The organism is Actinacidiphila bryophytorum (genome assembly GCF_016916835.1).
Classification (GTDB): Bacteria; Actinomycetota; Actinomycetes; order Streptomycetales; family Streptomycetaceae; genus Actinacidiphila; species Actinacidiphila bryophytorum.
This window is the reverse complement of record NZ_JAFFIX010000010.1, coordinates 1-57671: the sequence shown is the minus strand read 5'-3', so window position 1 is coordinate 57671 and position 57671 is coordinate 1. Positions and strand designations below refer to the sequence as shown.

Sequence of the window (57671 nt, the reverse complement as noted above, 5' to 3'; positions counted from 1 at the left end):
TGGCCCCGGCCGCCGCGACCGCCACCTTCACCGACGACTTCAACGGCCCGGCGGGCAGCGCGGTCGACAGCTCCAAATGGGGCTACGAGACCGGCGACAACGTCAACAACCACGAGCGCGAGTACTACACCAGCGGCACCCACAACGCCGCGCTCGACGGACAGGGCAACCTGGTCATCACCGCCCGCAAGGAGAACCCGGCCAACTACCAGTGCTGGTACGGCACCTGCCAGTACACCTCGGCCCGGCTGTCCACCCCGCAGAAGTTCAGCCAGGCCTACGGCCACTTCGAGACCCGGATGAAGCTCCCGCGCGGCCAGGGCATGTGGCCCGCGTTCTGGATGCTCGGCGGCGGCAACTGGCCGACCGACGGCGAGATCGACATCATGGAGAACGTCGGCTTCGAGCCCGGCAGCGTCCACGGCACCATCCACGGCCCCGGCTACTCCGGCGCCAACGGCATCGGCGCCGGATACACCCTGCCGAACGGGCAGAGCTTCTCCGACGCCTTCCACACCTTCGCCGTCGACTGGGCGCCCAACTCCATCAAGTGGTCGGTGGACGGCAACGTCTACGAGACCCGCACGCCCGCCGACCTCGGCGGCAACCGCTGGGTGTACGACCACCCCTTCTACCTGATCATGAACCTCGCGGTCGGCGGCTACTGGCCCGGCGACCCCGACGGCAGCACCTCCTTCCCGCAGCAGCTGGTGGTCGACTACGTCCACGTGACGACCTCGGACAGCTCGGGCGGCACCGGCGGTGGCACGGGCGGTGGCCACACCATCACCGGCATCGGCGGCAAGTGCGTGGACGTCGCGGGCGCCTCCTCGGCCAACGGCACCGCCGTCCAGCTCTACGACTGCAACGGCACCGCCGCCCAGTCCTGGACGGTCGGCTCCGACGGCACGATCAGGGCGCTCGGCAAGTGCATGGACGTCGCGGCGGCCGGCACCGCGGACGGCACCAAGGTGCAGCTCTACGACTGCAACGGCACCGCCGCCCAGCAGTGGGCCGTCAGCGCCGCCCACGACATCGTCAACCCCGCCGCGAACAAGTGCCTGGACGCCACCGGCAACAGCTCGGCCAACGGCACCCGGCTGCAGATCTGGACCTGCGCGGGCACGGCCAACCAGAAGTGGACGGTGAACAGCTGATGAGAAGGCAACACGCGGTCCTGCTCGCCGGCGCCCTCGCGGCCGGCACCCTGGGCACCTTCGGCGCCACCCAGGCCGCAGGCGCCGACCCCTCGGGCGCGATCACCGGATACGGCGGCAAATGCGTCGACGTCGCCGCCGCCAGCAGCGCCAACGGCACCGCCGTGCAGCTCTACGACTGCAACGGCACCACCGCACAGGTGTGGACCGTCAGCTCCGACGGGACGCTGCGGGCGCTCGGCAAGTGCATGGACGTCACCGCCGCGGGCACCGCCAACGGCACCAAGGTCCAGCTGTACGACTGCAACGGCACCGCCGCCCAGAAGTGGACCGCGAGCGGCGGCCAGCTGGTCAACGCCGGCTCGGGACGCTGCCTGGACGCGACAGGCCCCAGCTCCGCCAACGGCACCCGGCTGCAGATCTGGGACTGCGCGGGCTCGGCCAACCAGATCTGGACGCTGCCCACCGGGAGCGGCACACCCCCGACCGACCCGCCGCCGGCCGGCGGCGTGCAGGCCGTGGCCCCCTACCTCTACAACGGCTGGGGCAACCCGCCCGACCCGACCACGATCATGAACGCCACCGGCGTGAAGTGGTTCACTCTCGCCTTCGTGCTCAGCAACGGCACCTGCAACCCGCAGTGGGACGGCGGCCGGCCGCTCACCGGCGGCGTCGACCAGGCCACCATCAACAAGGTCAGGGCCGCAGGGGGCGACGTCATCCCGTCCTTCGGCGGCTACAGCGGCAACAAGCTGGAGCAGTCCTGCACCAGCGCCGGCGCGCTGGCCGGCGCTTACCAGAAGGTGATCAGCGCCTACGGGCTGCGCGCCATCGACATCGACATCGAGGCCGACGCGTACAGCAACGGCACCGTCCAGCAGCGCACCGTCGACGCGCTCAAGACCGTCAAGGCGAACAACCCCGGCATCGCGGTCTACGTCACCATCGGCACCGGCCAGAGCGGCCCGGACACCGGCCTGATCAACAAGGCCGCCGCCTCCGGGCTGACCGTCGACAGCTGGACGATCATGCCGTTCGACTTCGGCGGCGCGGGACAGAACATGGGCACCCTCACCACCAGGGCCGCCGACGGGCTGAAGAACGCGGTGAAGAACGCCTACGGCTACACCGACGACCAGGCCTACCGGCACAGCGGCATCTCCTCGATGAACGGCATCACCGACGACAACGAGACCGTCACGGTGGCCGACTTCCGCACCATCCTGGGCTACGCGCAGAGCCACCACCTGGCCCGGCTGACCTTCTGGTCCGCCAACCGGGACCGGCCCTGCCCCGGCGGCTACCCCAACGACGACACCTGCTCGGGTGTCTCGCAGCAGGCCTGGGACTTCACCCGCACCTTCGCGCAGTACGGCGGGTGACACCCCGGTGAGAGCACTCCGCCCCCCGGCCGTGTAGGCATGGTTCCCGCGATGCACCATGCGAGAACGGCCGGGGAGCGGAGGCGCACACGACATGACGGGCAGCACGGGCGGCACAGGGCACGGCGGCGGTGACCCGCGCGGGCGGGTCCTGGTCGTCGACGACGACGCCGCGATCCGCCGCTCGCTCGGCCGCGCCCTGCGGCTGCGCGGCTTCACCGTCGGCGAGGCGGACGGCGGCGCCGCCGCGCTGGAGCAGCTGGCAGCGGCCGCCCCCGACGTGCTGGTGCTGGACGTCTCCATGCCCGGCATCGACGGCATCCAGGTGTGCCGCACCCTGCGCGCCGGAGGCAGCGACCTGCCGGTGCTGGTGCTCTCCGCGCTGGACGAGGTCGCCGACCGCGTCGCAGGACTCCAGGCCGGCGCCGACGACTACCTGGTCAAACCCTTCGCCCTGGAAGAGCTGGTGCTGCGGCTCGACGCCCTGCTGCGCCGCCGCCCGCCCCGCCCCGACGGCCAGGTGCGCGCCTGCGGCCTGGTCCTCGACCCCGCCGCCAGGACCGCCACCCGGGACGGCGAACCGCTCGACCTGACCCGGCGCGAGTTCGAGCTGCTGGAGACGCTGGCCCGCAACACCGGCATCGTGCTGACCCGCGACCAGCTGCTCGACCGGGTGTGGGGCTACGACTTCGAGGTCCGCACCGACGCCGTCGACACCTTCGTCAGCTACCTGCGGCGCAAACTGGAGGCCGGCGGGCGCCCCCGCATCCTGCACACCGTCCGCGGTGTCGGCTTCGTCCTGCGCCCCGCCGACGGCGGCGGCATATGAAGCCCCAGGCCGCGGGGCACGGCACGAGGCGGGGGAGCGGCACATGAGACTGTCCACCAGGATCGCGCTGGCCGTCGCGGTCGTCGTCCCGCTGCTGGTCGCAGGCTCCGGCTGGATCCTGGTCCGGCTGGTCGGCCGGGACGTGCACACCGCAGCCGACACCCACCTGCGCGACCGCGCCGCGGCCGTACGCCCGGAGGCCCTCAGCCTGCTGCGGGCCATGGCCAACGACCGCCCGGCGGGCGTCGAACAGGCCAGGCAGCGCAAGCTGTTCGCCGACGCCCTGGACGTCGGCATCCGGGTGAGCGGACCGCAGGGCACCGTCACCGGCGGCCCGCAGCCCGCCGCGAGCACCACCCTGCCCGCGCCCGGCGCCGCCGCCCGCCCGGTCACCCTGGCGGCGGGCACGCAGAGCTGGCGGGTGCTCGCCGTGCCGCTCACCGCGGTCCGCCCCGCCGCGAGCGGCACCCTGTGGCTGTTCTCCGCCGACACCGCGGGCCAGCGGCAGATCGCCCAGGTACGCCGCCGGGTGCTGACCGTGGCGCTGCTGACCGCACCCGTCGCGGGACTGGTCGCGTGGCTGGCCGCCGTACGCCTGGCCCGCCCGCTGCTCGAACTGCGCCGCAGGGCCGCCGGTATCGACCCGCGCACCAGCGCCGCCCGGCTCGACCACACCCGCACCGGAGTGCCCGAGGTCGACGACCTGGCCGGCACCCTGCAGACCGTACTGGCCCGCTACGACGAGCAGGCCGCCCGTACGGCCGAGGCGCTGGCCACCGCGCGCTCCTTCTCCGCCGCCGCCTCGCACGAACTGCGCACCCCGCTGATGAGCATGCGGATCAACCTCGACGTGCTCGGCGGCGACCCGGCACCCGAAGGGGCAGAGCGCACCGAGGTCGTCGCGGACCTGCGGGCAGGCCACGAACGGCTGCTCGGCCTGCTGGTCATGCTGCGCACCCTCGCACAGGGCGACCTCGTCGAGGCCGACGCCTTCGCGCCCGTCGACCTCGCCGAACTGCTCGACTCCGCGGTACGCGACCTGCGCCGCGACCACCCCGCCGCCCGGGTCGCGGTCGACACGTCGGGACCCTGCGTGGTCCGCGGCTGGCCGCAGGGCCTGCGCTCGGCCGTCGACAACCTGCTGACCAACGCCGTCGTGCACGGCTCAGGCCCCGTCGAGGCGGCCCTGCGTCCCACCCCCGACGGCGCCGCCGTACGCCTCACCGTCGGCGACCACGGACCCGGGGTGCCGCCCGAGGCCAGGCACACCGTCTTCACCCGCTTCCGCCGCCGCCCCGGCAGCCCGGGATCGGGCCTCGGCCTGGCCCTGGTCGGCCAGCAGGCCGCCCTGCACAGCGGCACCGTCACCGTCACCGGCCGCCCCGACGGCGCGGCCGGCGCATGGTTCGTGCTGGACATCCCGCACATGGCCCAAGGCCCCGCCCTGCCGCGGCAGCGCGACTGGCTCACCGCGGAGCCGCCGCCGGCCGCCCCACAAGGTTTCCACAAAGACCCCTCCTAGCCTCCCGGCCAGAAACGGCACCGCCACGCGGCAGGTGCCGCCACCGAGGAGGTCACCCATGCGCACCACCCGTACCGCGGTCGCCGTCACCGCGGCGGCCGCGGCCCTGCTCGCCGCGGCCGGTACCGCCACCGCCGACACCACCGCCCCCACGCCCTCGGCCACCGCCACGGCCGCGGGCAAGGCGCCGACAGGGGACGGCGCCCGCGCGCTGTGCCGGCGCCTTCCGGCCGTCGACGCACACATCGACCGCGCACTGGCACGGCTCAACGGGCCGGTCACCGAGCGCGGCTCGATCGCCCGGCTGCAGAAGCGGATCGACAATGCCGACGCCAAGGGCGACACGGCCGTGTCCACCTTCCTCAAGGACCGGCTGACCTTCCGCCAGTCGCTGCTGCCCAGCCTCACCAAGCGCTCCACCGACCTGGACGCCGTCCGCACCTGGTGCGGCACCCAGCACTTCCCCGCCAAGCCCGCCCAGAAGACCGCGAAGGGCGCAGCGAAATGAGCCGCACACGGGCGCGGGCGCTGGCCCTGCTGCCGGCCGGCGCGCTGGCCGCGCTGCTGCTGGCCGGCTGCGGCAGCCACGGCTCCGCGGCCGGCACCCCGGGCAGCACCTCGCCCGCACCCGCCGCCTCGGAACTCGCCCACATGCAGAAGCTGGTGGACGACGCCGACGCGGCCGCTTCCGCGGCCGACACCGACGCCGCGTCCGACAACTGACCGCACCCCGGCGCCCGGTGGGCTACTTCGCGTCCGCGTAGCGCTCCACCGCGTGCGTCTCCAGCGGGAAGGGCACCGGCGTCGCACCGAACACGAGCCGGCGGGCCTCGTCGGCCGCCGCCGCGACCGCGGTCTCGACGGCGGGCGCGAGGTCCGCAGGGGTGTGCACGACCACCTCGTCGTGCTGGAAGAACACCAGCCGCGGCGCCGGGCCGATCGCCGCCAGCTCCCGGCGCAGCGCCGCCAGCATCGCCAGCGCCCAGTCGGCGGCGCTCGCCTGCACCACGAAGTTCCGGGTGAAGCGCCCCCAGGACCTGGCCGCCGTGCGGTCCGGTGACGCCCCGTCCGCCGGGTCGGCGCTCTCGTCCACGAATCGGTCGGCCGACGGGGCCGGAGACGTACGGCCGAGCTGGGAGCGGACGACCCCGCCCGCCTCGCCGGTACGTGCCGCGGCCTCCACCAGGGCCAGCGCCACCGGGAAGCGCCGCCGCATCACCGCCAGCAGCTGGCCCGCCTCACCGCTGGTCTGCCCGTACATCGCGGCGAGCAGCGCGATCTTGGCCCGCGGGCGGTCGCCGGAGAATGCGTCCCTGGCCACCGCCGTGTACAGGTCGCCGCCGGCCGCCGCCCGGGCCAGGCCCTGGTCGCCCGACATCGCGGCCAGCACCCGCGGCTCCAACTGGCCGGCGTCCGCGACCACCAGCAGATGGCCCGGGTCGGCGACCACCGCGGCCCGCAGCGGCCGCGGAATCTGCAGCGCACCGCCGCCCCTGGTCGCCCAGCGCCCCGACACCACACCGCCCACCACATACTCCGGCCGGAAGCGGCCGTCCCGCACCCAGGCCTCCCGCCACGCCCAGCCGTGTGCGGCATGGATACGCGACAGCTCCTTGTAGCGCAGCAGCAGCTCGGCCGCCGGGTGCTCCACCTTGCGCAGCTCGTGCGACCTGGTCGAGGCCAGCGGAACACCGACCCGTGCGAAGGCGGGCAGCAGCTGGGCGGGGGAGTCGGGGTTCACCGGGCGGCCCAGCGCGTCCTGGATGCGCTGCGCCAGCTCGTTGAGCCTGGCCGGCCGGGCGCCGCCCGCGGGCCGCGGCCCGAGCAGCGCGGTGAGCACCTCGTCATGCGCCCGCGCGCTCCACGGCAGGCCGTCCCTGCCCATCTCGACCGCCGCCAGCGCGCCCGCGGACTCCGCCGCACACAGCAGCCGCATCCGGTCCTGGCCCTCGCTCGCCGCGATACGCCGCTGCTGGGCGGCGTGCACCTCCACCAGGGCGGTCAGCGCGTCGGTGCCCGGCGGCAGGTGGTGCCGGTCCGCCGCGAACAGCACCGGCTGGTCGTCCGCCCCCGTCTCCGGCGCGTCCGGCGGCTCCTGCAGACCGTGCAGCCGCGCCCAGGCCGCCCCCAGCGAGCGCGGCCTGCCGTGCCTGCCCTCCTGGCCGAGCAGCAGCGACTCGACCAGCTTCACGTCATGGCAGCGCGCCACCCGGACCCCGCCGCGGTCCAGCAGCCCCGGATAGACCTCCTCGGTGCCGCCCCACACCCAGCGCGGCCCGGCCGCCGCCTCGACCTCGCGCACCGCACGGGCCAGGTCCGCCACCACCGCGGTCGCGCCGACCGTCCCGCCGTCCTCCCCGACCCCGCACAGCCGCCCGCCGCCGCCGACCGGATCGGCCACGACGGCGACCCGCCCGGCACTCGCGTCAACGGCTCCACCCACCCCACGAGCGTAGGTCCGACCACTGACAACGGTGCACGCCGACGGTTTACGACATCGGCGCACGCCGAAGAGCCCGGCGGCGCACTGCGCCGGCCGGGCTCGCGGCAGAAGGGGTCAGCCCTGCTGCTGCTCCTGGGCTTCCTTCACGGACTTGTGGACCTCGGCCATGTCGAGGGCGCGGGCCTGCGCGATGACGTCCTCCAGCGCCGGCTCGGGCAGCGCGCCCGGCTGGGCGAAGATCGCCACCTTGTCCCTGACGATCATCAGCGTCGGGATCGACTGGATCTGGAAGGCCGCCGCCAGCTCGGGCTGGGCCTCCGTGTCGACCTTCGCGAAGACCAGGTCCTGGTGCTTGTCCGACGACTTGTCGTACACCGGTGCGAAGGACCGGCACGGGCCGCACCAGGCGGCCCAGAAGTCGATGAGGACGAAGTCGTTGGAGGACACGACCTCGTCGAAGTTCTCCTTGGTCAGCTCCACAGTGCTCATGCCCCCCACAACGGGCGGCGGCTCCGGGAAATTCCGTCGGCGCCCGGCCGGGCTTCACTCGTCCGAGTGGTGCGGGCGGCACCTCCATGGCGTGCGGCGCCGCCAATCGTTGACGGCATATGGCACCGATGCAGAGGGTCAGAAAAGCGGAGGCCGCCGAGGAGGCGGGGCGAGGTGGAACGGTTCTGCACCCCGCGCGTGCGGATGCGCCGGTCTTTGCCGCGCTGGCCGAGCAGTGGCGTTCCGCCGGGCGCATGGTCCCCGGCCACCCCGACCCCGAATGGTCGGCCCTCGTCTCCCACATCCCCCACCTCACCCCCACCTAGGTTTCCCCCCGGGCGACCCCTCGCCCTGCCAGGCGCCGGCTGCCCCGGGATCTCCCCCGGCGATGGGTTGCGCGCGCCGTGCCCCGCGCCCATGGTGGTTGCCCCCTTCCCGCAGGGTGGGGGTTCCTCTGCCTGCAAGGGGGAGCGTTTTCAGGGGCGCGGGGAACTGCGCGCCCCGCCCGAACGGGCGGAAAGCAAGCGACGCCACAGCAAGTGGCAACCACCTCAGGAGGCGCTGGGGGCACCCCCAGGCGAAGCTCTGGGGGCGGAACTGCGCGCCCGGCCACAGCGCACCGCAAAGGGCCGGTCACCCCGGGGACGTGCCCGGGCGGGGAAGGGGCTGCGGGGCCGGTGGTCCCGCGTATGTGCTGGACGGGCGCATGCGCAGCGCCGGCTCTGCGTACTCCTCCAGCGCGTGCGCAACCCACCCCGCGGTGCGCCCCACGGCGAAAACCGCTTCGCCGGCCTCCGCGGGCATCCCGGACGCGACGGAGAGAACGGCGAGCGCCAGGTCCACGTTCGCGTGCAGCGGGGTGTGCCGCGCCGCCGTGGCGACGGTGTCCTGCGCCGCGGCCAGCGCGTCGGCCGCGGCGGGCACGTCGGCGAGCCGGGCGAGCAGCAGCCGCGCCCGCGGGTCCTCGCCGCGGTAGAGGCGGTGCCCGAGCCCGGGCACGCGACGCCCGGCCCGCAGGTGGGCGGCGACCACCGGCCCCGCACCGCCCTGGTCGAGGACGTCGCGGAGCATGCGGTGGGCCAGCGCGCTGGCCTGCCCGTGCAGCGGCCCGTCCAGCGCCCCGAGCCCGGCCGAGACGGCCGCGTACGGGTGTGCGCGGCCCGAGGCGGCGACCCGGACGGCCAGTGTCGAGGTGGCGAGGTCGTGGTCGATGAGCAGCGCGAGCGCGGTGTCGAGCACCCGCAGTGACGCCGGGTCGGCCTCGCGCGGCGTCAGCCGCGACCACAGCCGCCGGGCGACGGACCCGGACCCGCCGGCGCCGCCCGCGGCCGGCGCGTCGGGCTGCCGGGCGATCCGCCCGGTGTCACGCCTGTCACCGCGACCGGCGCCGCCCGCGGCCGGCGCGTCGGGCGCGGCATCGCCCCGGTCGGCGCCGCCGGCCAGGGGCAGTGCGTCGACGAGCGTGGGGATCAGCCCCCGCGTGCACCCGAGCACGGCCTCCCGCGTGAGGTCGAAGCGCAGCGGGTCGGCCGCGCCCGCCGCGACCACGGCGACCCGCATCCGGTCCACGGGACTGCTGCCCGCGGGCAGGGCGGCGGCTGCGGCGCGGGCGGCGGCCAGCGGCAGCGGGGGAGCGGTGAAGCGGACGCCGGGCCGCAGTTCGCCGGTCCACAGCCAGTCGGCGACCTCCTCGTAGGCGTACGCCTCCGCGAGGGCGACCGCGTCCACCCCGCGGAAGGCGTAGCTGCCGGTCGCCGTGTCGATGCGGGTGATGCCGGTGCGGATGCGGCCCCACCCGTCCGCGCAGGAGGCGGAGCCCGAGCCGGGCTCGGACGGCTGCGCGGCGCCCGACCCGGTCGAGGTCGCGGCCCGCCCCCTGGCGGCCAGCGCGGCGACCTCGCCCGGGTCGAAGGTGCTGCCGCGCCCGCCGGCGGCCCGCCGGCTGCCGAGCAGCCCGCGGCTGACGTAGGCGTAGAGCGTCTCCGGCTTGACGCCGAGCCGCGCCGCGGCCTCCCGCGTGCTGATGCGGGCGTCGCCGCCGCCCGCTGCCCCGTCCGTCATGGGCGTCACCGTATCCACCTCCCGTCAACCCGCGCTGACATTGATCAGTCAACATTGACACCATGATAATCAATCATAGACAGTCAAGTGAAGAGCCGAGGAGGAAACCGATGCCCACCACCCACCCGTCCGCCGCCCCGCAGTCCGCCGCATCCCAGGCGGCCCCGCCGCAGCCGGCCCAGGTCGAGGTCCCGCGCGGCCTCAAGGGCGTGATCGTCACCGACACCGTGATCGGCGACGTCCGCGGAACCGAGGGCTTCTACCACTACCGGGAGTTCGACGCCGTCGAGCTGGCCGGGACCCGCAGCTTCGAGGACGTCTGGCACCTGATGGTGAACGGCGCTCTGCCGACCGCGCAGCAGCGCGACCGCTTCGCCCGGCAGATCGCGCCGCTGCGCCACCTGCCGGCCGGTGTACGCGAGGCGCTGCCCGCGCTGGCCCGTGCCACGGCCGGGTCGGGGCCGCTGGCCGGGCTGCGCACGGCGCTGTCGCTGACCGGCGCCGCCGCCGGGTTCCGGCCGCTGTACGACCTCGGCCCCGAGCAGCGGGCGGCCGACGCGCTGGCCGCCTGCGCGGTCGTACCGACACTGCTCACCGCGCTGCGCCGGCTCGGCCGCGGCCTGGAGCCGGTCGAGCCGCGCGACGACCTGCCCTATGCCGCGAACTACCTGTACATGCTGAGCGGACAGGAGCCGGACCCGGCCAGGGCGCGGGCCGTCGAGCAGTACCTGATCTCGACCGTCGACCACGGCTTCAACGCCTCCACCTTCACCGCCCGGGTCATCGCCTCGACCGGCGCGGACCTGGCTGCGTGCCTGGTCGGTGCGGTCGGCGCGCTGTCGGGCCCGCTGCACGGCGGGGCGCCGAGCCGCGCGCTCGACACGCTGGACGCGATCGGCACCCCGGACCGCATCGACGGCTGGCTGCGCGAGCACATTACTGCGGGCGAGCGGATCATGGGCTTCGGCCACCCCGTCTACCGCACGGAGGACCCGCGGTCGCGGCTGCTCAAGGGCATCGCCCGGGGCATCGGCGGCGACCTGGTCGACTTCGCCGTTCAGGTCGAGGAGCGCGCGGAGGCGCTGCTGGCCGAGCTGAAGCCGGGCCGCGACCTGCACATCAACGTCGAGTTCTACGCGGGCGTCGTGATGGAGCTGTGCGGGCTGCCGCGGGAGATGTTCACGCCGACCTTCGCCGCGGCCCGGGTCGTCGGCTGGAGCGCCAACATCCTGGAGCAGGCGGCCGACAGCAAGATCATCCGGCCGTCGGCCCGCTATGTGGGGCCGCCGCCGCGACTGGTCACCATACCGACCGGTCGGTAATATGTGCCGGGTGCCGGACACCCGGCACATGGCCCACCCCGGAGGAGACGCCGTGCGCGCGATCCAGATCACCGAGTTCGGCGGACCCGAGGTCCTGCGCGAGACCGAGCTGCCCGACCCCGTCGCGGGCGAGGGGCAGCTGCTGCTGGACGTCGACTCCGCCGGGGTGAACTTCGCCGACACGCACACCGTGGAGGACTCGTACCTCTCCCGCTCCACCCTGCCCATGGTGCCGGGCGCCGAGGTCGTCGGCCGTACCGCAGACGGGCGTCGGGTCGTGGCCCTCACCGACAACGGGGGATACGCCCAGAAGGCCGTCGTCCAGGAGCAGCTGGCCGTCGAGCTGCCCGACGACGTCACCGACGGCCAGGCGCTCGCCCTGGTCGTCCAGGGCCTGACCGCCTGGCACCTGCTGCGCACGTCCGCGCGGCTCGCGGCGGGCGAGAGCGTCGTGGTGCACGCGGCGGCCGGCGGCACCGGCTCGCTGGCCGTCCAGCTCGCCCGCGAGTTCGGCGCGGGCCGGGTGATCGCCACCGCCTCCACCCAGGACAAGCGCGACCTCGCGCTGGAACTGGGCGCCGACGCCGCGGTCGACGCCGACCCGGAAGGGCTCACCGAGCGGCTCACCGCGGCCAACGGCGGCCGCAAGGTCGACGTCGTGCTGGAGATGACCGGCGGCCCGGTCTTCGACGCCTCGCTCGCCGCCCTGGCCCCTTTCGGCCGGCTCGCCACCTACGGCATGGCGTCCAGGACCGCCCCCACACCGGTGCAGCCCGCCCAGCTGATGGGGCGCTCCCGGGCGGTCGTCGGCTTCTGGCTGATGCACTGCCTGGGCCGGCCGGGGATGTACCGCGAGCCCCTCGCGGAACTGCTGGCGATGACCGCGGACGGGCAGCTGCGCCCCCGGGTCGGCGGCGTCTACGGGCTGTCCGAGGCGGCCAGGGCGCACACCGAGATGCGTGCCAGGCGCACGGTGGGCAAGCTTGTGCTCGATGTGACCCGATAGGCGGAACCGCGAGGGTCGTCCCGGTCGTTGGATCGGTGCAACAGTGGAAGATGCACACACTCGCACCATCATGACCAGTGGAGCACGCAGGGCCGCCGCCCGCGACCCGCGCCCCCGCACAGCTCGGGAGGGGCCATGCCACGGAATCGCTTCGCACAGGACCGGGGACTGACGACCCGTATGGCCGTCACGATGTTCCTGATCGGACTGCTCTACGTCGTCTTCGTCGGGGCGCTGCTCGCCCTGCTGCGCGGTGCCTGGCCGATGATCCTGATCATCGCGGGGCTGCTCTTCGTCGCCCAGTTCTGGTTCAGCGACCGCATCGCCGCCTTCAGCATGGGTGCGCACGAGGTCTCCGCCGAGGAGCAGCCGGAGCTGCACGGGGTGGTCGACCGGATCTGCGCGCTCGCCGACCTGCCCAAGCCCAAGGTCGCGGTCGCGCAGTCCGACGTGCCCAACGCGTTCGCGACCGGGCGCAACCAGCGGAACACGGTGGTGTGCGTCACCACCGGGCTGCTGCGCCGGCTGGAGCCAGAGGAACTGGAGGGCGTCGTCGCCCACGAGCTGTCCCATGTGGCGCACAAGGACGTCGCCGTGATGACGATCGCCTCCTTCCTCGGCATCCTGGCCGGCGTCATCACCAGGATCGGCCTGTGGGGCGGCTTCCGGCGCAGCCGCGACCCCGGCAGCGCGGCGCTGTTCGTCCTGGTGCCGCTGGTCAGCGCGGTGGTCTACGCGATCAGCTTCCTGCTCACCCGGATGCTCTCGCGCTACCGCGAGCTGTCCGCCGACCGCAGCGCCGCCCTGCTGACCGGCCGCCCCTCCGCGCTGGCCTCCGCCCTCACCAAGGTCAGCGGTGACCTGGCAGCGATCCCCACCAAGGACCTGCGGGCCGCCGAGCCCTTCAACGCCTTCTACTTCGCCCCCAAGCTCACATCGAGCGCCACCGTCTCCAAGCTGCTGGCCACCCACCCCAGCCTGGAACAGCGGCTGGCCCAGCTGGCCGCCATCACCGTCGAGCTGGACCGCCGCTGATGGGGCTGCTCGACGTGCTGCTCGGCCGCAGCAGGCCGGTCAAGCCCGACCTGGACCAGCTCTTCGGGCTGTCGTCCGCGGCGATCACCTTGCAGGCGGCCAGTGAACTGCGCCCGACCGGAAGCGGCGCGGTGTGCTTCGCCGCCGTCGAGGGCGGTGCCTTCGCCGAGATCCAGCAGGACCTGCGCACCCTGCTGCCGGTGGAGTCCAGCCGCGACAGCTACGGCTACACCTGGCTGCAGTCCCGGCACGCGCCCAGCGAGGTCACCGACCTGGTCACGGACCTGCACGCGGTCAACTCCGCCCTGGAGTCGGGCGGCTTCGGGCCGCAGCTGCTGTGCTCCCTGGTCGCCTTCGCCGACGGCCAGGGCCACCGGATGGCCCTGGTGTACCTGTACAAGCGCGGGACGTTCTACCCCTTCGCACCGCTGCCCGGCGAGAAGCGCGACCACGCGCTGGAACTGCAGGTCAAGGCCCTGGTCGCCGACGACCTGCGGCTGGAGGCCGACCTGTCGCGCTGGTTCCCGGTGTGGGGCGCCCCCGGTATGGCCGAATGAGCCGCCGCGGCGGACCCGCAGGCCGGCGGCGTCGCGACCGGGCAGCGGCGGGAGGCCGTCCTAGAGTGGGGAGCGTTTCCGCTGCAACCCCCCAGGAGGCACAGGGATGACCGTCTACGACCCCGCAAGTGTGAAGATCAGCCCCGAATCGTGGGTGGCGGACCAGGCCAGGCGCTACGAGGAGTCGGACGGCACCGAGGCCACCGACATGAAGGGCTCGCCCTGCCTGCTGCTGGACTACCAGGGCTACCGCACCGGCGAGTGGCGCCGCACCGTGCTGATCTACGGCAGGGACGGCGAGGACTTCCTGATCGTCGCGTCCAAGGGCGGCGCTCCCGAGCACCCGCTGTGGTTCCGCGGCCTGCTGGCCTACCCCGAGGTCCACGTCCGGGTGCTCGGCGAGCGCTTCACCGCCAGGGCCGAGCCGCTGACCCCGGAGGAGAAGGCCGAGGTCTGGCCCGACCTGCTGGAGGTCTACGCGCCCTACGCCGACTACCAGAAGCGCACCGACCGCGAGATCCCGGTCGTCCGCCTCACCCGCGTCTGACCCGCGGCGCCCCCGGGTTCGCCGTCACCGCTCCGCGGCCGTATGCGCCTGGCTGCGGGCGGCGAGCCGGGCGAGGTTGCGCCGCCCCTCGCTGCGTACGCCGACCGGCACCAGGGCGGCGCGGCCCGGCAGCCGCAGCCCGCCGGTGAAGGCCACCGTGGTGCGGCCGTCGCCGCGGTCGGCCGCCGCGATGCCGACCAGCAGGAAGCGGCTCTGCAGCCAGCACCAGCCGGGCCGCAGCACCCCGCTGAAACGGGCACGCGGGCCGAACCTGCTGTGCGCGGACGCCTCGACGCGGTCGCCGTCCCTGCTGATCACCCGGACCCGGGCCATGTCCGTGACGATTTTCCCGAACTCCCCCTCCAGGTCGGCGACCAGCGGCCAGACCACGTCGATGGGCGCGTCCACGACCCCCTCGGTGACATGGGCGTTGCGTACCCCCGCGGCCAGCGCGTGCAGCCGGCGTACGGGGTCGGGGTCGGCCGTCGGCCATCCGGCGGTCATGCGGACCACGCCTTCCTGAAGGTGTCCCGGGCGCGGTGCAGCCGGGATTTGACGGTGCCGACCCGCAGCCCGAGGCGCTCCGCCGCGGTGCGCTCGTCCAGGCCCTCCAGGTCGCGCAGCACCAGGACGGCCCGGTGCTCGGGGGAGAGCCGGGCGAGGACGTCGCGGATGTCGGCTGCCAGCTGCGGGTCGCCGGGCGCGGGCAGTTCGGCCAGTTCCGCCGGTACGGCACGGGCGGCCCGCCTGGCCACCCGCACCGCCTCGCGGGCGGCGATGGTGCGCACCCAGCCGTAGAGCGCGGCCGGCTCCTTCAGGCCGCGCAGGCTGCGGAAGACGACCGTCAGCGCCTCCTGCGCGGCGTCGGGGCCGTCGTCCAGCGCGATGGGGGCGCAGATCCGGCCGACGAAGGGCGCCAGCTCGTCGAGCAGGTCGTTCATCGCCAGCGTGTCGCCGCGCTGCGCCGCCCGCACCAGGCGGGCGGTCGCGGCGCGGTCTCCCGCGGCGGGCCCGCCGCTCGCGGGTGGGTCGGGTTCAGCCACCGGTCGGATCTCTCCCTCGTGGGCAGTGCGGCGCTCTTGCGTCACCCCTCAGAGGCGGCGCCGACGCGATTCGTTCCCCGGGTCTGCGGGAAATTCTCCGCCGCCCCTTGCGCACACGCGACAGGGGTAAGGGGCGCCCGTCAGGACGGGCGCCCCTTACCCCTGTTCAGCCCTGCCTTGCCCCGGCTGTTCTCAGTGACCGGCTGCCCCGCTCCGGCTCGCCGTGCGGGCGGTCAGCGCGGCCAGCGCCGCTTCCAGCGCCAGCAGGAAGACCAGGCCCAGCCCGAAGGCGTGCGGGTAGCGGCCCGGTGCCCCCGCGCCGACGGCGCCGTAGAAGACGATGCCGATCAGTGCGATGCCCAGCGCACCGCTGACCTGCTGGATGGTCGCCACCACACCGGAGGCCGCACCCACCAGGTGGGCGGGAACCGCGGCCAGCGCGTCATGGGTGAGCGGGGCGATCACCATGCCCATCCCCGCACCGTCGAGGAAGAGCCCGGGGACCAGCTCCCACAGGCTGCCGGTGGTGCCCGACGCGTGCACCGCCGCCCACAGCCCGCCCAGGCCCGCGGCCATCAGCAGCGCACCGGCCGGCACCGTACGGCGGCCCAGGCGCTCGGCGAGCCGGTGCGCCGCGGTCGAGGTGAGCAGGTAGCCGGCCCCGATGGCCAGGAAGACCACACCCGACGCCAGCGCGTCCAGACCGCGCCCCGCCTGCAGGTACAGCGCCAGGACCAGGAAGAAGGAGCCCTGCCCGGTCCAGAAGACCAGCTGCGCCAGCGCCCCCGCGGCGAATCCGCGCTGCCGGAAGAGCGCCGTGTCCAGCACCGGGTCGCCGCCCGCCGCCCCCAGCCGCCGCTGGTGCGCCACGAAGACCGCGAAGAGTACCGCGGAGGCGGCCAGGCACAGCCACGTCCACACCGGCCAGCCCAGCGAACGCCCCTGGATCAGCGGCAGCACCAGGGCCACGACCGCGGCGGTGGACAGCGCCACCCCGGTGTTGTCCAGCCGCGGCCTGCGCGGCGCCCTGGACTCGCGCAGCGCCCGCGGCACCGCGGCCAGCGCCGCGAGCCCGACCGGCAGGTTGATCAGGAAGCACGCCCGCCAGCCGAGGCCGAACACGTCCGCCTTGATCAGCAACCCGCCGATCAGCTGCCCGAAGACCGCGCCGACACCCATCGTCAGCCCGTACATGCTGAACGCCCTGGCCTGCGCCTTGCCCGTCCAGCCGGTCTGCAGGATGGCCAGCACCTGGGGGCTCATCAGCGCCGCCGACAGCCCTTGCAGCACCCGCGCCGCCACCAGGCTCCCCGCGGTCGGCGCGAAGCCGCAGGCCGCCGAGGTCGCGGTGAACAGTGCGAGCCCCACGGTGAACATCCGCCGGCGGCCGAAGATGTCACCGAGCCGGCCCGCGGTGATCAGGCCGGTGGCCACGGCCAGGCCGAAGCCGGCCACCACCCACTGGATCGCCGCGGAGCCGGCCTGCAGGTCGCTCTGCACCGCGGGTATCGCCACGTTGACGATGAAGATGTCCAGCGAGGTCATGAAGGTGGCGGCCAGCAGGACCAGCAGGCCGAGACCTGGCCGTCCCGCGTCCGGAGCGGCGCCCCGGGAGCCGGACGGGGAGAGCGTGGAGGTGGCCGAGGCCATGGCGGAACTCCTGTCCCGTGTCGGAGCGGTGAGCACTGGTGAGCACTGGTGAGCAGAGGTGCGCAGAAATGGGGAGGAGGCGCCGGTCAGGCGGCGGCCGGCACCTTGTCGAGGAAGCCCAGGACGCGGTGCACCAGCCCGTCGTCGCCGAACGCGGCCACGTCGAAGCCGACGACCAGCGACTCGCCGCCTGCCGGACCCAGCTCCCAGGTGAAGCGGGCGACGTCGTGGTGCGCGTCGACCGGGCCGAGGGTGAAGACCAGGCCGGGGAACTGCGCCTGCACCGCGGCGATCACCGCGTCGAGCGCGTCGCGCCCGGTGACGTCGGCGAGCGGGTCGGTGTAGCGGGCACCGGGGGCGAAGACCGCGTCGATGCCGCGCCGCCTGGCGGTGGGGTCGGTCTCGTTCCAGACCGCGATGTAGTTCTCGACCAGCTGCTGGATGTCGCTCATGACTGCCGTCTCCCTGCTGTCGCCGGCGCCGGGTTGCGCCGTCTCCTTGCAGGTCACGACGTTACGGAGCCGTCCGCGGCGGGGAATCGGTCATCGTTAGGTATCCGCTGACCAGTCGGGCTGCCCGTCCTGGTCGAGGGTCACCTTGAGCTCGTCCAGCGCGGCCGCCAGCCGCGGCGAACCGCACTGCCTGGACAGCCGGGCGGCCTCCCGGCCCAGCGCCAGCGCGCCCTCCCGGTCGCCGGTGCGGGCGTGCGCCTGCGCGGCGCGGGCCGCGTACAGGCTGCGGTCGCGGAGGAAGGACGGGTCGAGCGCCGCAAGCGCCCCGTCCAGCAGCGGCGCCGCCTCCGCCGCCAGGCCGAGCGCGAGCAGGCCGAGTCCCTGCTGGGCGGCCAGTTCCGCCGCGTCCAGCCAGTACAGCCAGGCAGGCCCCTCCTGCGCGCCCGCCGTCGCCAACTGCCGCTCCGCCTCCGCCGCGGCCCGCCGGAAGGCGCCCTCGGCGCCGGCCGCCGCATGCGCCCTGGCGAGCCGGGACGCGGCCAGCGCGCGCACCTGCGGGGGAGCGCCGCCCGCCGCGCGTACCGCGGCCTCCGCCGCGGCCATCGCGTCCCGCGGCCGGTCCGCGATCACCGACTGGAGTGCCAGACCGCTCCACACCGCGACCGCCAGCGGGCGGTCCCCCGCGCTGTACGCGAGCCGAAGCGCCGTCAGATAGTGCCGCTGGGCGGCTCCGTGGCGCCCGGCGTCGGTGGCCGCCCAGCCGCCGAGCTGCGCCAGGTCGGCGGCGACCCGCAGCAGCCGCCGCTCCGCGGCCCGCCCGCCGCGCCCTGGCCTGCCGCGCCGCAGCAGCCCGCTGACCAGCCGCAGGTCGGCCTCGACCCGGTGGCGTACGGCCGCGCCGCCGAGCCGGTCGTCCAGCTGCCGAAGGCCCGTCACGCCGGCCTCCAGCCAGTCCAGCACCGGCCCGTCCACCGGGTGGGGGTCGGCGCCGGCCTGCGCCGGCACCTGCTCGCGGGCACCCGCACCGCGGTGCCTGGCGTCCTCCGCCCCGGCCGCGTCCCAGTCGGCGATGGCGTCGAGCAGCGCCTGCTCGTCGGCGATCGGGAAACCCCGCGGGTCGGCCGCCGCGTCGTCGAGCACGCCGGCAAGTGCCGTCAGGCTGCCTTCCGTCGTCCAGGGCAGCCCGTCGGGCATGCCGCCGTGTGCGGGCAGCCAGCGCGGCCAGGGGCGGGCGTCGACATCCCGCGCGGGGATGCCGAGCGCACGGGCCAGCGCCCGCTGGCTGTCGGCCTCGGGGACGACACCCCAGTGCTCCCAGCGCCACACCTTCTCCCGCCGGGCGGCCATCGGCACCCCGAGCGCCCGCGCGTGCTCGGCTATCACCCGGGCGACGTCCTGGTAGCTCCAGCCGTGTCGGCGCCGCACGTAGGCCAGCGGATGTGTCGACGCGGCGGAGTCCTCGCGTGCCACGTTTGTGCCGTCCATTCACCGGTCCCTGCCGCGCCGCCCACGCCGGCGCCAACTTCGTTGCGGAATCGCCAATTCGAATACCAGTCCGGCAGTGGTCCGCGCAGCGAATCGCGCGAATCCGCGCCTCCCGCGTTCCAAACCGACGCCACCCTACGGGACTACAGCAAGACAACAGGACCGCACTTGTCGCCGACTGCCGCCAACCGATTGGCTATGCGTGATCACATGACGTAACGCGCGCCGTGGAGGGCTGCCCGCGGATGACCCCACCGCCGCCACCCTTCCGCCTTTCGCGTGGCAAGGACGACGTGGCCTTCGATACCGCTCTCGGCGACGAGGAGCTGGTCGCCGTCCGGGCTGCCCTGGTACAGGGCCGCTGGACGGAGGTACGCGCGCTGCTGGCGCGCACCGGTGACGACTGGGACCTGCGCGGTCACCGGCTCGTCGTCCTGGGCGAGGGCCGCTCCACGGCCGCCTGGGCCGACGAGTGGCGGCTCGCGGAACCCGAGAGCGCCGACGCCGCCGCCCTGCACGCCATCGCCTCGGTCTTCCGTGCCGTCGCCGGGCGGCAGAGCCCGGAGTCCGCACGCGACGCCTGCCTGCACGCGGCCCGTATGACGCCCGCCGACCCCTCGCCGTGGCTCGGCCTGCTCATCCTGGCCCGGCAGACCGGCACCGACGACGAGCAGGTCCGCGCCTTCGACCAGGTCCGCGGCCGGCACCGCGGCCACCACCACGGGCACTACCTGATGACCCGCTGCCTGGCGGAGCGTCAGAAGACCGAGGGCGACGACCCCTTCCACGAGGTCTACGAGTTCGCCGAGTGGGCGTCCGACGAGGCGGGACCCGGCTCCCCGCTGGGCGCCCTGCCGCTGGTCGCCCTCGTCGAGCGCTACCACGCACTGGCCGCGGCCGGCGCGCTGCCCCGCGACCCGAGCCGGCTGCCGTACTGGACCAGCCCGCGGGCCAGGGCGAGCCTGCGCAGCGCCTTCGACTGGTGGCTGGACTGGGACGGGCGCAGCCACCCGCGGCTGCTGCTCGACCTGAACCACCTGGCATTCGTGCACGTCCACGCCGGCGACATGGTGGCCGCCGCCGCGCTGTTCAACCGCATCGGACGGGACGCGACCCGCGTCCCCTGGTCGTACTTCGACCGCGACCCCAAGAAGTCGTTCCGTGCCGCGCGCAATGCCGCGCTCGGCTTCGGTTCGTCGTAGGACCCGATACTCCCCAGGCATCACCACCCACGGAAGAAGGACACCAGAGCCATGCTGACGGGCAGTACGACCGGCATCAGCACGTTCAAGGGAGAGCAGCGCGCGCTGCGCGCGGATCGGATCGGTGCGCCGGCCCTGCTGCTCTCGGTACTCGCGGCCACCGCGCCGCTGATGGTCGTGGCGGGCGTCATCCCCACCACCTTCGCCACGATGGGCATCGTCGGGGTGCCGCTGCTGTTCGTCATCGTCGGCGCCGTGCTCATCCTGTTCAGCTTCGGCTACGCCGAGATGAGCCGCCACGTGCACAACGCCGGGGCGCTCTACGCGTACATATCCCGGGGCCTGGGCGGCACCGTCGGGGCCGGCGCCTCGTACGTGGCGCTCTTCGCGTACAGCCTGATGCAGTGCGGCAGTTACGGCATCTTCGGCTTCGAGATCTCCAGCCAGATCGCCCAGCACTGGCAGCACAACGTCGCCTGGTGGATCCCGGCGCTCGGCGGTGTCGCGATCACCGCGGTCTTCGGGGCGCTGAAGATCGACCTCAACGCCAGGACCCTCGGTGTGCTGCTGCTCATCGAGACCACGATGGTCGTGATCTTCGACATCGGCTTCCTCAGCGACCCGGGCCCGCAGGGCGTGTCCGCGCACGCCTTCAACCCCAGCACCCTCAGCGGTGCCGGGCTCGGCACCGCGCTGTGCTTCACCATCGCCGCCTTCCTCGGCTTCGAGCAGGCCCCGGTGTACGCGGAGGAGACCAGCGACCCGCAGCGGGTGGTGTCCAAGGTGATGTTCCTGGCGATCGGCTTCGCCACCGTCTTCTTCGCCATCAGCGCCTGGGCGATCACCGTGGCGACCGGTCCCTCCGGCGTCATCGCGGGGGCGCAGAAGGACGGCCCCAACCTGATCTTCGGGCTTACTCAGGACCGGCTCGGCGGCGCGTTCACCGACACCCTGAACATCTTCTTCATCACCGGCATCTTCGCCTGCATGCTCAGCTTCCACAACGTTGTCGCCCGCTACGCCTTCGCCATGGGCCGCGACGGTCTGCTGCCCGCCGCGGTCGGCCGCACCTCGAAGACCAGCGGCGCCCCGGCCATCGGCTCGCTGCTGCAGACCCTGGTCGCATTGATCGTCGTCGCCGTCTTCGCCATCACCGACGACAAGCCGGTGGGCGACCCGACCGCGCCGGTGCTGCGGCTGTTCACCTGGGCGGGCAACGTCGGCGCCCTGGGAGTGGTGCTGCTGATGTGCACCGCCGCCGTCGCGGTGATCGCCTTCTTCGTCAAGCGCGGTGCCGCCCGTGTCCAGGGCTGGCGGCTGATCACCTCCGGGCTCGCCGCCCTCGCCCTGGGGACGATCTTCGTCTACTCGGTGAAGGACTTCGCGGTCCTGCTCGGCGCCAACCCCGGCCACGGGCTGCGCTGGATCCTGCCCGGCATCATCGCGCTGGCCGCCGCCATCGGCCTGGTCTACGGCGCGGTGCTGCGCAGCCGGCAGCCCGAGGTGCACGCCAGGATCGGCCAGGGCAACGAGGCCTTCCAACTGGAGAAGGCCGCCGCTGCCGAGGCCGGCGCCTGACGGCAGGTACCGCCCATCCGACGGCCGGCCGCCTGGACAGCCGACCGCAAGGACCGCGCAGCGGCCCGCCCCGCCCGCCCGGGTGCGGCGGGCCGCTGCCGTTCCCCATCCGTCCATCCGTCCACCCGTCCGCCCTGTCCTCAGGAAGCGCCATGACCAGTAGCCCCACGGCCACCGAGACCACGACCGCCGCCGCCCCGCACCCGCTGGACCCGCTGACCACCGCCGAGATCGAGGCCGCCCGCGCGGCGCTCGACGCCGAGGGCAAGGTCACCGCGTCCACCCGCTTCCCGCTGGTCCTGCCTGACGAGCCGGACCGGCACGCGGTGCTCGCCCACCGCCCCGGCGACCCGGTCAGCCGCCGGGTCCGGGTCACCCTGCTGGACACGGCCACCGGCCGCTCCGCGGAGGCGCTGGTGGACGTCACCGACCCGGCAGCCGCCGTGCTGGTCTCCTACCGCGACCTCGACCCGGCCGCCGACGGCCAGCCGCCGGTGCTCTTCGAGGAGTACGAGACCTGCGACGAGATCGTCAAGGCCGACGCCGGCTGGCGCAAGGCGATGGCAGAACGCGGTGTCACCGACCTCTCGCTGGTCATCGCCGCCCCGCTGGCCGCCGGCAACTTCGGCATCGCCTCGGAGGCGGGCCGGCGGATGCTGCGCTCGCTGACCTTCCTGCGCTGCAACGAGAGCGACAACCCGTTCGCCCACCCGGTCGGCGGCCTGGTCGCCGACGTGGACCTCACGGCCCGCCGCGTGGTGCGGCTGGTCGACACCGGCGCCGTACCCGTACCCGCCGAGTGCGGGCGCTACGACGCGGAGTCCACCGGGCCCGCCAGGACCGACCTGCGCCCGCTGGAGATCACCCAGCCGGAGGGTGCGTCGTTCTCGCTGGAGGGGGCGCAGCTGAGCTGGCAGAACTGGCGGCTGCGGCTGGACTTCAACGCCCGCGAGGGCCTGGTCCTGCACGAGATCACCCATCGCGACGGCGACCGCGACCGGCCGGTGCTGCACCGCGCCTCGATAGCCGAGATGGCCGTGCCCTACGCCGAGCCCGACCCGGCCCGCAACTGGGTCTGCTACCTGGACTCCGGCGAGTACCTGCTGGGCAGGAACGCCAACGCGCTGCGGCTGGGCTGCGACTGCCTGGGCGAGATCACCTACGTCGACGCGGTGCTCGCCGACGACCTCGGCAATCCCGAGACGCTGCACAACGCGATCTGCATCCACGAGGAGGACATCGGCCTGCTCTGGAAGCACACCAACATCTTCGACGACTTCGCCGCGGACTCCCGCCGCGCCCGCCGCCTGGTGATCTCCTACATCGCCACCCTCGGCAACTACGACTACGGCTTCTACTGGTACCTCCACCAGGACGGCACGATCGCCTTCGAGGCCAAGGCCACCGGCCTGCTGCAGACCTCCGCCGCCGAGCCCGGCGCCGGTTCGCCCCACGCCACCGAGGTCGCCCCCGGCCTGCTCGCGCCCTTCCACCAGCATCTGTTCTGCGCCCGGCTCGACGTGACGGTGGACGGCCCGCGCAACACCGTGCAGGAGGTGGACGTGGTCCGGCTGCCGACCGGCCCTGGCAACCCCAACGGCAACGCCTTCACCACCAAGGCCACCCCGGTCGCCGACAGCGGTGAGGCGGGGCGGGTCGCCGACCCCTCGGTGGGCCGGCGCTGGCGGATCGTCAACCCGGGGGTGACCAACCGGATGGGCACGCCGGTGGCGTACACGCTGCTGCCCGACACCGGGCCGCTGCTGCTGGCGCAGCCCGGCTCCTCGGTCGCCGAGCGGGTCGCCTACGCCACCAAGCACCTGTGGGTGACCCGCTACCGCCCCGAGCGCCGCTACCCGGACGGCGACTACCCCAACCAGCACGCGGGCGGCCCGGGCGTGACGGCCTGGTCGCGGCCCGGCGAGTCGCTGGAGGACACCGACCTGACGGTGTGGCACTCCTTCGGCCCGACGCACCTGCCGCGCCTGGAGGACTGGCCGGTGATGCCGGTCGACGTCTGCGGCTTCAGCCTGCGGCCGACCGGCTTCTTCGACCGCAACCCGGCGCTCGACCTGCCCAAGGAGACCGGCGACGGATCCGGCGGGCACTGCCACGTCTGACCGCGGCCGGTCCGGCCCCTGCTGACCGATCCGGCGCTAAGCGGTCGCTCAGCCGGGGCCTTGCGAAAACTGAAACACGTTTCTACTATCAGGTATGTGACCTCGCCACTGCCGGACAGTCCGCAGGCCCCGGCCGCGCCCGGCCCGCTGGCCGGTGTGCGGGTGGTCGAACTGGCCGGCATCGGCCCTGGCCCCTTCGCGGCGATGCTGCTCGCCGACCTCGGCGCCGACGTCGTACGCGTCGACCGGCCGGGCGGCCCCGCGCTGGGGGTCGACCCGGCCACCGATCTGAGCAACCGCAACAAGCGGTCCGTGCTGGTCGACCTCAAGTCGCCGCACGGGCCTGCCGCGGTGCTCGACCTGGTCGAGCGCGCCGACGTGCTCATCGAGGGCTACCGCCCCGGCGTCGCGGAACGCCTCGGCGTCGGCCCCGCCGAGTGCCTGGCCCGCAACCCGCGCCTGGTCTACGGCCGGATGACCGGCTGGGGCCAGGACGGGCCGCTGGCGGCCAGCGCGGGCCACGACATCGGCTACATCGCGATCACCGGGGCGCTGGCGCTGACCGGCCCCGCCGACGGCGACCCCGCCGCACCCGCCAACCTGCTCGGCGACTACGCGGGCGGCTCGCTCTACCTGGTCACCGGCGTCCTCGCCGCCCTGCACCACGCCCGCACCCACGGCACCGGCCAGGTCGTGGACGCCGCCATCGTCGACGGCGCCGCCCACCTGTGCACCATGCTGCACGGCCTGCTCGCCGCCGGCGCCTGGCAGGACCGCCGCGCCGCCAACCTGCTGGACGGCGGCGCGCCCTTCTACGGCGTCTACCCGACCGCAGACGGCACCCACATGGCCGTCGGCGCCCTGGAGGAGCGCTTCTACGACACCTTCGCCGAGCTGCTTGGCCTGACCCGGCAGCAGGCCGCGCTGCGCGCCGACCCCGCCCGCTGGCCCGAGCTGCGGGCCGCCGTCGCCGCCCGCTTCCTGACCCGCACCCGGGAGGAGTGGACCGCGGTCTTCACCGGCACCGACGCGTGCGCTGCGCCCGTACTGTCGCTGTCAGAGGCGCCGCTGCACCCGCACCTGGCCGCCCGCGGCACCTTCGCCGAGGCCTTCGGCACCGTCCAACCGGCCCCCGCACCCCGTTTCTCCGCGACCCCCACCGCGCTGCGCCGACCGCCGGCCCTGCCGGGCGCGCACACTGCAGAGGTGGCCCGCGACTGGGACACCCCCGCCCTGACCCGGGCGGAAGGCCCGGCCGACAGAAAGGCACGACGTTGAGTACCGAGGCCTACGTCTACGACGCCGTCCGCACCCCGCGAGGGCGCGGAAAGGCCAACGGATCCCTGCACGGCACCAAGCCGATCGACCTGGTCGTCGGCCTCATCCACGCGCTGCGCGACCGCTTCCCCGGCCTCGACCCGGCGGCGATCGACGACATCGTGCTCGGCGTGGTCAGCCCGATCGGCGACCAGGGCTCGGACATCGCCAGGATCGCCGCCGTCGCCGCGGGCCTGCCCGACACGGTCGCCGGCGTCCAGGAGAACCGCTTCTGCGCCTCCGGCCTCGAAGCGGTCAACATGGCCGCCGCCAAGGTGCGTTCCGGCTGGGAGGACCTGGTCCTGGCCGGCGGCGTCGAGTCGATGTCCCGGGTCGCGATGGGCAGCGACGGCGGCGCCTGGGCGATGGACCCGATGACCAGCTTCGAGACCGGCTTCGTCCCGCAGGGCGTCGGCGCCGACCTGATCGCCACCCTCGGCGGCTGGTCGCGGCACGACGTGGACTCCTACGCGGCCATGTCGCAGGAGCGCGCGGCCGAAGCCTGGAAGGAGGGCCGCTTCGCCCGCTCCGTGGTGCCCGTACGGGACCGGAACGGGCTGGTCGTCCTCGACCGTGACGAGCACCTGCGCCCCGGCACCACAGCCGAGTCGCTGGCCGCCCTCAAGCCGTCCTTCGCCGACATCGGCGACCTCGGCGGCTTCGACGCGGTGGCGCTGCAGAAATACCACTGGGTCGAGAAGATCGACCACGTCCACCACGCGGGCAACTCCTCCGGCATCGTGGACGGCGCCGCCCTGGTGGCGGTCGGCAGCCGCGAGGTCGGCGAGCGCTACGGCCTGACCCCGCGCGCCCGCATCGTCTCGGCGGCCGTCTCCGGCTCCGAGCCCACCATCATGCTCACCGGCCCCGCCCCTGCCTGCCGCAAGGCGCTGGCCAAGGCGGGCCTGTCGATCGGCGACATCGACCTGATCGAGATGAACGAGGCCTTCGCCGCCGTCGTCCTGCGCTTCGCCGCGGACATGGGCGTCAGCCTGGACAAGGTCAACGTCAACGGCGGCGCCATCGCCATGGGCCACCCGCTCGGCGCGACCGGCGCCATGCTGATCGGCACGCTCGTCGACGAGCTGGAGCGCCGCGACCTGCGCTACGGGCTCGCCACGCTGTGCGTCGGCGGCGGCATGGGCGTCGCCACCGTCGTCGAACGTATCTGACCCGCCCCGCCCCCACCCGCCGCTAACGGAGCCAACCCGACATGAGCGAGCCCACCACCATCCGCTGGGCGCAGGACGCGGACGGCGTCGTCACCCTCGTCCTCGACGACCCTGCGCAGTCGGCCAACACCATGAACGCCGCCTTCGCCGACTCCTTCGACGCCGTGCTCGACCGGCTCGAAGCCGAAGCCGGCAGCATCCGCGGGGTGATCGTCACCTCCGCCAAGAAGACCTTCTTCGCCGGCGGCGACCTCCGCGACCTGATCCGCGCCACCCCCGACGACGCCGAGAAGGTCTTCGCCCAGAGCATGCGCGTCAAGCGCGCCCTGCGCCGCCTGGAGACCCTCGGCAAGCCCGTCGTCGCCGCCGTCAACGGCGCGGCGCTCGGCGGCGGCTACGAGATCGCCCTCGCCTGCCACCACCGCGTCGCCCTCGACACCCCCGGCACCAAGATCGGCCTGCCCGAGGTCACCCTCGGCCTGCTGCCCGGCGGCGGCGGTGTGGTCAGGACCGTACGGCTGCTCGGCATCGCCGACGCGCTGCTCAAGGTGCTGCTGCGCGGCAACCAGTACTCCGCCCCGCGCGCCCTGGCCGCCGGCCTGATCCACGAGGTCGCCGCCGACCGCGACGCGATGCTCGCCGCCGCCCGCGCCTTCATCGACGCCAACCCGCAGGCCCGCCAGCCCTGGGACGTGCCGGGCCACAAGATCCCCGGCGGCACCCCCAAGAGCCCCGCCTTCGCCGCCAACCTGCCGGCCTTCCCCGCCAACCTGAGCAAGCAGCTGGCCGGCGCCCCCTACCCGGCGCCGCGCAACATCCTGGCCGCGGCCGTCGAGGGCAGCCAGGTGGACATCGAGACCGCCTCGGTGATCGAGGCCCGCTACTTCACCGAGCTGGCCTGCGGCCCGATCTCCAAGAACATGATCCAGGCCTTCTTCTTCGACATGCAGGCCGTCAACTCCGGCGCGGGCCGCCCCGCGGACGTACCCGCCCGCCAGGTCACCCGGGTCGCGGTGCTCGGCGCCGGCATGATGGGCGCCGGCATCGCCTACTCCTGCGCCAGGGCCGGTATCGACGTCGTCCTCAAGGACGTCACCTTGGAGGCCGCCGAGCGCGGCAAGGCCTATTCCGCGGGACTGCTCGACAAGGCGCTGGCCAAGGGCCGCACCACCGCCGAGAAGCGGGACGCGCTGCTGGCCAGGATCACCGCGACCGCCGAGCCCGCCGACCTGGCCGGGTGCGACGCGGTGATCGAGGCCGTCTTCGAGGACGCGGCACTCAAGCACAAGGTCTTCCAGGAGATCGAGCACATCGTGGCGCCCGACGCCCTGCTGTGCTCCAACACCTCGACGCTGCCCATCTCGCAGCTCGCGGAGGGCGTCGGCCGCGCCGCCGACTTCATCGGCCTGCACTTCTTCTCACCGGTCGACCGGATGCCGCTGGTGGAGATCATCAAGGGCGAGCGGACCGGGGACGAGGCGCTCGCCCGTGCCTTCGACCTGGTGCGGCAGATCCGCAAGACGCCGATCGTGGTGAACGACTCGCGCGGCTTCTTCACCTCCCGGGTGATCAGCAACTTCATCAACGAGGGCGTCGCGATGATCGCCGAGGGCGTCCCCGCCGCCACCGTCGAGCAGGCCGCCGCGCAGGCCGGCTACCCCGCCAAGGTGCTGTCCCTGCTCGACGAGCTGACCCTGACGCTGTTCGTCCGGATCAGCCGGGAGACCCGGGCCGCTGTCGAGGCGGCAGGCGGCGTCTGGCGCTCGCACCCGGCGGAGGCCGTCATCGACCGCATGGTCGAGGAGTTCGGCCGCACAGGGCGCAGCGGCGGCGCCGGCTTCTACGACTACGCCGACGGTCGCAGGGCCGGCCTGTGGCCGGGACTGGCCGAGCACTTCGGCAGGCCCGACACCGACATCCCCTTCGCCGACCTCAAGGAGCGGATGCTCTTCTCGGAGTCGCTGGACACCGTGCGGCTGCTGGAGGAGGGCGTGCTCACCTCGGTCGCCGACGCCAACGTCGGCTCGGTGCTGGGCATCGGCTTCCCCGCCTGGACCGGCGGCGTCCTGCAGTACGTCAACGGCTACCCGGGCGGCGTCGCCGGCTTCACCGCCAGGGCGCGCGAGCTGGCCGCGGCCTACGGGGAGCGCTTCACCCCGCCGGCGCTGCTGGTGGCCACCGCGGAACGCGGTGAGACCTTCACCGACCGCAGGGACGGCTGACCTCCGGCTCCCCGCCGCCGGGCACCCGAAACAGGGTGCCCGGCGGCGGCCGCAGCGTCACGACCGGCGCCGGCCGGTGCCCGCCGCGTACCGCCGCACCTGGCGTGCCCCGCCCTTGCGAGCGCAACCCACCGCCACCTCGTACGCTGGCCCGCGTGCCCCTGCGCAGAACCGCCCCGCGTGCCGCCCGGCGGCTGCTGCCGGCCTGCCTGGCGGGCGCCCTGCTGGCCTGCCTGCTGTCCTGCTCGGGCGGCGGCGGCACACCCACCGCCGGTGCCCGGGGCGTGGGCGACCGGCTCTTCCCCGGCGCGGGCAACGGCGGCTACGACGTCACGCACTACGGCCTCGACCTGTCCTACGACCCCGGCTCGGGGCGGCTGGCCGGCACCGCGGTGATCACCGCCACCGCCACCCAGGACCTCAGCCGCTTCACCCTCGACCTGGCCGGGATGACCGTGACCGAGGTCGGCGTCGACGGACGCACCGCCGGCACCGGCCGCTCAGGCACCGAGCTGACCGTGCGGCCGGCCCGCGAACTGCGGCGCGGCGCCCGCTTCGAGACCACTGTCGCCTACACCGGGGTGCCCCGGCTGCTCACCGACCCCGACGGCTCGCACGAGGGCTGGTTCCGCACCGACGACGGCGCCCTGGCACTCGGCGAACCCGTCGGCTCCATGGCGTGGTTCCCCGGCAACGACCACCCCTCGGACAAAGCGGCCTTCGACGTGACCGTGTCGGTGCCGTCGGGGCTGACCGCGGTCTCCAACGGCGACCTGGCGGGCACCCGCACCGCGGCCGGCCGCACCGCCTTCCACTGGCGCAGCACCGCGCCCATGGCGACCTACCTGGCCACCGTCGGCATCGGCCACTTCACCGTCACCCGCTCGCGCAGCCCCCGCGGTGTGCCGCTCTACGTGGCGGTGGACCCGCGCTCCGACGACCCGCAGACCGCGGCGGCACTGCGCCGGCTGCCGGACATCCTGGACTGGGAGAGCGGGCACTTCGGCGCCTATCCCTTCGGTTCCGCCGGGGCCGTCGTCGACCACCTGCCGGCCGGCACCGTCGGCTACGCGCTGGAGACGCAGACCCGGCCGGTCTTCCCAGGCGACGGGGAAGGACCCGCCGTCGACGTGCCGACGCTCGTCCACGAGCTGTCCCACCAGTGGTTCGGCGACTCCGTCACCCCGAGCAGCTGGCAGGACATGTGGCTCAACGAGGGCTTCGCGACGTACGCCACCTGGATGTGGCAGGAGCAGCAGGACGGTGTGCCGCTGTCCCGCAGCGCCGCCACCGCCTTCGCCGACCCCGCCGCCTGGGCCTTCCCGCCCGCCAAACCGCCCACCGCGGCCGACGTCTCCGCGCAGCCGGTCTACGGCCGCGGCGCCCTGGTCCTCTACGAGCTGCACCAGGCCCTCGGCGACGCCGCCTTCGCCCGACTCCTCCGCGGCTGGCCCGCCGCGCACTTCCACGGCAATGCCTCCACCGCCGACTTCACCGCATATTGCGCAGGCCTGACCACGCGCGACCTGGCGCCGCTGTTCGCGACCTGGCTGTATGGCAAAGCCAGGCCCGCCCACCTGTGACATGCGCGGCCCCGCCCCTGCTCAGCGCAGCGGGGCACCGACGGCGTGCATATGGCCGAGCGCCTGCGCATAGGAGTCGACGAGCCCGGTCTCGGTATAGGGCACGCCGATACGGGCGCAGTGCGCGCGCACCAGCGGACGCGCCAGCCGCAGGTGCGGGCGCGGCAGGCTAGGGAAGAGGTGGTGCTCGATCTGGTAGTTGAGGCCGCCCAGGAGGAAGTCCACGACCGCATTGCCGCGCACATTGCGCGAGGTCAGCACCTGGCGCCGCAGATGACCCCAGCGCGCGCCCTCCTCCGGCATCTCCATGCCCTTGTGGTTCGGGGCGAAGGCACAGCCCAGGTGCAGTCCGAACAGCGCGTGGTGCAGGGCCGCGAAGGCGACGGCCTGCGGCAGCGGGAGCGCGGTCAGCAGCAGCGCCGCATAGCCGGCCACATGGGCCACCAGCAGCGAGCCCTCGACCAGCCGCCCCCTGCGGTCCAGCCGACGCAGGTCCTGGAAGCTGGCCACCTTCAGCGCCAGCCCTTCGAGCAGCAGCATCGGGAAGAACAGCCGCGCCTGGTGCCGGGTCAGGAAGCGGGCGAAGCCCCGCCGTTCGACCGCCTGCGCCCGCGTCCACACCAGGGCGCCCACCTCCACGTCCGGGTCCTTGCCCACGTGGTTGGGGTTGGCATGGTGCCGGTTGTGCTTGTCGCTCCACCAGGCCGCGCCCATGCCCAGCAGCAAGTTGCCGTGGAGGAGCGCGATGAGCCGGTTCGTACGGCGGCCCGCCGCGATCTGCTGGTGCCCCGCGTCGTGCCCGAAGAAGCCGCTGCGCGCCGACATCACCGCGGCAGGCAGCGCCAGCGCCAGCACCCACCACGACCCGGTGCCGCCGACCAGCACCACCGCGGTCCACACCGCGGCCAGCACCACCAGGTTCACCGCGATCGACACCGCGTAGTGCGCCCGGCGGCGCCGCAGCAGCCCGGCCTCCCGTACCGCACGCAGCAGCGGGGTGAACTCGCTGGACCCGGTGTCCGGGATTCGCTCGGGACTTTCGAGGGTGGTCTGGGCGGTCGGCATGGGCGCTCCTGGGTGGCGGGCGGTGTCCGGTGTGACGGCCCGGCAGGGCCGTACTGCGACGCTACGAAGCACCGCCCGCCGCGGACCATGGCGCCATCACCCGGCCTGCCTTGGTGCCAGGCCCCCGGAAAACCGGGGGATATCCCCACCCGCCTGCTGCCAGGATGGGCCGCATGACCACGCACGACCTCCGCACCGCCGAATGGACGGCCGCCCCCCTGCCGGTGTCGCACCCGGACTCCGTCGCCCTGATCCGCCGCTACTACGCCGAGTTGATCGCCCGCTACTACGGGCGCCCCACCGACGACGCCGAGATCTCCGAGGTGATCGCCGAGGAGCCGAGCGACGACCTGGTGCCGCCCACCGGTATCTTCGCGGTGGCCAGGATCGGCGGCACCCCCGTGGGGTGCCTGGGCCTTCGGATGCTGGACGCCGGCACCGCGGAACTGACCCGGATGTTCGTCGCCCCCGAGGCGCGCGGCAGGGGAGTGGCGGCCGGCCTGATCGCCACCGTGGAGGGCCTGGCCCGCAGCACCTTCGGCTCCCGGGTGATCCGCCTCGACACCCGCGCCGACCTGGTCGAGGCCCGCGCGCTCTACGCCCGGCAGGGCTACCGCGAGATCGAGCGGTACAACGACAGCCCGTACGCCGACCACTGGTTCGAGAAGACGCTCGGCTGACGGGCCGGGCCGCTGCCGGGGCCGCGGGGTGCGGCACCGAACCGCGGCCGCCTTGCCGCATGCCGCCGCCCGGCGCCGTCTACGATGCTGGCAACCGCCAAGCGTCACGCGTCTTGGCCCGGGCCTGAGGAGCGGCATCATCAGCGGCAACGTTTCGGTCGAACGCAGGATCGCCGAGGAGTTGGGCGTACGCGAAGGTCAGGTGCGGGCGGCCGTCGATCTGCTCGACGGCGGTGCGACCGTGCCGTTCATCGCGCGCTACCGCAAGGAGGCCACCGGCACCCTGGACGACGAGCAGCTGCGCAACCTGGAGGAGCGGCTGCGCTACCTGCGCGAACTGGACGAGCGGCGGGCGGCCGTCCTGGAGTCCATCGAGGCGCAGGGCAAGCTCGACGACGCCCTCAAGGCGCAGATCATGGCCGCCGACTCCAAGGCCCGCCTCGAGGACATCTACCTGCCTTACAAGCCCAAGCGGCGCACCAAGGCGCAGATCGCCCGCGAGGCGGGCCTGGAACCGCTCGCCGACGCCCTGCTCGCCGACCCCGCGCTCGACCCGCAGACCGCTGCCGCGGCATATGTGTCGGCCGACAGCGGTGTCGAGGACGCGGCAGCCGCCCTGGACGGCGCCCGCGCCATCTTGACCGAGCGCTTCTCCGAGGACGCCGACCTGGTCGGCGAGCTGCGCACCCGGATGTGGAGCCGCGGCCGGCTGGTGGCGAAGGTGCGCGAGGGCAAGGAGGAGGCGGGTGCGAAGTTCGCCGACTACTTCGACTTCGCCGAGCCCTTCACCAAGCTGCCCTCGCACCGGGTGCTGGCGATGCTCCGCGGCGAGAAGGAGGAGGTCCTCGACCTCACCCTGGAGCCGGAGGAGCCCGCGGAGGGCCCCACCAGCTTCGAGCGGCGCATCGCCCAGCAGTTCGGCATCGCCGACCGCGGCAGGCCCGCCGACAAGTGGCTCGCGGACACCGTCCGCTGGGCCTGGCGCACCCGCTTCCTGGTCAGGCTCGGCATCGACCTGCGGGTCAGGCTGCGCCAGGAGGCCGAGGACGAGGCCGTACGGGTCTTCGCCACCAACCTGCGCGACCTGCTGCTGGCCGCGCCGGCCGGCACCCGCGCCACCATGGGCCTCGACCCGGGCCTGCGCACCGGTGTGAAGGTCGCCGTGGTCGACGCCACCGGCAAGGTCGTCGCCACCGACACGATCTACCCGCACGTCCCGCGTAACCGCTGGGACGAGTCGCTGGCCACACTGGCCCGGCTGGCCGCCGCCCACCGGGTGGACCTGATCGCGATCGGCAACGGCACCGCGTCCCGCGAGACCGACAAGCTCGCCGCCGAGCTGATCAAGGCGCACCCCGAGCTGAAGCTGACCAAGGCCGTGGTCTCCGAGGCGGGCGCCTCGGTCTACTCCGCCTCCGCCTACGCCTCGGCCGAGCTTCCCGACCTGGACGTCTCGCTGCGCGGCGCGGTCTCGATCGCCCGCAGGCTGCAGGACCCGCTGGCCGAACTGGTCAAGATCGACCCGCGCTCCATCGGCGTCGGGCAGTACCAGCACGACCTGTCGGAGGTGAAGCTGTCCCGCTCGCTGGACGCGGTGGTCGAGGACTGCGTGAACGGCGTCGGCGTCGACGTCAACACCGCGTCGGTGCCGCTGCTGCGCCGGGTCTCGGGCATCACCGAGGGCCTGGCCGCGAACATCGTCACCCACCGCGACGCCAACGGACCCTTCCGCACCCGCAAGGACCTCAAGGACGTCGCCAGGCTCGGCCCGAAGGCGTACGAGCAGTGCGCCGGCTTCCTGCGCATCCTCGGCGGCGACGACCCGCTGGACGCTTCGGCGGTGCACCCCGAGGCGTATCCGGTGGTCCGCAGGATCGGCACCTCCGCCGGCACCGGGATCGCCGAGCTGATCGGCAACGGGGCCGTGCTGCGCACCCTGCGCCCGCAGGACTTCGTCGACGACTCCTTCGGCCTGCCGACCGTCACCGACATCCTCGCCGAACTGGAGAAGCCCGGCCGCGACCCGCGCCCCGCCTTCAAGACCGCGGCCTTCAAGGAGGGCGTGGAGGAGATGAAGGACCTGCGCCCGGGGATGCTGCTGGAGGGCGTGGTCACCAACGTGGCGGCCTTCGGCGCCTTCGTGGACGTCGGTGTCCACCAGGACGGCCTGGTGCACGTCTCCGCTCTGTCGCGCAGCTATGTGTCGGACCCGCGGGACGTGGTGAAGTCCGGCGACATCGTGCGGGTCAAGGTGCTCGACGTGGACCTGCCGCGCAAGCGGATCTCGCTGACCCTGCGGCTGGACGACGAGCCCAGGGCCTCGGCAGGCGGCTCGGGGGCAGGGTCGGGCGGACAGGCCCCCGGCGGGGGCGGCGAGCGGCGCGGGAAGGCGCCGCGGCAGGGCGGCAGGCAGGGGCAGGGCGACCGGCGCGGCGGCTCGTCGCAGCCGCCCGCGGGCGGCGCCATGGCGGACGCGCTGCGCCGCGCGGGACTGACCGGCGGCAGGTGAAACGGGAACCAGGACGGTCTACGGTGCGTTGTGGTGGGTAAGCACCAGGCAAAGAGCGCGCGGCGTCCGGCCGCCGGACGCCGTGAACGGAGGCGGGGACAATGTCAGGTCGTGCGAAGGTCGCCATCGGCGGTGTGCTGCTCGGGTTGATCCTGCTGCACTGGATCCCGCTCTGGCTGTTCTTCCTGATCATCGTCGGCATCCCGGTCGCCGGGTACCTGGCCCTGGACTCCTCGCAGCGGCGCAGGCTGCGCCGGGTCAGTCGGCGGCAAATCGGTCGCTGACCTGGTCCTTCCCTCGGTAGGGTGAGCCATCGGTCAGGGCATCCGATCGAGGGGGAGACCGTCCGATGAGTCAGGCCACCGTCACTGCGGTCAGCAGCGACTCCGACCACCGGTTCAGCAAGCCCAACCGCGACAGCATCCGGCTGCTCGCCGGCCTCGGCGTGGAGGGTGACGCCCATCTCGGCGTCACTGTCCAACACCTGTCCCGGGTCGCCCAGGACCCGGCGCAGCCCAACCTGCGCCAGGTCCACCTGATCCATTCCGAGCTTTTCGACGAGCTGGGCGAGGCGGGCTACCGCGTGGCCCCCGGCGACCTCGGCGAGAACGTCACGACCCGGGGCATCGACCTGCTCGCCCTGCCCACCGGCACCCGGCTGCACCTGGGGGCCGACGCGGTCGTGGAGGTCACCGGGCTGCGCAATCCCTGCCTGCAGATCGACCGCTTCCGCAGCGGCCTGCTCAAGCACGTCGTCGGCCGCGACACGTCCACCGGCGAGGTGGTCCGCAAGGCCGGTGTGATGGCCGTCGTGCTGTTCCCCGGCACCCTGCGTCCCGGCGACCCGGTCACCGCGGAAATCCCCGCACCCCCGCACCGCCCCTTGGAAAGGGTCTGACCCGATGCCGCACCCCCTGTCCGCCGTCCGCTCGGTGGACGCCCTGGTCGCCTACACCGCCGGCGGCTCCCGGGTGAAGTACGTGCACTTCTGGGGCCACCGCCCGCAGCGCGACGGCAGCGTCGGCGCCGGCTGCCTCAGCCAGTGGTGGCCCGCCCCCTTCACGGTGGACGGCGTCACCTACGCCACCGCCGAGCACTGGATGATGGCCGGCAAGGCGCGGCTGTTCGGCGACCAGGACGCCGAGCGGCGGGCGCTGGCGGCCACCCACCCCAAGGCGGCCAAGGACGTCGGTCGCTCCGTGCGCGGCTTCGACGACGCGGTCTGGCAGCGGGAGCGCTTCGCCCTGGTCGCGGAGGGCAGCAGGCACAAGTTCGGCCAGCACGCGGACCTGCGGGACTTCCTGCTGGCGACCGCGGGGCGGGTGCTGGTCGAGGCCAGCCCGCTGGACCGGGTGTGGGGCATCGGCCTGGCAGCCGACGACGAGCGGGCCGCCGACCCGGCACGCTGGCGGGGCCTGAATCTGCTCGGCTTCGCCCTGATGGACGCCCGCGACCACCTCGCAGGGCAGGGCGGCCCCCAGGGCTGACCGCCCGGCCCTGCGCACGGTGGCGGGGGCCGGGCGGCCCGGGCGTCACTTCAGGTAGGGGCCGTCCGTGCCGATCTTGCCCGGCGCGGCATTGGCGCCGCCGAGGTCGAGCACGTACACCCGCATGTCGCCCTTGCCGGGGGCGGCGACGGACAGCGTGCCGCCGGTGACGGTCCGCACGTCGCCCGTGACGGCGTCCACGTAGCGGCCGTCGGGGATCCCGCTGAAGGTCGCCGCGTCGGTCACCGTCACCAGGGCGAAGCTGTCCACCCCCGACGCGGTGTCGGTGTAGCGGCGCTTGAACGACATCCCGCCGCCGCTGACCCCGTCGGTGCTGTACTGCCCCATCTGCAGCGCCGGGACCGCCCGCCGGATCTGGTTCAGCCGCTGGAGGTGTTTGACCAGCGGCTGCGCAAGAGTGGTGGCCACCGGCCCCGACGCACTGGCGACGGTGCCGAAGTCCGACGCGGTCACCGTGCCCTCCACATGGTCGCCGTAGTAGGCGCGGCCTGTGGTCGCCAGCGGGCAGCTCGGCCCGCAGTCGATCGTCTTGCCGGCCTGGAACTGGATCTCCGAGCCGTAGTACAGCGTCGGAATACCGCGGAAGGTCCACATCAGCGCCATGTTCTCGGCCCAGGCGTCCTGCCCGCCGGTGTAGCGCACGGACGACTTGTTGGGTCCGTAGTCGTGGCTGTCGACGTAGACCACGTTGTAGGTCGCGTCGTTCGTCGAGTCGTCGGAGTCCTTGCCGTTGTAGAAGGCGTTGTGCGCGTCACCGAAGTTCATGTGCATGCGCATGTCGATGATGTTCATCCCGGAGAACTTGCTGTGGTCCGGGGTGTGGTAGGCGTTGCCTTCGAGGAAGGCGTTGGTGGACGTCGGCTGGTTCCCGGTGCCGAGCTGCTCTTCGTAGTTGTACTGCTCGATGGCCGCCGTCGCGTCGTCCGGGCTGTACTCCTTGCGTTCCTTCCAGGTGTAGAACTGCGCCGAATGGTTGACGGAACCGCGGTTCCACTTGTCGTTGACGAAGGCGCCGACCTCGCCGAAGACGAAGAAGTTCTGTGCCTTGTCCTGGCCCCAGTCCTGCAGGACACGCTGCTGTATCGCGGGCAGGAAGCGGCGGTTCCAGGTGACCCGCGGGATATGTACCGCGGTGTCGATGCGGAAACCGTCGACGCCCATGTCGATGTATTTGTTGTAGGCGCCGATCAGGTAGTTCTGCACGGTGGGGTTCTCGGTGTTGAAGTCGGCGAGGTCGTCGGCGAGCCAGCAGGAACGCGAGTCCTCGCCCTCCCAGTTGCCGATCCAGCACTGGTGGTAGAGCGCGGCGGGGAACATCCCGGAAGTGGGGCTCGGCCACTGGCAGTTGTAGAGCGTGTAACCCTCGGGGCTCTTCTGGCCGGTGGGCTTGCCCCAGTTCAGACAGGTGTTGCCGGACGGCTCGGCGGTCGACCACAGGTCGCCGTTGTAGTACGACTTACCGGTCTTGGGGTCGATCGTCAGACCGTCGTATTCGAAGCCCGGTTCCTTCTCGTCGTAGTACCACGACCACTGGGCATCCCTGACCCCGTAGACCGTCGGCACGAAAAGGCCCTTGGCGCCCCAGCGGGAGCTGTGGTTGTAGACCACGTCCTGGTAGATCTTGATCCCCTTGGCATGGGCCGCGTTGATCAGGTCCTGGTACGACGCCCCCGCCGACTCCAGGCGCGGGTCGACCCGGTAGAAGTCCCAGCCGTGGTAACCGTGGTAGTCGTAGTCGCTGCGGTTCAGCACCACCGGGGTGATCCAGATGGCGGAGAAGCCGAGCGCTTTGACGTAGTCGAGTTTCTGCACCAGCCCCTTGAAGTCGCCGCGGAACATCGGGTCGTCGTTCGCCGCGTTGCCGGACGCCACGTCCTGGTTGCCGCCGCGGTCGTTGCTGGTGTCGCCGTCGTAGAAGCGGGCGGTCAGCACGAAGTAGATCGGGTCCTTGCGCGGGTCGGTGCCGAGCATCTGGCCGGGAGTGGCAGGCGGCGGTGCGTGCCCGGTGGTGGCGGTCGCCGCGGCCGATGCGGCGGATGCGTTGCCCGCCGCGTCCAGGGCCACGACCGTGTACGTGTAGGTCGTCTCCGCGTCGAGGCCCGAGTCGGAGAAGACCGTGGAGCCCACGCTGGTGACGACGGTGCCCTTCGTCCCGCCGGTGCGGGTCACCCGGTAGCCCGTCACCGCGGTGTCGTCGGTGGACGGGTCCCAGGTCAGCACCACGGAGGTGTCGGTGGCCGACGCCTTGACCGCGCCGGGCACGGTGGGGGGCGTGGTGTCGGGGACGACGGCCGCACAGGGGTCGGCGGCGTTCGCGGTGACCTTGGTGTCCTTGACCGTGCTGACCCCGGAGGACAGCGCGTAGTTGGCGCCGTTGTTGTTGTCCCAGGTGCCGTTGCCGTTGTTGAAGGTGGCCGCCAGGCCGGTCGCGCCCTGGAGGTCGACGGTCTTCTTCACCCAGCCGGTGCAGGCCGCCTCCATGCCGACGCCCGGTACGGTCGTCCAGGCCTTGCCGTTCGGTGCGTAGTGCAGGTTGACAGTGGTCCAGCCGACGGTCGCAGTGGAGTAGAAGACCGTCGCCGAGGTGCCGGGCGGCGGGTCCGTGGTGCCGCCCGCACACGGGTCGCTGTGCGCGATGGCGCCGTCCTTGACGGTGATGGTGCCCGTGCCCAGGGCGTAGTTCTTGCCGCCGTTGTTGTCCCACGTGCCCTGGCCGTTGTTGAAGGTGGCCTGCCACCCGGTGGCCGTGCCCAGGTCGACGGTCTTCTTCACCCAGCCGGTGCACGCCGCCTCCATGGCGACGCCCGGCACCGTCGTCCAGCTGCCGCCGTCCGGTGCCCAGTGCAGGTTGTAGGCCGACCAGTTGGACGAGGCGGTCGAGTAGTAGACGGTGGCGGTGTTGCCGGTGGCCGCCGCGGCGGGTGCGGCGCCGGTGGACAGGGCGGGCAGCAGGGCGGCCAGCAGCCCGGTGACGACGGCGAGTGCGGCCGCCAGCGGGCCTGGCCCGGTTCTGCGGTGTTGGCGCGAAAGAGGTCCCACACAGGCTCCTCGGACGGGGCCGCGCATGCGGCCGGTGTCGCGGATGCCGTCCGCTCCGCGCGCCACGGAACCAACGGCCGGATATCTTGCGCAAGTTGCTGCAAGAACCTTCGCGAGGTTACTGGGACATGTGAGTGGCGTAAAGATGTGCGGACGGATCCGCCGCCACGCCCCACGTAAGGTGCTGTGCGGGTGCCGCGGTTGCATCCGATCGGCACCGTTCGCGAAGGGGTGGCAGGGCACATGACGGAGCGTCTGGTGGTCATCGGCGGTGACGCGGCGGGCATGTCCGCCGCGTCCCAGGCGCGGCGCCGCAGGGCCGCCGACGACCTGGAGATCGTCGCCTTCGAGCGCGGGCACCACACCTCGTACTCCGCCTGCGGCATCCCGTACTGGATCGGCGGCGCCACCCAGGGTCCCGACGCGCTGGTCGCCAGGACCGCGGCCGAGCACCGCGCCCGGGCCATCGACCTGCGGCTCGGCACCGAGGTCACGCAGATCGACCCCGAGCGCGGTCGGGTCCGCAGCCGGGACGCCGCCGGGACCGAGCAGTGGACCGGCTACGACCAGCTGGTCATCGCCACCGGCGCCGTCCCCGTACGCCCGCCGCTGCCCGGCATCGACGCGCCCGGCGTCCACGGCGTGCAGACCCTGGACGACGGCGAAGCGGTGCTGCGCGGCCTCGGCCGCGAGGGAGTGCGCCGGGCGGTCGTGGTGGGCGGCGGCTACATCGGCGTGGAAATGGCCGAGGCGATGCTGCGGCACGGCCTCGACGTGACGCTGATCGACCGCAACGAGCAGCCGATGACCACCCTCGACCCCGACATGGGGCGCCTGGTGCGCGACGCACTCGAAGGACTGGGCGTGCGGGTGGTCTCGGGCACCTCGGTCCGCGCGGTCCTGACCGGGGACGACGGCCGCGCCGGGGCCGTCGCCACCGACGACGCCGAACATCCCGCGGACCTGGTGGTGCTCGGCCTGGGAGTGCGCCCGCAGACCGGCCTGGCCGCCGAGGCCGGGCTGCCGCTCGGCGCCCACGGCGGCCTGCTCACCGACCGTGCCATGCGCGTGCTCGGCACAGGCAATGTGTGGTCGGGCGGCGACTGCGTCGAGGTGCTCAACCTCGTCTCCGGCGCCATGCAGCACATCGCGCTCGGCACCCACGCCAACAAGCACGGCAGGATCATCGGCATCAACATCGGCGGCGGCTACGCGACCTTCCCCGGCGTCGTCGGCACCGCGGTGAGCAAGGTCTGCGACGTCGAGATCGCCCGCACGGGCCTGAAGGAGTCCCAGGCGCGTGCCGCCGGGCTGCAGTACGTGACCGCGGTCATCGAGTCGACCAGCCGCGCGGGCTACTACCCCGACGCGGCCCTGATGACGGTCAAGATCCTCGCCGAGCGCCGCACCGGGCGGCTTCTCGGCCTGCAGATCGTCGGCCGCGAAGGCGCGGCCAAGCGCGTCGACATCGGCGCGGTCGCCCTGACCGCGGGCATGACGGTGGAGCAGATGATCGGCCTCGACCTCGGCTACGCCCCGCCCTTCTCGCCGGTGTGGGACCCGGTCCTGGTCGCGGCCCGCAAGGCGGCCGACGCGGTCGCCGCGGACAGCGCGGCCGGCTGACGGCGGCGGGGCGGGCTCGGTACCGAACGGGCGGGCGTACGGAGCCGGTTGCGTACGGCGCGGGTCGTGTAAGGGGCGGGCGCCTGCCGTCGTGCGGTCAGGACTGCTGCGCCGCCAGCTTGCCGAGGGCTTCGAGCAGCGGCGGGAGCGAGGGGCCGCGCCCGACCGGCAGCACCTGGCCCGGGGCCTCGTCGAGCAGCACGAAGGCCATGTCGTCGGTCCTGGCGACCAGGGACCAGCCGGGTCCGTCGGCCCGGAGCGAGCCGCCGGTGGTGCGGACGCGGCCCGGCGGCGGGGGAGTGCGCAGGTACTCCTCGGCGTCCTGCAGCGCGCGGCGGACACCGCCGTGGGAGACCGGGGCGGCGGGCGGCGCCTGGTCCTCGGCGCCGGCGTCCGCGGCGGCGGGGACCTCGGCCTCGCCGGCCTCCTGAGCGTCGGCAGGGGCGGGGCCGTCGCCGGCGTCGGGACCCGCGGGGGCGTCGGCCGGGGCGTCACCGGCCGCGGGTTCCGCTTCCGCTTCCTGCACGGCTTCCGCTTCCGCCGCCGGTGCGGCCGCGGGGGCCAGTTGGTCGCGCCACTCGTACCAGTGGACGGCGATCTCGTCGGCACCCAGCCGCCGCTGCGGCGGCCCCCACACCGAGATGTCGGGGGGCGCGAGCGCAGGCCCCGCCGCCTCGTCCGCGGGGTCGTGCGGCGCCGGGACACCCGGCACCGCGACGGCGACCGGCAGCGGCCAGCCGGGCAGCGAGGCGGCCAGGCTCTCCTCGCCCGGGGCGAGTTCGTATTCGAGGCCGCAGTCCCAGGCCGCCAGCGCGCACGCGACCATGGCGGCGTCGGTGGTTGCCACCGTCCAGCGGGCGCCGCCGCCGTCCTGACCGAACATCAGGCCGTAGCCGTCGGGCAGCGGGGTGAGGCCGAGCTGCGCGCACGCGGCGGGGTAGTCGTCGCCGAGCACACCGGGGAAGCGCTCGGGTGTCAGCATCGCGGCCGTCAGCACGAACAGCTCGTCGTCCTGCGTGCCTTCCGCCGTGGTCATGTGACGCCCCTCCCTCTCGTTCCGGTCCGCGCACCTTAACCAGCGGGTAACGTCCGCGTCGAGAGGGGGCGCGCCCGCTCAGGGGGAGGTGTTTTGCGGACCTTGTGTGCACCGGATGGCGCACCGGGCGGGGCGGCCGCTCACCCGGCCGCGTCCAGGTCCGCCAACGTGGTCCGCAGCCAGCCGAGTTCGGCGCGGGTGGTGGCCCGCGCGATGACCAGCACGCCCTGCCGGAAGGGGTCGTCCACCTCCTCCGCGCTCACCGGGCGGTCGTCGGCGTAGAAGAAGCTCGACGGCTCCTCCAGGAAGGCCAGCCGGCGGCGCAGCACCGCGGCCTGCGCGGCGGGGTCGGCCAGGTGCCGCAGGAAGGCGAGCAGGGTGAACCACCGGTTCTCGTTGCTGACATCCAGCGGCTCGGGGTCCGCGAGGCGGCGCATCAGCTCGGCGCGGCCCTCCTCGGTCAGGCTGAGTACATGCCGCGGTGCGGCCACCGCGCCGGGCTGCGGGTCGCGGCGCAGCCAACCCGCCTTCTCCATCCGCTTGATCGCCGGGTAGAGCGTGCTCTCCGCGATCGGCTTGATGTGCCCGGTCAGCGCGGCGACGCGTTTGCGCAGCTCATAGCCGTGCAGCGGCGTCTCGTGGAGGAAACCCAGGATCGACAGTTCCAGCATGAGCCCCATCCTCCCATGGTCTCGCTGTACAGCGTTGACGCTATACATCGTGGACGATGTATAGTCCGCGGTGTGCCCGGCGCTGCGGCGGCCCGGCATTGCACGGACACGGCTTCGTATGACCAGGGAGAGAGGCGGCAGTGATGCAGCAGACGGAGTTCGGCCCCGCGGGCGCGTACATCCGGTGGACGGAGTCGCAGGGCGCGGGACCGGCGCGCGTCCATGTGCACGGGCTGGGCGCGGCCTCGGGTCCGTACACCGCCCACCTGTCGGCGTACGGCGAACTCGCCGGGCGGCGCACGCTCTACGTCGACCTGCCGGGTTTCGGCATCAGCGACCGCCCCGCCGACTTCGGCTACGGCCTGGAGGACCACGCGGGCGCACTCGCCGCCGTCCTGGACGCGGCCGGTGTGCGCGGCGCCGAGGTGGTCGGGCACAGCATGGGCGGCTCGGTGGCGATCGTGCTGGCCTACCGCAGGCCGGAACTGGTCTCCCGGCTCGTCCTGGCGGAGGCGAACCTCGACCCGGGGCCGCTGTCCGGCGCCGCGAGCAGCGGGATCGCCGGCTGGCCCGAGGAGGAGTTCGTGCACGGCGGCGGCTTCGCCGCGACGCTGGAGAAGGTCGGCTGGCTGTGGCGCTCCACGATGCGCCTCGCCGATCCGCTGGCCCTGCACCGCAGCGCCTGCGGGCTGCTGCGCGGCACGGACCCGACGATGCGCGCCATGCTGACCGGCCTCGACATCCCGCGCACCTATCTGGTCGGCGACGCGGGCGACGACATCGCCGGCCTCGACGGCGTGGCCGCGTCCGGTGTGCGGGTGGTGCGGGTGCCTGACTCCGGGCACTGCATCATGTTCGACAACCCGCGGGCGTACGCGGCGGCGATCGCGGACGGCGCCTGACGCCCCGGCGCCGGGCCTTCCCGCGAGAACCGGCAGGGAGCCGTCCGGCTCCGATACCGGCCATGCATCATGGTGGCATGATCACCCTGCGTTCCGTGGCCCTCTTCGTGCTCGCCGCCGTCCTGGAGATCGGCGGCGCCTGGCTGATCTGGCAGGGGGTGCGCGAGCACCGCGGCATCGCGTGGATGGGTGCGGGCGTCGTGGCCCTGGGCCTCTACGGATTCGTCGCGACCCGGCAGCCGGACGCCGAATTCGGCCGCATCCTGGCCGCGTACGGCGGTGTCTTCGTGGCGGGCTCGCTGTTGTGGGGCGTCGTCGCCGACGGTTACCGGCCGGACCCTTTCGACATCGCCGGGGCGGTGATCTGCCTGGTCGGGGTGGGCGTCATCATGTACGCGCCGCGAGGCGGCTGAAATCCGCCGTTCCCGGTCCGCGCGGGGCGTTTCGGACGGCTCGGCACGCCGAGGCGGGGTTGCCGAAGTGCGCCCGGCGCGACAGGCTCTAGGGCAGGGGAGACGGGAGGCAGGGCGATGACGGTGAGCAACAGGCTCGCGTGGCTGCTCGACGATCTGACACAGCGTGTGCCGCATGTGAAGCACGCGCTCGTCCTGTCCAACGACGGTCTGGTCACCGGGGCCAGTGGCGGCCTCGACCGGCAGGAGGCCGAGCATCTGGCAGCGGTCTCGTCCGGTTTCCACAGCCTCGCCAAGGGTGCGGGACGGCAGTTCGGCACCGGCGGGGTCCGGCAGACCATGGTCGAGTTCGACGAGGGCTACCTCTTCGTGACCGCGGCGGGGGACGGCAGCTGCCTGTCGGTGCTGAGCGGCATGGAGGCCGACGCCGGGCGGGTCGCGTACGAGATGACGCTGCTGGTGCACCGCGTCGGTGAACATCTGGGCGTCGCCGCCCGCGGGAACGGCTCGCCGTTCTGACCTGAATCCGACCCGCCCCGATCTGCGGGAACGGAAGTTATCCACAGGGCTGAGAACGCGTGTTCGCGGTGCGCGCTAGAGTCGTCACTGTCAGTAGTTGACCGATGCGGGGAGTGATGACAGTGGCAACGAAGACCGGAACGGCACGTGTGGCGGGTCTCGCAGGCGCGGCGGGCGGGGCGCGGACCCTCACCCTCAACCGGGCGCGCGAGGAACTGGGCCTGGACTTCACGGAGTTCGAGCTGGCTCTGCACCTGGGTGAGATCGCCACAATCGGCGGCGGCACGGACCGGCCGCGGGTGGCGGAGGCGGAGATCGCCAGAGTGCGGGCGGCGGCGGGCGGCACACCGGCCCTGCTGGCCAGGATCCGGCTCGTCAACACCACCGAGGGCGCCGAGCTGCTGGGGATCAGCCGGGACCGGATGCTCCGGCTGACCAGGGCGGGCTGCGTCCGCCCCGCGCGCTGGTACGTGAACCGCTACCGCGCCCTGGTCTGGCTCTATCCCGCGGGCGAGCTGGAGGCCTTCGCGGCGGGCAGCCCCGCACTGCTGGCCGGGCGGCTGCCCGCTGCGGTGCGCGAGTCGGCCGACGAGGGCGAGGACCAGCGGCCGCGCGGCTGGCGGTCCCGCCGGGTCGCCCAACTGGCCAGGGACGCACGGGATCCCTGGGAGGAGGCCGCGGTGTGGGCCGCGCTGCTCGGACCCGAGATGACCGAGTCGGCGGTGCCCGATCCCTATGAGCGCTCCCGGCTGCGCAGGATCCACCAGGTGCTGCCGCCCGGGCGGCCAGGACCGCTCGCGGACGGCGCGCTGATCGCCCGGCTCACCACGGCCGACCACCCCGACGAGATCGCCCTCGGGCTGGTCGCACTGGCCGACGCGCTCGGCAGGGCAAGGGACCTTGACCCGGTGCCGCGGCCGGCCCCGGCCGTCCCGCAGGCGCCGCCGCCCGCGCGGGTGGTGCGGAAGAAGGGCGGCGGGCTCGTGCCCGCGTCGGCCGCCGGGCGTGCCGTCGTCCCCGCGCCCGTACCGCTGCCCCTGCCTGCGCCCGTACCGCTGCCCGCGCCGGCATCCGCGCCTGCGTCCGTGGTCGCCACGGCACCGCTGCCCGCTCCGGCGCCCGCTCCGGCTCTTGCGCCCGCGGGCCGGACCGCGCCCGCGCCCTGGGCGGCGGAGGACCGGCCGCGGCGGAGTCTGCGCAGGCTGCTGCGGGGGAGGCGGCAGGTCAGCGACGGCTGAGGCCGCGGGGCGGACGGCGTTGGGGCGCGCGGCCTCACAGCTCGCCGACGCCGGTGAGCCTGATCACCGCCCGGCCCTCCTCGTCGGAGGCCGCCAGGTCGACCTCGGCGGAGATGCCCCAGCCGTGGTCGCCGTTGGGGTCGGCGAAGGTCTGGCGCACCCGCCACAGCCCGTGCTCGGGCTGCTCCTCGATCATCAGCAGCTTCGGGCCGCGGGCGTCGGGACCGGTGCCCAGGTCGTCGTACTCGTCCCAGTAGGCGTCCATCGCCTCCGCCCAGGTGTCGGCGTCCCAGCCGGACTCCGCGTCCAGCTCGCCCAGCTGGTGGTACTTCTCCAGCGCCGCCAGCTCCACCCGGCGGAAGAGGGCGTTGCGCACCAGCACCCGGAAGGCGCGGGCGTTCGCGGTGACCGGCTTGACCTGGTCGGCGCGCTCCGCGGCCTCCTCCGCGCTCTCCTCCTCGGGGTTGGCCAGTTGCTCCCACTCGTCCAGCAGGCTGGAGTCGACCTGCCGGACCAGCTCACCGAGCCAGGCGGTCAGATCCTGGAAGTCCTCGGACTTGAGGTCGTCGGGCACGGTGTGCTCCAACGCCTTGTAGGCGCCTGCCAGATAGCGCAGGACGATGCCCTCGGTCCTGGCCAGCTCGTAGTACGAGGTGAATTCGGAGAACGTCATCGCGCGCTCGTACATGTCGCGCACCACGGACTTGGGGGACAGCGGATGGTCACCGACCCACGGGTGGCTCTTGCGGTACACGCCGTAGGCGTGCAGCAGCACCTCTTCCATCGGCTTGGGGTAGGACACGTCCTGCAGGCGCTCCATGCGCTCCTCGTACTCCACGCCGTCGGCCTTCATCTCGGCCACCGCGTCGCCCCTGGCCTTGTTCTGCTGGGCGGCCAGGATCTGCCGCGGGTCGTCCAGCGTCGACTCGACCACGGACACCATGTCCAGCGCATAGGAGGGGGAGTCGGGGTCGAGCAGCTCGAAGGAGGCGAGAGCGAAGGTCGACAGCGGCTGGTTCAGCGCGAAGTCCTGCTGCAGGTCCACCGTCAACCGGACGATCCTGCCCTCCGCGTCCGGCTCTGCGAGCCGCTCCACCACGCCGCCGGCCAGCAGCGACCGGTAGATGGCGATGGCCCGCCTGATGTGCCGCAGCTGCGCGCGGCGGTCCTCGTGGTTGTCCTCCAGCAGGCGGCGCATCGCCTCGAAGGCGTTGCCCGGGCGGGCGATCACCGACAGCAGCATCGCGTGGGTGACCCGGAAGCGCGAGGTCAGCGGCTCGGGGTCGGAGGCGATGAGCTTCTCGAAGGTGCCCTGCGACCAGCCGACGAAGCCCTCGGGCGCCTTCTTGCGCACCACCTTGCGGCGCTTCTTCGGGTCGTCCCCTGCCTTCGCGAGCGCCTTCTCGTTCTCGATGACGTACTCGGGCGCCTGCGCCTCGACGAAGCCCGCCGTGTCGAAGCCGGCCCGCCCGGCGCGGCCGGCGATCTGGTGGAACTCCCGGGCGCGCAGCACCCGCACCCGCTGCCCGTCGTATTTGGTGAGCGCGGTGAACAGCACCGTGCGGATCGGCACGTTGACGCCGACGCCGAGCGTGTCCGTACCGCAGATCACCTTCAGCAGCCCGGCCTGCGCCAGCTTCTCCACCAGACGGCGGTATTTGGGCAGCATGCCCGCGTGGTGCACACCGATGCCGTGCCGGACGTAGCGCGACAGGTTGCGGCCGAAGGCGGTGGTGAAACGGAAGTTGCCGATCAGGTCGGCGATGGCGTCCTTCTCCGCCCGCGAGCACATGTTGATGCTCATCAGCGCCTGCGCCCGCTCCACGGCCGCGGCCTGGGTGAAGTGCACGATGTAGACCGGCGACTGACGGGTCTCCAGCAGTTCGGTCAGCGTCTCGGTCAGCGGGGTGCTGCGGTACTCGTAGCTCAGCGGCACCGGGCGGGTCGCCGACCGCACCACCGCGGTGGGCCGCCCGGTGCGCCGGGTCAGGTCCTCCTCGAAGCGCGACACGTCACCGAGAGTGGCCGACATCAGCAGGAACTGCGCCTGCGGAAGTTCCAGCAGCGGGATCTGCCAGGCCCAGCCGCGGTCGGGCTCGGCGTAGAAGTGGAATTCGTCCATGACCACCTGGCCGACGTCGGCGTCCCTGCCGTCCCGCAGTGCGATCGAGGCCAGGACCTCGGCCGTGCAGCAGATGACCGGGGCGTCGGGGTTGACCGAGGCGTCGCCGGTCAGCATGCCGACGTTCTCGGTGCCGAAGAGTTTGCACAGGTCGAAGAACTTCTCCGACACCAGCGCCTTGATCGGCGCGGTGTAGAAGGTCACCTCGTCCCGGGCCAGTGCCGCGAAGTGCGCACCCGCTGCGACCAGGCTCTTTCCCGATCCGGTCGGGGTGGAAAGGATCACGTTCGCACCCGAGACGACCTCGATCAGCGCCTCCTCCTGGGCGGGGTAGAGCGAGATGCCCTCGCCCTGCGCCCACGTCGAGAACGCTTCGAAGAGGGCATCGGGGTCGGCATCGGACGGCAGCTGATCGATAAGGGTCACCCCACCATCTTGCCTGTCCTGGCCGTCCTAGGCGGAACCGGAGGCGGCAGCCGTGATCATCGGCGATAGGGTGTGCCGTCGACCACGCGTCAACTCCGCCTGCGGGCGGCACTTCTGGGGGACGGAGCAGCACGATGATGGGACCAGCGCACTCACTGTCCGGAGCGGCGGCCTGGCTGGGCGTCGGAGCGGCGGCGGCAGGCCTCGGCCACCCGATGCCCTGGCCGACGGTCCTGGTGGGAGCGCTGATCTGCGCGGGCGCGGCACTGGCTCCCGACCTGGACCACCAGGCGGCGACGATCTCCCGGGCGTTCGGGCCGCTGTCCCGGGCGCTGTGCAAGATCGTGGACGGGCTGGCGCACGCCACGTACAAGGCGACCCGCAAGAAGGGCGACCCGCGGCGGGCCGGCGGCCACCGCACGCTGACCCACACCTGGCTGTGGGCCGTCCTGGTCGGCGGCGGCTTCTCTGCGGCTGCGGTCTACGGGGGCCGCTGGGCGGTGCTGGTCATCCTGTTCATCCACATGGTGCTGGCGGTGGAGGGCCTGCTGTGGCGGCAGGCCAGGATGTCCAGCGACGTGCTGGTGTGGCTGCTCGGGGCGACCAGCGCCTGGATGCTCGCCGACGTGCTGGACGACCCGGGCAACGGCAAGGACTGGCTGTTCACCCAGCCCGGCCAGCACTACCTGTGGATCGGGCTGCCGATCGTGCTCGGCTCGCTGGTGCACTGCATCGGCGACGCGCTGACCGTCTCCGGCTGCCCCGTACTGTGGCCGATCCCGATCGGGCGGCGCCGCTGGTATCCGGTCGGCCCGCCGAAGTTCATGCGCTTCCGCGCGGGGAGCTGGGTGGAGATCAAGGTCCTCACCCCGGTCTTCTTCGTGGTCGGCGGCGGCTGCGCGCTGGGCGCCCTCGGCGTCATCGGCTGACCTCCCGCCCGGCTCCGCCCCGCACTGCGAGGCGGGCCGGGAGCGGGTCAGCCGTGCCAGGACCGCCACAGGGCCGCGTAGGCGCCGTCGGCCGCGACCAACTGGTGGTGGCTGCCCATCTCGCTGATCCTGCCGTCCTCGACCACCGCGATCACGTCGGCGTCGTGCGCGGTGTGCAGCCGGTGCGCGATGGCGACGACCGTGCGGCCGTCCAGCACCCGCGACAGCGACCGCTCCAGGTGCCGGGCGGCCCGCGGGTCGAGCAGCGAGGTCGCCTCGTCGAGTACCAGGGTGTGCGGGTCGGCGAGTACCAGCCGGGCCAGCGCGAGCTGCTGGGCCTGCGCCGGGGTGAGCACGGTGCCGCCCGAGCCGACCTCGGTGCCCAGGCCCTCGGGCAGCGCCCGCGCCCACTCCTCGGCGTCGACCGCCCGCAGCGCGTCCCACATGTCCTCGTCCACCGCGGCGGCCCTGGCCAGCTGCAGGTTGTCGCGGAGGGTGCCGACGAAGACGTGGTGCTCCTGGTTGACCAGGGCCACATGCTCGCGGACCCGCTCGGCCGGCATCCTGGCCAGTTCCGCACCGCCGAGGGTGACCTCGCCGGTGCGCGGCGCGTAGATCCCGGCGAGCAGCCTGCCCAGCGTGGACTTGCCCGCGCCCGAAGGGCCGACCAGCGCCAGCCGGGTGCCGGGCGGCACGTCGAGGCTGATGCCGTGCAGCACGTCGGCGCCTTTGCGGTAGCCGAAGCGCACCTGGTCCGCGGAGACCTCGCGGCCCTGCGGGGAGATCCGCCCGTCCCCGGCCGACTCCTCGACCTCGCGCACCCCGACCAGCCGGGCCAGCGAGACCTGGGCGACCTGCAGCTCGTCGTACCAGCGCAGGATGAGGTTGACCGGGTCCACCAGCATCTGGGCGTACAGAGCGCCGGTGGTCAGCTCGCCCGCCGACACCCATCCGTTCAGCGCGAAGGCGCCGCCGATCATCAGCACCGCGGTCAGGATCAGCGTGTGCGTGGCGTTGATGACCGGGAAGAGGACCGTGCGCAGCCACATCGTGTAGCGCTCCCACGCCACCCACTGGCCGATCCGCTGCCGCGACAGCTCCTCCCTGCGCCCGCCCAGGCCATGCGCCTCGATGGTGCGGCCGGCGTCGACGGACTCGGCGAGCACCGCGGCGACGGCCGCGTACCCGGCGGCCTCGGAGCGGTAGGCCTGCGGGGCGCGGCGGAAGTACCAGCGGACGCCCACCAGCAGCACCGGCAGGGCGACCAGCACCGACAGCGCGAGCGGCGGCGAGGTCACGGCGAGCGCGCCCAGCAGCAGCCCCGCCCAGACCACGGCGATGGCCAGCTCGGGCACGGCCTCGCGCATCGCGTTGGCCAGCCGGTCGATGTCCGTGGTGATCCGGGAGAGCAGGTCACCCGTTCCCGCGCGCTCCAGGACGCCGGGCGGCAGCGACACCGACCGGACCAGGAAGTCCTCCCGCAGGTCGGCCAGCATCAGTTCGCCGAGCACCGCACCGCGCAGCCGCACCAGCCGCACGAAGAAGGCCTGCACCGCGAGTGCGGCCAGGAAGAAGGCCACCGTCCGGCCCAGGTGCACGTCCCGCCTGCCGTCGGAGAGGTCCTGGACCAGGCGGCCGAGCAGATACGGACCGACCATCGAGGCCAGCACGGCCACCGTGTTCACGCCCACCAACAGCGCGAAGGCACCCCGGTGCCGACGGGCCAGCTCGCGGACGTAGGCGCGCACGGTCGCGGGTGAGCCCACCGGCAGGGTGCTGCTCTGCCGGGGCGCGGCCGGGTCGTACTCCGGCGGTCGCACGCCGATCATGCGGACTCCTCCATCGTGGCGGCGGTGTGCGGGGGGCGGGCGGGCGCGGGGACCGGCTCCGGGGCGGGGTCGGGCTCGCGGGTCACGACGGCCCGGTAGCGCGGGTCGGTGCGCAGCAGGTCGTGGTGGGTGCCGGCGGCGACCGCGGTGCCGTCGTCCACGAAGACCACCCGGTCGGCCCGGTCCAGCATCAGCGGGCTGGAGGTCAGTACGACGGTGGTGCGCCCCGCCCTGACCGCCCCGAGGGCGCGCGCGATACGCGCCTCGGTGTGCGCGTCGACCGCCGACGTCGGCTCGTCGAGCACCAGCACCTCGGGGTCGGCCACCAACGAGCGGGCCAGTGCCAGCCGCTGCCGCTGCCCGCCGGACAGCGAACGGCCGCGTTCTGTGATCGTGGCGCGCATCGGGTCGGGCCGTCCCGTGGAGCCGCCGGGGTCCACCAGCGACTGGGCCAGCGCGTCCAGCACGTCACCGCACTGGGCCGCGGCCAGCGCCTCGTCGGGTGTGACCCGCCCCGTCGACGGCACCGCGAGCAGCTCCGCCAGGGTGCCGGACAGCAGCACCGGGTCCTTGTCCTGCACCAGCACCGCGGTCCTGACCGCGGCCAGCGGCAGCGCGTCGAGCGGGTGCCCGCCGAGCGTCGCCGAGGGCTCGGTGCCGGTGCCGGACGGGCTGTGGCCGCCGAGCCGGTCCGCAAGCCGCCCCGCGGCGTCCGGGTCGCCGCACACCACCGCGGTCAGCTGCCCTGGCGTGGCGCGCAGCCCGGTCAGCGGGTCGTGCAGATCGCCGGCCAGTTCGGGAAGGGCCGCGGCGCCCCGTCCTCCGTCGGCGGCCGGCTCGGCGTTCTCCTGGCCGCGGCTGAGCGCCAGCACCCGGGCCGCGCGTTTGGCGGAGGGCCGGGAGAAGGACCAGGCCATGGCGATCTCCTCGAAGTTGCGCAGCGGCATCATCAGGAAGGCCACGGAGCCGTAGACGGTGACCAGTTCGCCCACCGAGATCCGCCCGTCCAGCGCCAGCCGGGCGCCGTACCAGGCCACGGCCACCAGCAGCAGGCCGGGCAGCAGCACCTGGACCGCGCTGATCAGCGCCCACATCCGGGCGCTGTGCACCGCGGCGGCCCGCACCTGCTGGGAGGCGCGGCGGTAGCGTTCGAGGAAGAGGTCCTCGCCGCCGATGCCGCGCAGCACCCGCAGGCCCGCGACGGTGTCCGAGGCCAGTTCCGTGGCCTTGCCCGCCTTCTCCCGCTGCAGGTCGGCCCGCCGGGTCGCGGCGGGCAGCAGCGGCAGCACCGCGAGCGCGAGCACCGGTACCGAGGCGGCCACCACCACGCCCAGCGCGGGCTGGTAGACCAGCAGGGCGAGGGCCACCCCGACGGTGGCGAGCAGCGCCGAGGTGAAGCGGGCCAGCGCCTCGACGAACCAGCCGATCTTCTCGACGTCGCCGGTGCTGACCGCCACCACCTCGCCCGCCGCCACCCGCCGGGTGAGCACCGCGCCCAGCTCGACGGTCTTGGCCGCGAGCAGCTGCTGCACGCGGGCCGCCGCGCTGATCCAGTTGGTCACCGCCGTGCGGTGCAGCATCGTGTCGCCGAGCGCGGTGAGCACCCCCAGCAGCAGCATCAGCGCGCCGGCCAGGCCGAGGCGCTTGCCCGAGCCGTCCACCACCGCCTGTACGGCCAGGCCGACGGCCACGGGGAAGGACGCGACGGCGGCCATGTGCAGGGTGCCCCAGGCGGCGGCGAGCACCTGGCCGCGCCACTGCCGTATCTCCAGCCAGAGCAGCAGCCGGAAGCCCGACCGGGAGTCGGGCACACCGGGGTCGGACAGCGGAAGATCGCGTAGGGACGTCATGATGTCCTGGGGTCGGAGCGGGGGATTGCGGGAATCAGGGACTCGCCGGACGGAACGGGAGAAAGGGTGCCAAGTGCGGTCCGCAACCGTGTAACCCTCGCGAATTCACCTCGCCCGGTCAACCTCTTTTTCTGCGCCCGCCGGGAATGGCGGCAACAACTTGCAGTAAAGCGACGAAAGTTCTTCCGTCAACGTCTTGACGTGTACGCACCGGCGGCGGGAAGCTCCTGGGCGGAACCCGAGGGACCGGTGTTCCGGCAACTCCCCCCACCCGGCGGCCAGGCGCGTGGCTGCCTTCGCAGGGGCACCGCTGTGCCCGCTCTCCGAAGGAGCCGCCCATGAGATCCCGTGTCCTGAACGGCCTGCTCGCCGCCGCCGTCGCGGCAGCAGGACTGTTCGCCGCCTCCCTCCAGCAGGCGCAGGCGACACCTCCCGGCAGCAAGGACGTCACGGCGACGCTCTTCCAGTGGCGCTACGACTCGGTCGCCAAGGCCTGCACCGACCAGCTCGGCCCGGCCGGCTACGGCTTCGTGGAGGTCTCACCGGCCACCGAGAACATCCAGGGCGACCAGTGGTGGACCTCCTACCAGCCGGTCAGCTACAAGCTGCAGAACCGCCTCGGCAACGAGGCGTCGTTCGCCGGCATGGTCAACACCTGCCACGCCGCCGGTGTGAAGGTCGTCGCTGACGCGGTCATCAACCACATGTCGGCCGGCTCCGGTACGGGCACCGCGGGCACCGCCTACAGCAAGTACAACTACCCCGGTTACTACCAGGACCAGGACTTCCACACCTGCCGGACGAACATCAGCAACTACCAGGACCGCTCCAACGTCCAGAACTGCGAGCTGGTCGGCCTCGCCGACCTCGACACCGGCAGCGACTACGTCCGCAGCACCATCGCCGGCTACCTCAACCACCTGCTCTCGCTGGGCGTGGACGGCTTCCGCATCGACGCCGCCAAGCACATGGCCGAGACCGACCTCGCGGCGATCAAGTCCAAGCTCAGCAACCCGAACGTCTACTGGGCGCAGGAGGCGATCTACGGCGCGGGCGAGGCCGTGCAGCCCGGCGAGTACGTCAACACCGGCGACGTGGACGCCTTCCAGGGCGCCTTCGACCTCAAGCGGATCTTCAACGGGCAGCAGCTCGCGTCACTGAAGACCTGGGGCGCGTCCTGGGGCGCCGGCTACGTCTCCAGCGACAAGGCCCGCACCTTCGTCGACAACTGGGACACCGAGCGCAACGGCTCGACCCTCAGCTACAAGGACAACGCGACCTACACCCTGGCCAACGTCTACATGCTGGCCTGGCCCTACGGCTCGCCGAACGTCTACTCCGGCTACGAGTTCTCCAACAACGACGCAGGGCCGCCCAACGGCGGCACCGTGAACGCCTGCTACAGCGACGGCTGGAAGTGCCAGCACGCCTGGCCGCAGATCGCCGGCATGGTCGGCTTCCGCAACGCCGTCGCCGGCACCGCGGTGACCAACTGGTGGGACAACGGCAACAACGCCATCGCCTTCGGCCGCGGCGGCAAGGGCTTCGTCGCCATCAACCACGAGGGCGGCCCGCTCACCCAGACCTTCACCACCTCGCTGCCCGCCGGCACCTACTGTGACGTGCAGCACAGCGGGGCCGGCTACTCCGTCGGCTCCGACGGCAGGTTCACCGCCACCATCGGCGCCAACGACGCCGTCGCCCTCTACACAGGCGGACCCTGCGGCGCCACGGGAGGCACGACCGGCGGCAGCACCGGGAGCACGGGGAGTACGGGCGGCACCACCGCGTCCGGCGCGTCCTTCGCGGTGAACGCCACCACTGTCTTCGGCCAGAACATCTACGTGGTCGGCGACAACTCCACCCTCGGCAACTGGAACACCGGCAGCGCGCTGCTGCTGTCCTCGGCCGCCTACCCGGTGTGGAAGCTGGACGTCACGATGCCCGCGGGCACCGCCTTCCAGTACAAGTACATCCGGAAGGACGGCAGCGGAAACGTGACCTGGGAGTCCGGCGCCAACCGGACGGCCACCGTCCCGTCCGGCGGCAAGGTCGTACTGAACGACACCTGGCGGAACTGAACCGCGGGCGCGTTCACCGACCCGCCGATTCACCCCTCTGTGGCAGGACGCGGCACACTGTGGTCTTCCACCGATCTTGACCACAGAGGGGACCCCCACCCATGAAGGGCTTCCGTACCTTCCTGCTGCGCGGCAACGTCGTCGACCTCGCGGTCGGCATCGTCATCGGCGCCGCCTTCACCGCCCTGGTGAACGGCTTCGTCAAGGCGTTCCTGACCCCCATCGTCGGCCTCGTCAGCGGCGCCACCGGTGACTTCAGCAAGAAGTCCTTCCGCGCCTCCGACGTCACCTTCCCGTACGGCATCTTCATCGACGCCACGATCAGCTTCGTGATCGTGGCCGCGGTGATCTACTTCCTGGTCGTGCTGCCGATGAACCGGATGCAGGAGAAGTTCTTCCCCAAGGCCACCGGCGCCCCCATGCGCGAGTGCCCGGAGTGCCTGACCGCGATACCGGCCGCCGCCAAGCGCTGCAGCGCCTGCACCGCTCCCATACCGCCGTCCGTGGGCAGCCAGGGCGGCCCGGTGGGCGCCGGCAAGTAGCGCTCAGCAGCGGCGCGGCTCCGCCGCCTCGTCCTGGTCGAGGGCCGCGAGCAGCGCGGACAGCGCCGCGCGGCCGCCGTCGTCCAGCGGCGCCAGGATCTCGGCGGCGGCGGTCCTCCTGGCGAGCCGCAGGTCGGCCAGGGCCCGGCGGCCGCCGTCGCGCAGCTCGATCCTGATCACCCGGCGGTTATACGGATCCGGCACCCGGCGCAGCAGCTCCCGCTCCTCCAGTGCGTCCACCAGCGTCGTCACCGCCCGCGGGACCACGTCGAGGCGCTGGGCGAGGTCGGCCATCCGCGGCGGCTCGTCGCAGTGCGCCAGGGTGCGCAGCAGCCGGGCCTGCGCCGGAGTGATGCCCAGCGGTTCGAGCAGCCGGCGCTGCGCCCTGTGCAGCCGCCGGCTCAGCCCGGTCAGCTGGTCGGCGAGCCGGCTGGTGACCTCGTCGGCGGGCGGCACCGCGGCCGACCGCGCGGCGGCGGCGTCCCGGGCCGCGGCTTCCGGTGCTGCTTCCCGTGCTGCTTCCCGAGTGGGCTCGATGGTGCGGGTGTCCATGGAATACAGGGTAGCAGGAGGCAGTTCACTGTGAGCGTAGGTAACAATGACCTACACTCTCCTTCGAGAGTCGCGCACACCTGACACTGCCGTCCCGTCCCGAGGAGTCCTTTGCGCCCCGACAACGATCTCGTCTCCCGGTGGACCCCACCGAAGAAGAAGCCCGCCGCGCCCACCGACGTCCGCCGCATCATGCGGCTCTTCCGCCCTTACCGCGCCCGGCTGGCCGTCGTGGGCGTCCTCGTCGGCCTGTCCTCGCTGGTCTCGGTCGCCTCGCCGTTCCTGCTGCGGGCCATCCTGGACACCGCGATCCCGCAGGGCCGCACCGGGCTGCTGAGCCTGCTCGCGCTCGGCATGATCGCCACCGCCGTCGCCACCGGCGTCTTCGGCGTCCTGCAGACCCTGATCTCCACCACCGTCGGCCAGCGCGTCATGCACGACCTGCGGACCGCCGTCTACGAGCGGCTGCAGCGCATGTCGCTGGCCTTCTTCACCCGCACCCGCACCGGCGAGGTGCAGTCCAGGATCGCCAACGACATCGGCGGCATGCAGGCCACCGTCACCTCGACGGCGACCTCGCTGGTGTCCAACGCCACCGCCGTGATCGCCTCGGTCGTGGCGATGGCCGCGCTGGACTGGCGGCTGACCGTCGTCTCACTGCTGCTGCTCCCGCTGTTCGTCTGGATCGCCCGGCGGGTCGGCCGCGAGCGCAAGAAGATCGCCACCGAGCGGCAGAAGCAGATGGCCTCGATGTCGGCGATCGTCACCGAGTCGCTGTCGGTCAGCGGCATCCTGCTCGGCCGCACCATGGGCCGCGCCGACTCGCTCACCCGCGACTTCTCCGCCGAGTCCGAGCGCCTGGTGGACCTGGAAGTGCGCTCCAACATGCAGGGCCGCTGGCGGATGGCCGTCATCGGCATCGTGATGTCCGCGATGCCCGCGCTGCTGTACTGGGCCGCCGGGCTGACCACCGGCCACGGCGGACCCGCGATCTCCATCGGCACCCTGGTCGCCTTCGTCTCGTTGCAGCAGGGCCTGTTCCGGCCCACCGTCTCGCTGCTCGCCACCGGTGTGCAGGTGCAGACCTCGCTCGCGCTCTTCCAGCGCATCTTCGAATATCTCGATCTGCCGCTGGACATCACCGAGCGCCCCGGCGCGCGGAGTCTGGAGTCCGTACGCGGCGACGTCGCCTTCGAGGGCGTGGACTTCGCCTACGACCCCGAGTCCGGCGCCCCCACGCTGAGCGGCATCGACGTGGCCGTGCCCGCGGGCGGCAGCCTCGCCGTCGTCGGCGCGACCGGCTCGGGCAAGAGCACCCTGAGCTACCTGGTGCCGCGGCTGTACGACGTCACGGCCGGCCGGGTCACCGTCGACGGCACCGACGTCCGCGACCTGACCTTCGACACGCTGGCCTCCGCCGTGGGCGTCGTCTCGCAGGAGACCTACCTCTTCCATGCCTCGGTCGCCGAGAACCTGCGCTTCGCCAAGCCGGACGCGACCGACGAAGAGATCCACGCCGCCGCCGAGGCCGCCCAGATCCACGACCACATCACCGGCCTGCCCGACGGCTACGACACGCTCGTCGGCGAACGCGGCTACCGCTTCTCCGGCGGTGAGAAGCAGCGGCTGGCCATCGCCCGCACGATCCTGCGCAACCCGCCGGTGCTGATCCTGGACGAGGCCACCAGCGCCCTGGACACCAGGACCGAGCAGGCCGTGCAGGACGCCATCGACACCCTGTCGGCCGGGCGCACCACCATCACCATCGCCCACCGGCTCTCCACCATCCGCGACGCCGACCAGATCGTGGTCCTCGACGCCGGACGGATCGTCGAACGCGGCACCCACGACGAACTCCTCGCCGCGAACGGCCGCTACGCGGCGCTGGTGCGCCGCGACACCCAACTGGCCACCAGCGCGCCCTGACGCGTTCCGGCAGCCGCCCTGCTCACCGGGCGAGCGA

The 57671-nt window shown here is 73.2% G+C and carries 48 protein-coding genes (1 of these 48 running past the window's edge); 32 read left to right on the top strand and 16 right to left on the bottom strand.

Annotated elements, in window-relative coordinates:
• From JT723_RS16785 to JT723_RS16760, 6 genes are all read left to right on the top strand, one after another.
• Positions 1-1157 carry the 3' portion of a glycoside hydrolase family 16 protein gene (locus JT723_RS16785; RefSeq protein ID WP_205045451.1) on the top strand. 133 nt of this gene lie to the left of the window's left edge, so the window shows 1157 of its 1290 coding nt (coding positions 134-1290); its start codon lies beyond the left edge, outside the window; its stop codon occupies positions 1155-1157.
• Positions 1157-2539, top strand: a complete 1383-nt coding sequence (locus JT723_RS16780; protein ID WP_205045450.1) for a chitinase — start codon at positions 1157-1159, stop codon at positions 2537-2539. The genes JT723_RS16785 and JT723_RS16780 overlap by 1 nt, the downstream gene beginning before the upstream one ends.
• 94 nt (positions 2540-2633) lie before the next feature.
• A complete protein-coding gene (locus JT723_RS16775) occupies positions 2634-3368 on the top strand; it encodes a response regulator transcription factor (RefSeq protein WP_205045449.1) in 735 nt (244 codons plus the stop codon).
• Positions 3369-3411: 43 nt separating this feature from the next.
• Positions 3412-4890 carry a sensor histidine kinase gene (locus JT723_RS16770; protein ID WP_205045448.1) on the top strand — a complete coding sequence of 493 codons (1479 nt, stop codon included), beginning with the start codon at positions 3412-3414 and terminating at the stop codon, positions 4888-4890.
• Positions 4891-4948: 58 nt separating this feature from the next.
• On the top strand, positions 4949-5398 hold the full coding sequence (locus JT723_RS16765) for a hypothetical protein (RefSeq protein ID WP_205045447.1): 450 nt from the start codon (positions 4949-4951) through the stop codon (positions 5396-5398).
• Positions 5395-5613: a hypothetical protein gene (locus JT723_RS16760; RefSeq protein ID WP_205045446.1), complete on the top strand. Its 219-nt coding sequence runs from the start codon at positions 5395-5397 to the stop codon at positions 5611-5613. The genes JT723_RS16765 and JT723_RS16760 overlap by 4 nt, the downstream gene beginning before the upstream one ends.
• Positions 5614-5635: 22 nt before the next feature.
• On the opposite strand, the gene JT723_RS16755 is transcribed toward JT723_RS16760, so the two are convergent.
• The 3 genes from JT723_RS16755 to JT723_RS16745 form a co-directional block, all read right to left on the bottom strand.
• Complete coding sequence (locus JT723_RS16755; RefSeq protein WP_205045445.1) at positions 5636-7333, bottom strand: bifunctional 3'-5' exonuclease/DNA polymerase; 1698 nt, start codon at positions 7331-7333, stop codon at positions 5636-5638.
• Between the two features lie 114 nt (positions 7334-7447).
• Positions 7448-7822, bottom strand: coding sequence for a thioredoxin (gene trxA / locus JT723_RS16750; RefSeq protein WP_205045444.1), 375 nt, complete (start codon positions 7820-7822; stop codon positions 7448-7450).
• A 633-nt stretch (positions 7823-8455) separates the two neighbouring features.
• A complete protein-coding gene (locus tag JT723_RS16745; protein ID WP_205045443.1) occupies positions 8456-9883 on the bottom strand; it encodes a citrate/2-methylcitrate synthase in 1428 nt (475 codons plus the stop codon).
• A 110-nt stretch (positions 9884-9993) separates the two neighbouring features.
• Between JT723_RS16745 and JT723_RS16740 the strand changes: the two genes are divergently transcribed.
• From JT723_RS16740 to JT723_RS16720, 5 genes are all read left to right on the top strand, one after another.
• Positions 9994-11205: a citrate synthase/methylcitrate synthase gene (locus JT723_RS16740; RefSeq protein ID WP_205045442.1), complete on the top strand. Its 1212-nt coding sequence runs from the start codon at positions 9994-9996 to the stop codon at positions 11203-11205.
• 52 nt (positions 11206-11257) lie between these two features.
• Positions 11258-12211 carry a quinone oxidoreductase family protein gene (locus JT723_RS16735; protein WP_205045441.1) on the top strand — a complete coding sequence of 318 codons (954 nt, stop codon included), beginning with the start codon at positions 11258-11260 and terminating at the stop codon, positions 12209-12211.
• A gap of 135 nt (positions 12212-12346) precedes the next feature.
• Positions 12347-13246 carry a zinc metalloprotease HtpX gene (gene htpX, locus JT723_RS16730; protein WP_205045440.1) on the top strand — a complete coding sequence of 300 codons (900 nt, stop codon included), beginning with the start codon at positions 12347-12349 and terminating at the stop codon, positions 13244-13246.
• Positions 13246-13803 (top strand): PspA-associated protein PspAB, encoded by a 558-nt coding sequence (gene pspAB, locus JT723_RS16725; RefSeq protein WP_205045439.1) that lies wholly within the window; start codon positions 13246-13248, stop codon positions 13801-13803. Before htpX ends, pspAB begins: the two co-directional genes overlap by 1 nt.
• 106 nt (positions 13804-13909) lie before the next feature.
• Positions 13910-14350: a nitroreductase family deazaflavin-dependent oxidoreductase gene (locus JT723_RS16720; RefSeq protein WP_205045438.1), complete on the top strand. Its 441-nt coding sequence runs from the start codon at positions 13910-13912 to the stop codon at positions 14348-14350.
• Positions 14351-14374: 24 nt separating this feature from the next.
• On the opposite strand, the gene JT723_RS16715 is transcribed toward JT723_RS16720, so the two are convergent.
• The 5 genes from JT723_RS16715 to JT723_RS16695 form a co-directional block, all read right to left on the bottom strand.
• Complete coding sequence (locus tag JT723_RS16715; RefSeq protein WP_205045437.1) at positions 14375-14854, bottom strand: SRPBCC family protein; 480 nt, start codon at positions 14852-14854, stop codon at positions 14375-14377.
• Complete coding sequence (locus JT723_RS16710; protein WP_205045617.1) at positions 14851-15291, bottom strand: RNA polymerase sigma factor; 441 nt, start codon at positions 15289-15291, stop codon at positions 14851-14853. The genes JT723_RS16715 and JT723_RS16710 overlap by 4 nt, the downstream gene beginning before the upstream one ends.
• Before the next feature lie 294 nt (positions 15292-15585).
• Positions 15586-17043 (bottom strand): MFS transporter, encoded by a 1458-nt coding sequence (locus JT723_RS16705; RefSeq protein WP_205045436.1) that lies wholly within the window; start codon positions 17041-17043, stop codon positions 15586-15588.
• A gap of 86 nt (positions 17044-17129) precedes the next feature.
• Positions 17130-17495: a nuclear transport factor 2 family protein gene (locus JT723_RS16700; RefSeq protein WP_205045435.1), complete on the bottom strand. Its 366-nt coding sequence runs from the start codon at positions 17493-17495 to the stop codon at positions 17130-17132.
• Between the two features lie 96 nt (positions 17496-17591).
• Complete coding sequence (locus JT723_RS16695; protein ID WP_240165741.1) at positions 17592-18980, bottom strand: NsdA family TPR-like regulatory protein; 1389 nt, start codon at positions 18978-18980, stop codon at positions 17592-17594.
• 245 nt (positions 18981-19225) lie between these two features.
• On the opposite strand from JT723_RS16695, the gene JT723_RS16690 reads away from it, so the two are divergent.
• The 7 genes from JT723_RS16690 (at position 19226) to JT723_RS16660 (ending at position 30174) form a co-directional block, all read left to right on the top strand.
• Entirely contained in the window at positions 19226-20182 is a 957-nt protein-coding gene (locus JT723_RS16690; RefSeq protein WP_205045434.1) for a hypothetical protein, read from the top strand.
• 51 nt (positions 20183-20233) lie between these two features.
• Complete coding sequence (locus tag JT723_RS16685) at positions 20234-21760, top strand: APC family permease (protein WP_205045433.1); 1527 nt, start codon at positions 20234-20236, stop codon at positions 21758-21760.
• A 152-nt stretch (positions 21761-21912) separates the two neighbouring features.
• A complete protein-coding gene (locus JT723_RS16680; protein WP_205045432.1) occupies positions 21913-23880 on the top strand; it encodes a primary-amine oxidase in 1968 nt (655 codons plus the stop codon).
• 147 nt (positions 23881-24027) lie between these two features.
• Positions 24028-25158, top strand: coding sequence for a CaiB/BaiF CoA transferase family protein (locus JT723_RS16675; RefSeq protein ID WP_205045615.1), 1131 nt, complete (start codon positions 24028-24030; stop codon positions 25156-25158).
• Positions 25155-26369: an acetyl-CoA C-acetyltransferase gene (locus JT723_RS16670; protein WP_205045431.1), complete on the top strand. Its 1215-nt coding sequence runs from the start codon at positions 25155-25157 to the stop codon at positions 26367-26369. Before JT723_RS16675 ends, JT723_RS16670 begins: the two co-directional genes overlap by 4 nt.
• A gap of 41 nt (positions 26370-26410) precedes the next feature.
• Positions 26411-28591, top strand: a complete 2181-nt coding sequence (locus JT723_RS16665) for a 3-hydroxyacyl-CoA dehydrogenase NAD-binding domain-containing protein (protein WP_205045430.1) — start codon at positions 26411-26413, stop codon at positions 28589-28591.
• Between the two features lie 161 nt (positions 28592-28752).
• The gene (locus JT723_RS16660) at positions 28753-30174 is read left to right on the top strand and encodes a M1 family metallopeptidase (protein ID WP_240165752.1); all 1422 of its coding nucleotides are present in this window, start codon (positions 28753-28755) and stop codon (positions 30172-30174) included.
• A gap of 21 nt (positions 30175-30195) precedes the next feature.
• Here the strand turns inward: JT723_RS16660 and JT723_RS16655 are convergent, their stop codons facing one another.
• On the bottom strand, positions 30196-31239 hold the full coding sequence (locus JT723_RS16655) for a fatty acid desaturase family protein (protein WP_205045429.1): 1044 nt from the start codon (positions 31237-31239) through the stop codon (positions 30196-30198).
• Positions 31240-31412: 173 nt separating this feature from the next.
• Here JT723_RS16655 and JT723_RS16650 point away from each other — a divergent pair, with 173 nt between their 5' ends.
• From JT723_RS16650 to ybiA, 5 genes are all read left to right on the top strand, one after another.
• Positions 31413-31919: a GNAT family N-acetyltransferase gene (locus JT723_RS16650; protein ID WP_205045428.1), complete on the top strand. Its 507-nt coding sequence runs from the start codon at positions 31413-31415 to the stop codon at positions 31917-31919.
• 139 nt (positions 31920-32058) lie between these two features.
• Positions 32059-34428 (top strand): Tex family protein, encoded by a 2370-nt coding sequence (locus tag JT723_RS16645; RefSeq protein WP_205045613.1) that lies wholly within the window; start codon positions 32059-32061, stop codon positions 34426-34428.
• Between the two features lie 101 nt (positions 34429-34529).
• The gene (locus JT723_RS16640) at positions 34530-34712 is read left to right on the top strand and encodes a tail-anchor membrane protein (protein ID WP_205045427.1); all 183 of its coding nucleotides are present in this window, start codon (positions 34530-34532) and stop codon (positions 34710-34712) included.
• 65 nt (positions 34713-34777) lie between these two features.
• Positions 34778-35326: an MOSC domain-containing protein gene (locus JT723_RS16635; RefSeq protein ID WP_205045426.1), complete on the top strand. Its 549-nt coding sequence runs from the start codon at positions 34778-34780 to the stop codon at positions 35324-35326.
• A 4-nt stretch (positions 35327-35330) separates the two neighbouring features.
• Positions 35331-35915: a riboflavin biosynthesis intermediates N-glycosidase gene (gene ybiA, locus JT723_RS16630; protein ID WP_205045425.1), complete on the top strand. Its 585-nt coding sequence runs from the start codon at positions 35331-35333 to the stop codon at positions 35913-35915.
• A gap of 45 nt (positions 35916-35960) precedes the next feature.
• On the opposite strand, the gene JT723_RS16625 is transcribed toward ybiA, so the two are convergent.
• Positions 35961-38975: a carbohydrate binding domain-containing protein gene (locus JT723_RS16625; protein ID WP_372441324.1), complete on the bottom strand. Its 3015-nt coding sequence runs from the start codon at positions 38973-38975 to the stop codon at positions 35961-35963.
• Between the two features lie 243 nt (positions 38976-39218).
• Between JT723_RS16625 and JT723_RS16620 the strand changes: the two genes are divergently transcribed.
• Complete coding sequence (locus JT723_RS16620) at positions 39219-40598, top strand: FAD-dependent oxidoreductase (RefSeq protein ID WP_205045424.1); 1380 nt, start codon at positions 39219-39221, stop codon at positions 40596-40598.
• Positions 40599-40695: 97 nt separating this feature from the next.
• Here the strand turns inward: JT723_RS16620 and JT723_RS16615 are convergent, their stop codons facing one another.
• Both JT723_RS16615 and JT723_RS16610 read right to left on the bottom strand, forming a co-directional pair.
• Positions 40696-41634, bottom strand: a complete 939-nt coding sequence (locus JT723_RS16615) for a hypothetical protein (protein WP_205045423.1) — start codon at positions 41632-41634, stop codon at positions 40696-40698.
• A gap of 140 nt (positions 41635-41774) precedes the next feature.
• Positions 41775-42305, bottom strand: coding sequence for a PadR family transcriptional regulator (locus JT723_RS16610; RefSeq protein ID WP_205045611.1), 531 nt, complete (start codon positions 42303-42305; stop codon positions 41775-41777).
• Between the two features lie 143 nt (positions 42306-42448).
• Between JT723_RS16610 and JT723_RS16605 the strand changes: the two genes are divergently transcribed.
• The 4 genes from JT723_RS16605 (at position 42449) to JT723_RS16590 (ending at position 45377) form a co-directional block, all read left to right on the top strand.
• On the top strand, positions 42449-43207 hold the full coding sequence (locus JT723_RS16605; protein WP_205045610.1) for an alpha/beta fold hydrolase: 759 nt from the start codon (positions 42449-42451) through the stop codon (positions 43205-43207).
• A 77-nt stretch (positions 43208-43284) separates the two neighbouring features.
• Positions 43285-43620, top strand: a complete 336-nt coding sequence (locus JT723_RS16600; RefSeq protein WP_205045422.1) for a YnfA family protein — start codon at positions 43285-43287, stop codon at positions 43618-43620.
• A 117-nt stretch (positions 43621-43737) separates the two neighbouring features.
• Positions 43738-44139: a roadblock/LC7 domain-containing protein gene (locus JT723_RS16595; RefSeq protein WP_205045421.1), complete on the top strand. Its 402-nt coding sequence runs from the start codon at positions 43738-43740 to the stop codon at positions 44137-44139.
• Between the two features lie 116 nt (positions 44140-44255).
• Positions 44256-45377 (top strand): DUF6397 family protein, encoded by a 1122-nt coding sequence (locus JT723_RS16590; protein WP_205045420.1) that lies wholly within the window; start codon positions 44256-44258, stop codon positions 45375-45377.
• A gap of 34 nt (positions 45378-45411) precedes the next feature.
• Here the strand turns inward: JT723_RS16590 and JT723_RS16585 are convergent, their stop codons facing one another.
• On the bottom strand, positions 45412-47925 hold the full coding sequence (locus tag JT723_RS16585) for a DEAD/DEAH box helicase (protein ID WP_205045419.1): 2514 nt from the start codon (positions 47923-47925) through the stop codon (positions 45412-45414).
• A 134-nt stretch (positions 47926-48059) separates the two neighbouring features.
• On the opposite strand from JT723_RS16585, the gene JT723_RS16580 reads away from it, so the two are divergent.
• On the top strand, positions 48060-48854 hold the full coding sequence (locus JT723_RS16580) for a metal-dependent hydrolase (protein ID WP_205045418.1): 795 nt from the start codon (positions 48060-48062) through the stop codon (positions 48852-48854).
• 47 nt (positions 48855-48901) lie between these two features.
• Here the strand turns inward: JT723_RS16580 and JT723_RS16575 are convergent, their stop codons facing one another.
• Positions 48902-50683, bottom strand: a complete 1782-nt coding sequence (locus JT723_RS16575; protein ID WP_205045417.1) for an ABC transporter ATP-binding protein — start codon at positions 50681-50683, stop codon at positions 48902-48904.
• Positions 50680-52533 carry an ABC transporter transmembrane domain-containing protein gene (locus JT723_RS16570; protein ID WP_205045416.1) on the bottom strand — a complete coding sequence of 618 codons (1854 nt, stop codon included), beginning with the start codon at positions 52531-52533 and terminating at the stop codon, positions 50680-50682. Before JT723_RS16570 ends, JT723_RS16575 begins: the two co-directional genes overlap by 4 nt.
• A gap of 338 nt (positions 52534-52871) precedes the next feature.
• On the opposite strand from JT723_RS16570, the gene JT723_RS16565 reads away from it, so the two are divergent.
• Together JT723_RS16565 and mscL are read left to right on the top strand one after the other, a co-directional pair.
• Positions 52872-54614, top strand: coding sequence for a carbohydrate-binding module family 20 domain-containing protein (locus JT723_RS16565; RefSeq protein WP_205045415.1), 1743 nt, complete (start codon positions 52872-52874; stop codon positions 54612-54614).
• A gap of 101 nt (positions 54615-54715) precedes the next feature.
• Positions 54716-55156, top strand: coding sequence for a large conductance mechanosensitive channel protein MscL (gene mscL, locus JT723_RS16560; RefSeq protein ID WP_205045414.1), 441 nt, complete (start codon positions 54716-54718; stop codon positions 55154-55156).
• A gap of 3 nt (positions 55157-55159) precedes the next feature.
• On the opposite strand, the gene JT723_RS16555 is transcribed toward mscL, so the two are convergent.
• On the bottom strand, positions 55160-55708 hold the full coding sequence (locus JT723_RS16555; protein ID WP_205045413.1) for a MarR family winged helix-turn-helix transcriptional regulator: 549 nt from the start codon (positions 55706-55708) through the stop codon (positions 55160-55162).
• A 192-nt stretch (positions 55709-55900) separates the two neighbouring features.
• Here JT723_RS16555 and JT723_RS16550 point away from each other — a divergent pair, with 192 nt between their 5' ends.
• Positions 55901-57634: an ABC transporter ATP-binding protein gene (locus JT723_RS16550; RefSeq protein ID WP_205045609.1), complete on the top strand. Its 1734-nt coding sequence runs from the start codon at positions 55901-55903 to the stop codon at positions 57632-57634.
• The last annotated feature ends 37 nt before the right edge of the window (positions 57635-57671 follow it).

Coding starts and splice junctions, on each gene's coding strand:
- JT723_RS16780 (WP_205045450.1), top strand. CDS start 1,157: ATGAGAAGGCAACACGCGGTCCTGCTCGCCGGCGCCCTCGCGGCCGGC.
- JT723_RS16775 (WP_205045449.1), top strand. CDS start 2,634: ATGACGGGCAGCACGGGCGGCACAGGGCACGGCGGCGGTGACCCGCGC.
- JT723_RS16770 (WP_205045448.1), top strand. CDS start 3,412: ATGAGACTGTCCACCAGGATCGCGCTGGCCGTCGCGGTCGTCGTCCCG.
- JT723_RS16765 (WP_205045447.1), top strand. CDS start 4,949: ATGCGCACCACCCGTACCGCGGTCGCCGTCACCGCGGCGGCCGCGGCC.
- JT723_RS16760 (WP_205045446.1), top strand. CDS start 5,395: ATGAGCCGCACACGGGCGCGGGCGCTGGCCCTGCTGCCGGCCGGCGCG.
- trxA (WP_205045444.1), bottom strand. CDS start 7,822: ATGAGCACTGTGGAGCTGACCAAGGAGAACTTCGACGAGGTCGTGTCC.
- JT723_RS16745 (WP_205045443.1), bottom strand. CDS start 9,883: ATGACGGACGGGGCAGCGGGCGGCGGCGACGCCCGCATCAGCACGCGG.
- JT723_RS16740 (WP_205045442.1), top strand. CDS start 9,994: ATGCCCACCACCCACCCGTCCGCCGCCCCGCAGTCCGCCGCATCCCAG.
- htpX (WP_205045440.1), top strand. CDS start 12,347: ATGCCACGGAATCGCTTCGCACAGGACCGGGGACTGACGACCCGTATG.
- pspAB (WP_205045439.1), top strand. CDS start 13,246: ATGGGGCTGCTCGACGTGCTGCTCGGCCGCAGCAGGCCGGTCAAGCCC.
- JT723_RS16720 (WP_205045438.1), top strand. CDS start 13,910: ATGACCGTCTACGACCCCGCAAGTGTGAAGATCAGCCCCGAATCGTGG.
- JT723_RS16715 (WP_205045437.1), bottom strand. CDS start 14,854: ATGACCGCCGGATGGCCGACGGCCGACCCCGACCCCGTACGCCGGCTG.
- JT723_RS16710 (WP_205045617.1), bottom strand. CDS start 15,291: ATGAACGACCTGCTCGACGAGCTGGCGCCCTTCGTCGGCCGGATCTGC.
- JT723_RS16705 (WP_205045436.1), bottom strand. CDS start 17,043: ATGGCCTCGGCCACCTCCACGCTCTCCCCGTCCGGCTCCCGGGGCGCC.
- JT723_RS16700 (WP_205045435.1), bottom strand. CDS start 17,495: ATGAGCGACATCCAGCAGCTGGTCGAGAACTACATCGCGGTCTGGAAC.
- JT723_RS16695 (WP_240165741.1), bottom strand. CDS start 18,980: ATGGACGGCACAAACGTGGCACGCGAGGACTCCGCCGCGTCGACACAT.
- JT723_RS16690 (WP_205045434.1), top strand. CDS start 19,226: ATGACCCCACCGCCGCCACCCTTCCGCCTTTCGCGTGGCAAGGACGAC.
- JT723_RS16685 (WP_205045433.1), top strand. CDS start 20,234: ATGCTGACGGGCAGTACGACCGGCATCAGCACGTTCAAGGGAGAGCAG.
- JT723_RS16680 (WP_205045432.1), top strand. CDS start 21,913: ATGACCAGTAGCCCCACGGCCACCGAGACCACGACCGCCGCCGCCCCG.
- JT723_RS16665 (WP_205045430.1), top strand. CDS start 26,411: ATGAGCGAGCCCACCACCATCCGCTGGGCGCAGGACGCGGACGGCGTC.
- JT723_RS16655 (WP_205045429.1), bottom strand. CDS start 31,239: ATGCCGACCGCCCAGACCACCCTCGAAAGTCCCGAGCGAATCCCGGAC.
- JT723_RS16650 (WP_205045428.1), top strand. CDS start 31,413: ATGACCACGCACGACCTCCGCACCGCCGAATGGACGGCCGCCCCCCTG.
- JT723_RS16640 (WP_205045427.1), top strand. CDS start 34,530: ATGTCAGGTCGTGCGAAGGTCGCCATCGGCGGTGTGCTGCTCGGGTTG.
- JT723_RS16635 (WP_205045426.1), top strand. CDS start 34,778: ATGAGTCAGGCCACCGTCACTGCGGTCAGCAGCGACTCCGACCACCGG.
- ybiA (WP_205045425.1), top strand. CDS start 35,331: ATGCCGCACCCCCTGTCCGCCGTCCGCTCGGTGGACGCCCTGGTCGCC.
- JT723_RS16620 (WP_205045424.1), top strand. CDS start 39,219: ATGACGGAGCGTCTGGTGGTCATCGGCGGTGACGCGGCGGGCATGTCC.
- JT723_RS16615 (WP_205045423.1), bottom strand. CDS start 41,634: ATGACCACGGCGGAAGGCACGCAGGACGACGAGCTGTTCGTGCTGACG.
- JT723_RS16610 (WP_205045611.1), bottom strand. CDS start 42,305: ATGCTGGAACTGTCGATCCTGGGTTTCCTCCACGAGACGCCGCTGCAC.
- JT723_RS16605 (WP_205045610.1), top strand. CDS start 42,449: ATGCAGCAGACGGAGTTCGGCCCCGCGGGCGCGTACATCCGGTGGACG.
- JT723_RS16600 (WP_205045422.1), top strand. CDS start 43,285: ATGATCACCCTGCGTTCCGTGGCCCTCTTCGTGCTCGCCGCCGTCCTG.
- JT723_RS16595 (WP_205045421.1), top strand. CDS start 43,738: ATGACGGTGAGCAACAGGCTCGCGTGGCTGCTCGACGATCTGACACAG.
- JT723_RS16590 (WP_205045420.1), top strand. CDS start 44,256: ATGACAGTGGCAACGAAGACCGGAACGGCACGTGTGGCGGGTCTCGCA.
- JT723_RS16580 (WP_205045418.1), top strand. CDS start 48,060: ATGATGGGACCAGCGCACTCACTGTCCGGAGCGGCGGCCTGGCTGGGC.
- JT723_RS16575 (WP_205045417.1), bottom strand. CDS start 50,683: ATGATCGGCGTGCGACCGCCGGAGTACGACCCGGCCGCGCCCCGGCAG.
- JT723_RS16570 (WP_205045416.1), bottom strand. CDS start 52,533: ATGACGTCCCTACGCGATCTTCCGCTGTCCGACCCCGGTGTGCCCGAC.
- JT723_RS16565 (WP_205045415.1), top strand. CDS start 52,872: ATGAGATCCCGTGTCCTGAACGGCCTGCTCGCCGCCGCCGTCGCGGCA.
- mscL (WP_205045414.1), top strand. CDS start 54,716: ATGAAGGGCTTCCGTACCTTCCTGCTGCGCGGCAACGTCGTCGACCTC.
- JT723_RS16555 (WP_205045413.1), bottom strand. CDS start 55,708: ATGGACACCCGCACCATCGAGCCCACTCGGGAAGCAGCACGGGAAGCA.
- JT723_RS16550 (WP_205045609.1), top strand. CDS start 55,901: ATGCGGCTCTTCCGCCCTTACCGCGCCCGGCTGGCCGTCGTGGGCGTC.